The organism is Kribbella sp. NBC_01245, assembly GCF_036226525.1.
Classification (GTDB): Bacteria; Actinomycetota; Actinomycetes; order Propionibacteriales; family Kribbellaceae; genus Kribbella.
Genome location: NZ_CP108487.1, coordinates 6,527,403 through 6,583,155 on the forward strand (window position 1 = coordinate 6,527,403; position 55,753 = coordinate 6,583,155).

55 protein-coding genes, 1 pseudogene and 1 riboswitch (1 of these 57 running past the window's edge) are annotated in these 55,753 nt (G+C 67.9%); of the genes and pseudogenes, 33 read left to right on the top strand and 23 right to left on the bottom strand.

Going from position 1 to position 55,753, the window contains the following annotated elements; translation table 11 throughout:
* Window positions 1–248 precede the first annotated feature (248 nt).
* A complete protein-coding gene (locus OG394_RS29795) occupies window positions 249–908 on the top strand; it encodes a class I SAM-dependent methyltransferase (RefSeq protein WP_328990464.1) in 660 nt (219 codons plus the stop codon).
* Between the two features lie 1,234 nt (window positions 909–2,142).
* On the opposite strand, the gene OG394_RS29800 is transcribed toward OG394_RS29795, so the two are convergent.
* Complete coding sequence (locus OG394_RS29800; RefSeq protein ID WP_328990465.1) at window positions 2,143–2,652, bottom strand: GNAT family N-acetyltransferase; 510 nt, start codon at window positions 2,650–2,652, stop codon at window positions 2,143–2,145.
* A 227-nt stretch (window positions 2,653–2,879) separates the two neighbouring features.
* Between OG394_RS29800 and OG394_RS29805 the strand changes: the two genes are divergently transcribed.
* Both OG394_RS29805 and OG394_RS40155 read left to right on the top strand, forming a co-directional pair.
* Entirely contained in the window at window positions 2,880–3,635 is a 756-nt protein-coding gene (locus OG394_RS29805) for a DinB family protein (RefSeq protein ID WP_328990466.1), read from the top strand.
* A gap of 44 nt (window positions 3,636–3,679) precedes the next feature.
* Entirely contained in the window at window positions 3,680–3,973 is a 294-nt protein-coding gene (locus tag OG394_RS40155) for a CPCC family cysteine-rich protein (RefSeq protein ID WP_442914238.1), read from the top strand.
* A gap of 106 nt (window positions 3,974–4,079) precedes the next feature.
* Here the strand turns inward: OG394_RS40155 and OG394_RS29810 are convergent, their stop codons facing one another.
* From OG394_RS29810 to OG394_RS29820, 3 genes are all read right to left on the bottom strand, one after another.
* Window positions 4,080–4,439: a hypothetical protein gene (locus OG394_RS29810; protein ID WP_328990467.1), complete on the bottom strand. Its 360-nt coding sequence runs from the start codon at window positions 4,437–4,439 to the stop codon at window positions 4,080–4,082.
* Window positions 4,440–4,579: 140 nt separating this feature from the next.
* Window positions 4,580–5,035, bottom strand: a complete 456-nt coding sequence (locus OG394_RS29815) for a hypothetical protein (RefSeq protein WP_328990468.1) — start codon at window positions 5,033–5,035, stop codon at window positions 4,580–4,582.
* 9 nt (window positions 5,036–5,044) lie between these two features.
* Complete coding sequence (locus tag OG394_RS29820) at window positions 5,045–5,803, bottom strand: class I SAM-dependent methyltransferase (RefSeq protein ID WP_328990469.1); 759 nt, start codon at window positions 5,801–5,803, stop codon at window positions 5,045–5,047.
* Window positions 5,804–5,932: 129 nt separating this feature from the next.
* Here OG394_RS29820 and OG394_RS29825 point away from each other — a divergent pair, with 129 nt between their 5' ends.
* From OG394_RS29825 to OG394_RS29845, 5 genes are all read left to right on the top strand, one after another.
* Window positions 5,933–6,364 (top strand): VOC family protein, encoded by a 432-nt coding sequence (locus OG394_RS29825; protein ID WP_328990470.1) that lies wholly within the window; start codon window positions 5,933–5,935, stop codon window positions 6,362–6,364.
* 68 nt (window positions 6,365–6,432) lie between these two features.
* The gene (locus OG394_RS29830) at window positions 6,433–7,251 is read left to right on the top strand and encodes an alpha/beta fold hydrolase (protein ID WP_328990471.1); all 819 of its coding nucleotides are present in this window, start codon (window positions 6,433–6,435) and stop codon (window positions 7,249–7,251) included.
* A gap of 10 nt (window positions 7,252–7,261) precedes the next feature.
* Window positions 7,262–8,032, top strand: coding sequence for a polyprenyl diphosphate synthase (gene uppS / locus OG394_RS29835; RefSeq protein ID WP_328990472.1), 771 nt, complete (start codon window positions 7,262–7,264; stop codon window positions 8,030–8,032).
* A 64-nt stretch (window positions 8,033–8,096) separates the two neighbouring features.
* A complete protein-coding gene (locus OG394_RS29840) occupies window positions 8,097–8,501 on the top strand; it encodes a DUF3592 domain-containing protein (RefSeq protein ID WP_328990473.1) in 405 nt (134 codons plus the stop codon).
* Between the two features lie 62 nt (window positions 8,502–8,563).
* Window positions 8,564–9,625, top strand: a complete 1,062-nt coding sequence (locus OG394_RS29845) for a LacI family DNA-binding transcriptional regulator (protein ID WP_328990474.1) — start codon at window positions 8,564–8,566, stop codon at window positions 9,623–9,625.
* A gap of 3 nt (window positions 9,626–9,628) precedes the next feature.
* On the opposite strand, the gene OG394_RS29850 is transcribed toward OG394_RS29845, so the two are convergent.
* Both OG394_RS29850 and OG394_RS29855 read right to left on the bottom strand, forming a co-directional pair.
* Window positions 9,629–10,939 (bottom strand): Gfo/Idh/MocA family protein, encoded by a 1,311-nt coding sequence (locus OG394_RS29850; RefSeq protein WP_328990475.1) that lies wholly within the window; start codon window positions 10,937–10,939, stop codon window positions 9,629–9,631.
* Window positions 10,940–11,042: 103 nt separating this feature from the next.
* Window positions 11,043–11,525, bottom strand: a complete 483-nt coding sequence (locus OG394_RS29855) for an Lrp/AsnC family transcriptional regulator (RefSeq protein ID WP_328990476.1) — start codon at window positions 11,523–11,525, stop codon at window positions 11,043–11,045.
* A gap of 118 nt (window positions 11,526–11,643) precedes the next feature.
* Between OG394_RS29855 and OG394_RS29860 the strand changes: the two genes are divergently transcribed.
* Genes OG394_RS29860 through OG394_RS29870 form a run of 3 tightly spaced genes read left to right on the top strand, consistent with a single transcriptional unit; the run spans window position 11,644 to window position 15,016 of the window.
* Window positions 11,644–12,780: a thiamine pyrophosphate-dependent dehydrogenase E1 component subunit alpha gene (locus tag OG394_RS29860; protein WP_328990477.1), complete on the top strand. Its 1,137-nt coding sequence runs from the start codon at window positions 11,644–11,646 to the stop codon at window positions 12,778–12,780.
* Window positions 12,777–13,763, top strand: a complete 987-nt coding sequence (locus tag OG394_RS29865; protein ID WP_328990478.1) for an alpha-ketoacid dehydrogenase subunit beta — start codon at window positions 12,777–12,779, stop codon at window positions 13,761–13,763. The genes OG394_RS29860 and OG394_RS29865 overlap by 4 nt, the downstream gene beginning before the upstream one ends.
* Window positions 13,760–15,016 carry a dihydrolipoamide acetyltransferase family protein gene (locus OG394_RS29870; RefSeq protein WP_328990479.1) on the top strand — a complete coding sequence of 419 codons (1,257 nt, stop codon included), beginning with the start codon at window positions 13,760–13,762 and terminating at the stop codon, window positions 15,014–15,016. The genes OG394_RS29865 and OG394_RS29870 overlap by 4 nt, the downstream gene beginning before the upstream one ends.
* Here OG394_RS29870 and OG394_RS29875 read toward each other — a convergent pair.
* Window positions 14,996–15,712, bottom strand: coding sequence for a TetR/AcrR family transcriptional regulator (locus tag OG394_RS29875; RefSeq protein ID WP_328990480.1), 717 nt, complete (start codon window positions 15,710–15,712; stop codon window positions 14,996–14,998). The two genes, OG394_RS29870 and OG394_RS29875, sit on opposite strands and share 21 nt — an antisense overlap.
* A 103-nt stretch (window positions 15,713–15,815) precedes the next feature.
* The gene (locus tag OG394_RS29880; protein ID WP_328990481.1) at window positions 15,816–16,619 is read right to left on the bottom strand and encodes a S1 family peptidase; all 804 of its coding nucleotides are present in this window, start codon (window positions 16,617–16,619) and stop codon (window positions 15,816–15,818) included.
* A 199-nt stretch (window positions 16,620–16,818) separates the two neighbouring features.
* On the opposite strand from OG394_RS29880, the gene OG394_RS29885 reads away from it, so the two are divergent.
* Entirely contained in the window at window positions 16,819–17,838 is a 1,020-nt protein-coding gene (locus tag OG394_RS29885; protein WP_328990482.1) for a hypothetical protein, read from the top strand.
* Here OG394_RS29885 and OG394_RS29890 read toward each other — a convergent pair.
* Both OG394_RS29890 and OG394_RS29895 read right to left on the bottom strand, forming a co-directional pair.
* Window positions 17,825–18,049 (bottom strand): annotated as a pseudogene (locus tag OG394_RS29890) (aldo/keto reductase); the annotation flags it as partial. The gene OG394_RS29885 and the pseudogene OG394_RS29890 sit on opposite strands and share 14 nt — an antisense overlap.
* A 16-nt stretch (window positions 18,050–18,065) precedes the next feature.
* Complete coding sequence (locus OG394_RS29895; RefSeq protein WP_328990483.1) at window positions 18,066–19,244, bottom strand: MFS transporter; 1,179 nt, start codon at window positions 19,242–19,244, stop codon at window positions 18,066–18,068.
* Between the two features lie 155 nt (window positions 19,245–19,399).
* On the opposite strand from OG394_RS29895, the gene OG394_RS29900 reads away from it, so the two are divergent.
* The 7 genes from OG394_RS29900 (at window position 19,400) to OG394_RS29930 (ending at window position 26,580) form a co-directional block, all read left to right on the top strand.
* Window positions 19,400–19,849 carry a MarR family winged helix-turn-helix transcriptional regulator gene (locus tag OG394_RS29900; protein WP_328990484.1) on the top strand — a complete coding sequence of 150 codons (450 nt, stop codon included), beginning with the start codon at window positions 19,400–19,402 and terminating at the stop codon, window positions 19,847–19,849.
* Window positions 19,846–20,793, top strand: coding sequence for an NAD-dependent epimerase/dehydratase family protein (locus tag OG394_RS29905; protein WP_328990485.1), 948 nt, complete (start codon window positions 19,846–19,848; stop codon window positions 20,791–20,793). Before OG394_RS29900 ends, OG394_RS29905 begins: the two co-directional genes overlap by 4 nt.
* 152 nt (window positions 20,794–20,945) lie before the next feature.
* On the top strand, window positions 20,946–21,527 hold the full coding sequence (locus tag OG394_RS29910; protein ID WP_328990486.1) for a helix-turn-helix domain-containing protein: 582 nt from the start codon (window positions 20,946–20,948) through the stop codon (window positions 21,525–21,527).
* 71 nt (window positions 21,528–21,598) lie between these two features.
* Window positions 21,599–22,741: an NAD(P)/FAD-dependent oxidoreductase gene (locus tag OG394_RS29915; protein WP_328990487.1), complete on the top strand. Its 1,143-nt coding sequence runs from the start codon at window positions 21,599–21,601 to the stop codon at window positions 22,739–22,741.
* Entirely contained in the window at window positions 22,738–24,672 is a 1,935-nt protein-coding gene (locus OG394_RS29920) for an FAD-dependent oxidoreductase (protein ID WP_328990488.1), read from the top strand. The genes OG394_RS29915 and OG394_RS29920 overlap by 4 nt, the downstream gene beginning before the upstream one ends.
* Window positions 24,669–25,577: a dihydrodipicolinate synthase family protein gene (locus OG394_RS29925; protein WP_328990489.1), complete on the top strand. Its 909-nt coding sequence runs from the start codon at window positions 24,669–24,671 to the stop codon at window positions 25,575–25,577. The genes OG394_RS29920 and OG394_RS29925 overlap by 4 nt, the downstream gene beginning before the upstream one ends.
* 1 nt (window position 25,578) lies before the next feature.
* Window positions 25,579–26,580, top strand: coding sequence for a proline racemase family protein (locus OG394_RS29930; protein ID WP_328990490.1), 1,002 nt, complete (start codon window positions 25,579–25,581; stop codon window positions 26,578–26,580).
* A 113-nt stretch (window positions 26,581–26,693) separates the two neighbouring features.
* Here OG394_RS29930 and OG394_RS29935 read toward each other — a convergent pair whose 3' ends face one another.
* From OG394_RS29935 to OG394_RS29955, 5 genes are read right to left on the bottom strand one after another with little or no spacing between them, the layout of a single operon-like run.
* On the bottom strand, window positions 26,694–27,527 hold the full coding sequence (locus OG394_RS29935) for a biotin-dependent carboxyltransferase family protein (protein WP_328990491.1): 834 nt from the start codon (window positions 27,525–27,527) through the stop codon (window positions 26,694–26,696).
* Window positions 27,524–28,135 (bottom strand): 5-oxoprolinase subunit B family protein, encoded by a 612-nt coding sequence (locus OG394_RS29940; RefSeq protein WP_328990492.1) that lies wholly within the window; start codon window positions 28,133–28,135, stop codon window positions 27,524–27,526. The genes OG394_RS29935 and OG394_RS29940 overlap by 4 nt, the downstream gene beginning before the upstream one ends.
* Window positions 28,135–28,887, bottom strand: coding sequence for a LamB/YcsF family protein (locus tag OG394_RS29945; protein ID WP_328990493.1), 753 nt, complete (start codon window positions 28,885–28,887; stop codon window positions 28,135–28,137). Before OG394_RS29945 ends, OG394_RS29940 begins: the two co-directional genes overlap by 1 nt.
* 40 nt (window positions 28,888–28,927) lie before the next feature.
* Window positions 28,928–30,229 (bottom strand): NRAMP family divalent metal transporter, encoded by a 1,302-nt coding sequence (locus OG394_RS29950; protein WP_328990494.1) that lies wholly within the window; start codon window positions 30,227–30,229, stop codon window positions 28,928–28,930.
* 40 nt (window positions 30,230–30,269) lie between these two features.
* Window positions 30,270–31,604: a hypothetical protein gene (locus OG394_RS29955; protein WP_328990495.1), complete on the bottom strand. Its 1,335-nt coding sequence runs from the start codon at window positions 31,602–31,604 to the stop codon at window positions 30,270–30,272.
* A 142-nt stretch (window positions 31,605–31,746) separates the two neighbouring features.
* Between OG394_RS29955 and OG394_RS29960 the strand changes: the two genes are divergently transcribed.
* Genes OG394_RS29960 through OG394_RS29975 form a run of 4 tightly spaced genes read left to right on the top strand, consistent with a single transcriptional unit; the run spans window position 31,747 to window position 35,838 of the window.
* Window positions 31,747–32,487: a GntR family transcriptional regulator gene (locus OG394_RS29960; RefSeq protein ID WP_328990496.1), complete on the top strand. Its 741-nt coding sequence runs from the start codon at window positions 31,747–31,749 to the stop codon at window positions 32,485–32,487.
* A gap of 12 nt (window positions 32,488–32,499) precedes the next feature.
* On the top strand, window positions 32,500–33,261 hold the full coding sequence (locus tag OG394_RS29965; RefSeq protein WP_328990497.1) for a putative hydro-lyase: 762 nt from the start codon (window positions 32,500–32,502) through the stop codon (window positions 33,259–33,261).
* A 22-nt stretch (window positions 33,262–33,283) separates the two neighbouring features.
* Window positions 33,284–34,339, top strand: coding sequence for an ATP-binding protein (locus OG394_RS29970; RefSeq protein ID WP_328990498.1), 1,056 nt, complete (start codon window positions 33,284–33,286; stop codon window positions 34,337–34,339).
* Window positions 34,273–35,838, top strand: a complete 1,566-nt coding sequence (locus tag OG394_RS29975; RefSeq protein WP_328990499.1) for a helix-turn-helix transcriptional regulator — start codon at window positions 34,273–34,275, stop codon at window positions 35,836–35,838. Before OG394_RS29970 ends, OG394_RS29975 begins: the two co-directional genes overlap by 67 nt.
* Here OG394_RS29975 and OG394_RS29980 read toward each other — a convergent pair.
* Window positions 35,788–36,234, bottom strand: a complete 447-nt coding sequence (locus OG394_RS29980; protein ID WP_328990500.1) for a VOC family protein — start codon at window positions 36,232–36,234, stop codon at window positions 35,788–35,790. The two genes, OG394_RS29975 and OG394_RS29980, sit on opposite strands and share 51 nt — an antisense overlap.
* A 337-nt stretch (window positions 36,235–36,571) precedes the next feature.
* On the opposite strand from OG394_RS29980, the gene OG394_RS29985 reads away from it, so the two are divergent.
* The 3 genes from OG394_RS29985 to OG394_RS29995 all read left to right on the top strand — a co-directional run bounded on the left by OG394_RS29985 (window position 36,572) and on the right by OG394_RS29995 (window position 38,749).
* Window positions 36,572–38,005, top strand: a complete 1,434-nt coding sequence (locus OG394_RS29985; RefSeq protein WP_328990501.1) for an aminopeptidase P family protein — start codon at window positions 36,572–36,574, stop codon at window positions 38,003–38,005.
* Between the two features lie 64 nt (window positions 38,006–38,069).
* Complete coding sequence (locus tag OG394_RS29990) at window positions 38,070–38,339, top strand: hypothetical protein (RefSeq protein ID WP_328990502.1); 270 nt, start codon at window positions 38,070–38,072, stop codon at window positions 38,337–38,339.
* 179 nt (window positions 38,340–38,518) lie between these two features.
* Window positions 38,519–38,749, top strand: coding sequence for a hypothetical protein (locus tag OG394_RS29995; RefSeq protein ID WP_328990503.1), 231 nt, complete (start codon window positions 38,519–38,521; stop codon window positions 38,747–38,749).
* A 75-nt stretch (window positions 38,750–38,824) separates the two neighbouring features.
* On the opposite strand, the gene OG394_RS30000 is transcribed toward OG394_RS29995, so the two are convergent.
* Both OG394_RS30000 and OG394_RS30005 read right to left on the bottom strand, forming a co-directional pair.
* Window positions 38,825–40,000, bottom strand: a complete 1,176-nt coding sequence (locus OG394_RS30000) for a S1 family peptidase (RefSeq protein ID WP_328990504.1) — start codon at window positions 39,998–40,000, stop codon at window positions 38,825–38,827.
* A 63-nt stretch (window positions 40,001–40,063) separates the two neighbouring features.
* Entirely contained in the window at window positions 40,064–41,671 is a 1,608-nt protein-coding gene (locus tag OG394_RS30005) for an alpha/beta hydrolase (protein ID WP_328990505.1), read from the bottom strand.
* Window positions 41,672–41,792: 121 nt separating this feature from the next.
* Between OG394_RS30005 and OG394_RS30010 the strand changes: the two genes are divergently transcribed.
* Window positions 41,793–42,122: a DUF3817 domain-containing protein gene (locus OG394_RS30010; RefSeq protein WP_328990506.1), complete on the top strand. Its 330-nt coding sequence runs from the start codon at window positions 41,793–41,795 to the stop codon at window positions 42,120–42,122.
* Between the two features lie 124 nt (window positions 42,123–42,246).
* Window positions 42,247–42,339, top strand: a riboswitch (glycine riboswitch).
* A 75-nt stretch (window positions 42,340–42,414) separates the two neighbouring features.
* Window positions 42,415–43,785, top strand: a complete 1,371-nt coding sequence (locus tag OG394_RS30015; protein WP_328990507.1) for an L-serine ammonia-lyase — start codon at window positions 42,415–42,417, stop codon at window positions 43,783–43,785.
* Between the two features lie 124 nt (window positions 43,786–43,909).
* Here OG394_RS30015 and OG394_RS30020 read toward each other — a convergent pair whose 3' ends face one another.
* Complete coding sequence (locus OG394_RS30020; protein WP_328990508.1) at window positions 43,910–44,866, bottom strand: hypothetical protein; 957 nt, start codon at window positions 44,864–44,866, stop codon at window positions 43,910–43,912.
* Window positions 44,867–45,069: 203 nt separating this feature from the next.
* Between OG394_RS30020 and OG394_RS30025 the strand changes: the two genes are divergently transcribed.
* The gene (locus tag OG394_RS30025; protein WP_328990509.1) at window positions 45,070–45,258 is read left to right on the top strand and encodes a hypothetical protein; all 189 of its coding nucleotides are present in this window, start codon (window positions 45,070–45,072) and stop codon (window positions 45,256–45,258) included.
* 9 nt (window positions 45,259–45,267) lie between these two features.
* Here the strand turns inward: OG394_RS30025 and OG394_RS30030 are convergent, their stop codons facing one another.
* On the bottom strand, window positions 45,268–46,098 hold the full coding sequence (locus tag OG394_RS30030) for an alpha/beta fold hydrolase (RefSeq protein ID WP_328990510.1): 831 nt from the start codon (window positions 46,096–46,098) through the stop codon (window positions 45,268–45,270).
* A gap of 318 nt (window positions 46,099–46,416) precedes the next feature.
* Here OG394_RS30030 and OG394_RS30035 point away from each other — a divergent pair, with 318 nt between their 5' ends.
* Window positions 46,417–47,103: a tyrosine-protein phosphatase gene (locus OG394_RS30035; protein WP_328990512.1), complete on the top strand. Its 687-nt coding sequence runs from the start codon at window positions 46,417–46,419 to the stop codon at window positions 47,101–47,103.
* Between the two features lie 20 nt (window positions 47,104–47,123).
* Here the strand turns inward: OG394_RS30035 and lysX are convergent, their stop codons facing one another.
* Window positions 47,124–50,462: a bifunctional lysylphosphatidylglycerol synthetase/lysine--tRNA ligase LysX gene (gene lysX / locus OG394_RS30040; RefSeq protein WP_328990513.1), complete on the bottom strand. Its 3,339-nt coding sequence runs from the start codon at window positions 50,460–50,462 to the stop codon at window positions 47,124–47,126.
* An 83-nt stretch (window positions 50,463–50,545) separates the two neighbouring features.
* Between lysX and OG394_RS30045 the strand changes: the two genes are divergently transcribed.
* The 3 genes from OG394_RS30045 (at window position 50,546) to OG394_RS30055 (ending at window position 53,678) form a co-directional block, all read left to right on the top strand.
* Entirely contained in the window at window positions 50,546–51,295 is a 750-nt protein-coding gene (locus OG394_RS30045; protein WP_328990514.1) for an alpha/beta fold hydrolase, read from the top strand.
* Window positions 51,296–51,438: 143 nt separating this feature from the next.
* Window positions 51,439–53,301 carry a BTAD domain-containing putative transcriptional regulator gene (locus OG394_RS30050; protein WP_328990515.1) on the top strand — a complete coding sequence of 621 codons (1,863 nt, stop codon included), beginning with the start codon at window positions 51,439–51,441 and terminating at the stop codon, window positions 53,299–53,301.
* A gap of 44 nt (window positions 53,302–53,345) precedes the next feature.
* Window positions 53,346–53,678: a hypothetical protein gene (locus OG394_RS30055; RefSeq protein WP_328990516.1), complete on the top strand. Its 333-nt coding sequence runs from the start codon at window positions 53,346–53,348 to the stop codon at window positions 53,676–53,678.
* Window positions 53,679–53,819: 141 nt separating this feature from the next.
* Here the strand turns inward: OG394_RS30055 and OG394_RS30060 are convergent, their stop codons facing one another.
* Window positions 53,820–55,049 carry an ROK family transcriptional regulator gene (locus OG394_RS30060; protein ID WP_328990517.1) on the bottom strand — a complete coding sequence of 410 codons (1,230 nt, stop codon included), beginning with the start codon at window positions 55,047–55,049 and terminating at the stop codon, window positions 53,820–53,822.
* An 87-nt stretch (window positions 55,050–55,136) separates the two neighbouring features.
* Window positions 55,137–55,753: the end of a helix-turn-helix transcriptional regulator gene (locus OG394_RS30065; protein ID WP_328990518.1), read on the bottom strand. It continues 2,293 nt past the right edge of the window; 617 of the gene's 2,910 nt are visible here — the last part of the coding sequence; its start codon lies beyond the right edge, outside the window; its stop codon occupies window positions 55,137–55,139.

Genomic DNA, 55,753 nt, shown 5'->3' on the forward strand with positions numbered 1-55,753 from the left:
GACGACCTTGTGCTGATCGACGGATCGACGTCGAATTCGTGCCTGTGAAGCAGCCGGCATAGACGGCCCTGCACTCTGTTCGGACGATTCGTGGTGAGAAGGTCATCGGCTCGATTCCGATAGGCGGCTCCACCGCCTGACCAGCGGAAACGCTGGTCAGGCCCCCATCAGGGTTCTCAATCCGGCCCCGCAGGGCCGGCTGGCCCATGTCTGTCGCCCTGCTACCAGGCGCTGGATAGGGTGGTTGAATGACAGCCCGGTACAACGGCTTGGCCGACTGGTACGACGAGCGTTTCCGCGAAGGCGCCGAGGACAACCGGCCGTATCTGCTCGAGCTGCTCGGCCAGGGAACGGGCCGGTGTCTCGACCTCGGCTGCGGCACCGGCTGGAACCTGGCGACGATCGAGCAGACCGGTCGTTCGGTGGTCGGGGCGGACCGCTCCAGCGACCAGCTCCGGTTGGCGCGGACCAGGTCGGACGCGCCGCTGGTCGAGCTGGACGGCGCCCACCTTCCCTTCCGGGACGGGGCCTTCAGCACTGTCACGACCTTGTGGATCTCCACCGACGTGGACGACTTCGCGGGCACCATCCGGGAGGCCGTCCGGGTGCTCGAGCCGGGTGGCGTGCTGGTCTCCTACGGGGTTCATCCCTGCTTCAACGGTCCTCATGTGGAGTACCACGAGGACGGGGCCCGGACTGTCCACACGACCTATCGCGAGTCCGGCCGGCACCAGCCCGCGCCGTACTGGAGCGGCGAGGGAATCCGGGCGAACGTCGGCATGCGGCACCTCCCACTGGCGGAGTTCCTGACCACGTTCCTCCAAGCGGGCTTGGCGATCGAGCGCGTCATGGAGCCCAGGGAGGACCCTGTCCCGCACGCGCTGGCGGTCAGGACGCGTCGGCTCTGAGGTGTTCCCAGGTCAGCAAGGAGAGTAGTCGCGGCCCTTGTCCGAGACAGGCGACAGCGGTACGTCGATTGATCCAAAGCGCCGCGGCGAGGAACAGGTCGGTCCATCAGCCGGGCTCAAGTTCGAGCTGTGTCCCCGTGGTGCCCCCGACGCTCTGAGCCGCGTTCGCGCAAGAGCCGCCTGATGTCTCGCACGATGTGCCCGGGCGGTGCAATCCGCGCCGTGGCCGCCACTGGCCACGACGAGATCGGTGGCGTCTCCCGCTCCGGCCTGGCTCAGTGCGGCAGACCTCGCGACACTGGACTCGAAACATTGCGATCGAGCCGGTTAACCCCAGATGCCGCCGCTGTCTCCGAGCGTGATGGTGTCCTTCTGCTTCCGGCACCGTTCGCATTCCAGGTAATGCGCGCCGCCCTCAGGGTTGCGCTTGTTGACCCACCGGTGAACGCCGATCCTGCAAAGAAGTCTCCCCATGATCAGATCGTCGTCTGCCAACGGACCCAGCACAACGGCGAGCGATGAGTGAGCGATTACGAGTGGCCAGCCGGGCAAATGGGTCACCGGGCGGGCACCGGGCCACGCCTGGGAAAGGCCCCCGAGCGAGCCGCCGACCGATCTTCCAAACGGGCTACGCCCGGGGGAGTGGCGCCCCAGGTGCCCCGGAACAGCCGTCAATGACCCGCGACCAGTGAGCATGTTCGCTGCTCAGGGATTCGCGCCGCTCGCCGGAAGCGCGACGGCGGGTCGCAGGCTGTTGTTGCTGCGCTGGACATGCAGTTTCGGCGGCTCAGTGTCGCTGAGCGCGAGAAGATTGCCGATCGCCGAGCTGAGCTTCAGGCGATCTTGGACAAGGGTGGCCGCAGCTGAGGGGCCGGCAAGACGAACTGGTTGAGGTGCACGACCTCAAAACTCGAGCACCGTAGGTACACGAACATCACCGATGAGGAGCTGACCGTATGCCGAGCGGCCGGAACCTTCGCAACACCCGCTTCTGGATGCTCCTGGACCAGCTACTCACGCAGCCGACCGTAGTCGCGGCCCACGTCGCTAGCGAGGCCCTACGCGCGTAAGGGTGCTGCCCGGTTCGCGGGAGCCGCTCAGGCGAACCCGCAACCCGTCCATGGCAACTCCCGGCCTATCGACTCCCGTCCCTGCCAGTTCACGGGAGTTGCATTAGATGCAGGCACTCGCGGCTCGGTGGTTTGAGACCGTTTGCGCAGGTCACGACCGCTTTCTACAGGTCCAGCAAGTAGAGGCTGAACCTCGTCGGCGTTCCGTCCGGGTGAGTGTCTCGATTGGATGGAAAGTCCCGGACGTATCTGAACCCGGCCTTCTGCGCCACGCGGACCGACGCCGAGTTCTCCGGCTCTACACGGATGGCGGCGCGCGTCCCGATTTTGCCGGTTCGAAGGACGTCGCAGATGAGCCGGACGGCCTCGACCGCGACGCCTTGGCCGCGAGCCCACGGGTGGACCGCGTAGGCCAGGGCCACATCGTCGGGGTCGAGTCCGTCATCGAGATCAGGGGTGTAGTCGATGTATCCGCCAAGTTGCCCGGACTTCCAGATCCCGAACCCGCGCTTGCCAACTCCCGCGTCGGCATTTCCTGCGAGCCACTCGAAGTATTCGATGGTCCCTTCGACGTCGCCGTAGCCCCCGGTCAGCCAGCGAACGGTCAGTTCGTCTTCCCCTGCACAGTGCGCTTCGGCGTCCGCCGCAGTTAGGGGCCTGAGTTCGATCGTCACGCGGCAGACCGTATGTCGCGCAAATCGGCACGTCCACCGGCTTGTACGCGAGCTTGTACGCCAGCAAGACGCACTCTCATGCCGCGATCAGGGCGCCGCGCACCCGACTACTCCCGGCTCGTCAACTCCCGTCCCTGCCGGTTAACCCACGGGTTGTACTGATGCAGGGCCCGAAACTTTAGTGTTAAACGTTGGTGCGGGAGGGGCGGGTGGAGGAGACTGCTTCGATGGCTGCTGAGTACGTCCAGAGTGACCAGTTCCGTGATGCCCGCATTCACCTGTGTGAGCTTGCCGGCCTCGAGATCCGCGATTGCGAGGTCAGCGGTCTGAAGATCGTCGACTGTTATGGGGGCGACGTTTACATCGGCGGCGCCTTCGAGCGACTCGTCGTCAACGACGTCGACGTGACGGCCTATGTCGAGTCCGAGCTCGACCGGCAGCACCCCGCGCGGGTGCTGGCGCGTGAGGCCGCGTCCCCCGACGACTACCGGGCTGCTTGGGATGCCATCGAGACGCTGTGGGAGGTGACGCTCGACCGGGCCAGGCTGTTGCCCGAGGCCAAGCTGTACGAGCAGGTCAACGGCGAGTGGTCGTTGGTCGAGACCCAGCGGCACCTGTTGTTCGCCAGCGATGCTTGGCTCGGCTCTGCCGTGCTGGAGGAGGAAGCGCCGTATCACCCGTTGGGCTTCCCTGCCGGCGGGATGCCGCCCGAGGCGGCGGCGAAGCTCGGGCTCACCCTCGATGCCACCCCGACGCTTGACGAGGTGCTCGCGCTGCGGCTCGCCCGCATGGCCACGATGCGGCGTGTCGTCGACGGGCTCACCGAGGCCGAGCTCGATCGGGTATGCGGTCGCAAGCCGGCGGACCCGTATCCCGATCAGGAGTACGTCGTACGCCGCTGTCTCAAGGTGGTGCTGAAGGAAGAGGCCGAGCACCACCGTTATGCGGTGCGCGACCTCGCCGTACTCGAGGCCGGCGCCTGAAGCGAATCGTCTGCCAACCGCGGCCGGGTGGGACCATGGCGTCCATGGAAAGAGCGCCGGTTTTCAATGCGGTCCGGCCATTAGGCGACGGCCCGTACAGCTGTCCTTGTTGTGGTTATCTGACCCTGGCTGAACGGGGTGGATACGAGATCTGTTCGGTGTGCTTTTGGGAGGACGACGGCCAGGACACGCACGACGCCGACGTTGTCCGTGGTGGGCCGAACGGGAAGCTGAGCCTGGCGCATGCGCGCAACAACTTCGCGAGGTTCGGAGCTTCCTCGGAGAGGCGGGTTGCCAACGTTCGCCCGGCTCGAGATGAGGAACATCCCCTGAAATGAGCGAAGCCCGGATGGTCGTCGCCATCCGTGCGACATGCTGGTCGGCCCGGCTAGAAGGCGTCCAGGTCGTCCGGAAGCCGGTCGTTGTAGACCGATGGTTCCGGCCTCAGGTGCTGACGCGTGCGGCAACGGCCAGGAGACCGATCAGCGCCACCAGTGCGGCCGCAATCTTCTCGCCAGTGGGGATTGGCCCGTCGTCCGGCCAGTAGGTCTTGCCCTCGTCCCAGTTGAAGTTGACGCCGTCCGAGGTGGCCAGCCAACAGGATAGCGAGGCGATGACTCCGACCATCAGGCCGACGGCGAGTGCCATCTCGGGCGGCTGACCGGTCGTGGCGATCACCAGCGCGCCAAGCCAACCGGCCGCGGATGTGACGACGAATCGGCGGCGGATCCGCGCCCTCGCACGTACGAGGCCGACGACCAACGGCCAGGCGACGTACGAACTGATCAGGAGTAGACGGGACACGCGCCTGATTCAAGCACCAGCTTTGGCCCGGAGGTGCTGACCCGTAGTCGTCGGTGTCGAACATCGCCTGGTGGCGGGCGCGCCCGATGTGCTGGCGGGGGCTGACGCGAACCCCTAGCACTACTTGCCCCGATGGCCGGCTACTCGAGTTGTTCGGTGAGGGTGCGGATGGCTTTGAGGTATTGGGTGCGGGCGAAGGTGAAGGGGCCGAGGTGGCCGTAGTCGCGCTTCGGGCGGTTTGGTTGGGCGAAGTCGCGCCAGGTCACCAGGTCGTTGTCGAGGACAACTTGTGCCAGGAATGGCCAGCAGCCGACTTCGCCGCAGTCGCAGCCGAGGAGGGCGATCGTGCCCGGCTTGTCGCCGAATGCGTATCCGGGTTCTCCGGTCAGGTATTCGGTCAGGTCGCCGTAGTTGAAGTGGTCGAGTACCAGGCCGGCGTATTGCCCGGCCACGTCGAAGCGCGCGGCTCGCTCGTACGTCGAGACGAGGTCCAGCAGGCGTACACCGTCGACGTATGGGACCAGTTCGTGTCCGCCGTGCTCGTCCCACGGCTCAACCTGGAAGCTCACTCGGCGTACTGCTGGTCGATCGGCCACGCGAACACACTATGCAAGAGCGGTGGTGGTCCAGGCGGTGGCGTGGATGGTGAAGGGGGCGGTGGGGAGGCGTTCGGCGCAGCGGGTGCGGACGGCTTCGCGGTGGGCGGGGGTGAGTTTGGCGGTGTAGGCGCCGGCCGGGCCTACGCCGAGGGTGTAGGGCTCCCACCACTCGTCGAAGGACTCGTACCGGACTCCGACCGAGAGCGTGGTGGAGTTGACGTTCTGCAGGCCTGCGGAGGTGAAGAGTTCGGCGAGGTGGCCGGATCGTGCGCCGGCCAGGTCGGACTCGTCTTGGACGATTGAGGAGACGTCGTGGGCGGCTAGCCAGAACGGGCTCAGGGGGCCGCGGTCGCCGGCGTGGTCCCAGACGCAGGCCGCGACGGTGCCGCCGGAGCGGGTTACGCGGGCCATTTCCCGCAGGCCGGCGACGGGATCGGACATGAAGTGGACGACGAGTTGGGCCAGCGTGACGTCGAACGAGTCCTCGGCGAACGGGAGGTCCTCGGCCGTGCCGGAGTGGACGTCGACCTCGGGGAAGCGGTCGCGAAGTGCGGCGATGAACGGCGCCGACGGGTCGATGGCGGAGACGGCCTCCGGGCCGAGGCGGTCGACCAGTTGCGCGGTCAAGGCGCCCGGGCCGCAGCCGACGTCGAGCGCGCGCTGACCCGCCTGGAGGTTGGCGAGCTCCGCGAACTGGACCGCGAGGGGCTCGGAATAGCGGCCCATGAACCGTGCGTAGGCATCCGCGCTGACATTGAAACTCACCTTCGGAAGGTAGCCCGCGAGCGGTGCTTCGTCTATGCGGACAGGCCGGGGCCGAGGTCTCGCAGACTGTCGGTGGCCAGGTCTAGTGTGCGAATCACCGACCATTTTCAGTGCGCAAAGGAGCGTCCGATGGCCTCGCGACTCAATCCCTACATCAGCTTCACCGACAACGCCCGGCAGGCGATGGAGTTCTACCAGAGTGTTCTGGGCGGGAATCTCACGCTCAACACGTTCGGCGAGTACGGCATGGCCGGGACGCCCCAAGAGAACAACATCATGCACGGCCTGCTCGAGACGGACAGTGGCTTCGCCCTGATGGCCGCCGATACGCCGCCGGGGATGGAGCACAACCCGGGCTCGAACATCGCGATCAGCCTGAGTGGTGACGACGGTGACGAGCTGCGTGGTTATTGGGAGAAGCTGTCGTCCGAGGGAACCGTGAGCGTGCCGCTGGAGAAGCAGATGTGGGGCGACGAGTTCGGCATGTGCGTGGACCAGTTCGGCATCGGCTGGATGATCAACATCGCGGGCGAGCAGGGAGGCCAGGGAGGGGAGGGCTGACTCAGCTCACCCTGCCGGACGGGCGAAAAGTCCAGTATTGGCAGGGCGGGGATCCACGCGGGCGCGCGGTGTTCTTCCTGCACGGCTGTCCGGATACTCGCCGAGCCGCCTTCGCGGGTGAGGCCGCCGCGCGGCGACTGGGCGTGCGCCTGATCGCGGTCAATCGGCCGGGCTATGGGAGCTCCGACGCGTACGACGTCCCAGCGCTAGACGAGCTGGGCCATCGGTTCGCGGCGGACGACCTGGTCGCCGTAGCGGACGCGTTCGGCGTGGGGGAGTTCGGTCTGCTCGGGATGTCCGTCGGCGGGCCGTACGCCTTGGCCTGCGCGGCGCGCCATCCCGAACGGGTCCGGGCGGTCGCGGTCGTCGCAGCACCGGGGATGGCGCCTGTGATGGATCCGCCATGCCATCGCGACGACCTTTCCCCGGAGCAGCGGGACTTCTTCGCCACGCTCGCGGGCGGGTCCGTCGCGGCGAACATGGCCCTGATGCGGCCGGACTTCGAGCAGTACGTCGCCCGCTTGCGTCCGACCGACGACGATGACGAGGCCCTCGCCAAGCGGTTCCTCGAAGGCCTGCCCCCGAGGGATGCGCGCCTGCTGGCCGAGCTGCCGCCAAAAGCCATTGCCGAGTCGGCTCGCGAGGCGCTTGCGAACACGGACGGCTATCTCTGGGACGCGGCGATCACCTTTCGCCACTGGGACTTCCGGCCGGAGGACGTCGCCCGCCCGGTTGCCCTTTGGTACGGCGAGTACGACGCGAATGCGCCGCCGCGTAATGGCCGGTGGTTCGCGGACCACCTCGCCGACGCGACCCTCGTCGTACGGCCGACGGCGCACCTGGGCACTTTGCTCGAACACTGGGAGGAGGTCCTTGCCGCGACGTAGGTTGTTCGGCATGACGTTGCTCGCGCCGTTCTACTCGCTGTACGTCCGTCGCCTTCGGGCCCGGCTCGACGGCCGGCCGATACCGGCGCATGTCGGCATCGTGATGGACGGCAATCGGCGCTGGGCCCGCGGTCAGGGGCACGCGAACCCGAGTGTCGGACATCGGTACGGCGCGGAGCACGTCGAGAAGATGCTGGGCTGGTGCGAGTCGGTCGGGGTGCGCCACGTGACGACCTTCGTCTGCTCCACCGAGAACCTGGTCAAACGCGGCGATGCCGAGGTCGCGTACCTGATGCGCGTGACCGAGGAGGTGGTCGCGAGTCGCCTCAGCCAACCCGGCGGGCGGTGGCAGCTGCACATCGCGGGCATGCTCGATCTGCTGCCGGACAGTACGGCGCGGGCGCTGAAGGAGGCGGTCGAGGCGACCAAGGACTGTACGACCGGCAACCACCTCAACCTGGCGATCGGATACGGCGGGCGGCAGGAAGTGGTGGAGGCCGTTCGGTCGTTGCTGGAGACCGAGGCGGCCGCGGGCAAGGGCCTCGCCGACCTCGCCGGAAGCGTGACGATGGACGACATCAAGCGTCATCTCTACACGGCCGGGCAGCCCGATCCCGAGCTGATCATCCGCACGAGTGGTGAGCTGCGGATGTCCAACTTCCTGCTCTGGCAAAGCACCCGGTCTGAGCTGTATTTCTGCGACGCCTACTGGCCGGCGTTCCGCGAGGTCGACTTCCTCCGCGCGCTCCGCTCGTACGCCGATCGCACCCAACGCGCCTGATCGTAGGGACCGATGACCTGCTGGACGTTTACGGTCTGTCGGTGCGAATTGTGGGGGCAGAGGCGTGGTGATCTGGGGATACCTGTTCGTGGTCGCGGGGGCGGCCGGGGTACTGGCGGCCGGGGTGCTGGCGCGACGCGAGCGACGGCTCACGCGGGGTTTTGCCGCGACGGGTCAGCTGGTCGCGATCGAGGTCGACCAGAAGACGACCAAGAGTGGGATCAGCACGTACCGCTATCCCGTCATCCGCTTCCACACGGCCGACGGGCGCGAGGTGCAGGCCCGGTCGCCGTACGCCGACGCCGGCGGGAAGGCCGTTGGCGAGTCGATCGACGTGGTCTACTCCCCGCAGGATCCGGCCGAGTTCCGGGTGGCCGGCAGTTCGCTCGGTCTGGTCGGTGTCGCGGCGTTCGGCACGGCCGGCGCGGTGCTGCTGCTGATCGGCCTCCTTTTCGTCACGTACGCCTGACCGGGTCCCGCCGCCTGAGCACCTGCGACTGATCGGGCCTCGGCGCGCGTACGATGCGGCCCATGGCGAAGGGCTCACGCGAGGTTGTCACCAGGAACGACGTGGCCCAGTACGCCGGAGTCAGTACGGCCGTCGTGAGCTACGTCGTCAACGACGGTCCGCGAGCGGTCTCGCCACGGACGCGCGATCGGGTGCTCGAGGCGATCCGCGTGCTCGGTTATCGCCCGAACGCGGCCGCCCGTGCGTTGAAGGTCGGCAGCACGCGCACGTTCGGCCTGGTCATGCCCGACGGCGGCAACCCCCTGTACGCCGAGCTCGCGAAGGCCGTCGAGAAGGAGGCCGCCACGCGCGGCTACGTCGTACTGCAGACGAATACCGACAGCGACCCGGCGGTGGAGAAGCGCAAGATCTCCGACCTGCTCGCCCGCCAGGTCGACGGCCTCATCCTCGCCACGCCGACCGGCGAACCGGGCGCGACCGAGTTGGCCGAGCTGAACGATTCGGGCATCCCGGTCGTCGCGCTGAACCGCCCGGTGCGGGGAACGACCTCGATCTGCCCCGAGTACCGGGCCGGCGCTCGCCTCGGCGTTGAGCACCTGATCGGTCACGGCCATGAGCGGATCGGCCTGGTGATGGGCATCGAGCGGAGCGCCTGGAGCCCGGAGCGCGAACTCGGCTGGCGCGACGCCCTCGTCGCCGCGGGTTTGCCGGAGGGCCCGATCGCCCGGGCCGAGTTCAGCCGCCAGGGTGGGTACGACGCCGGGCGGCAGTTGCTGACGACGACGAACCCGCCGATGCCCGTCAAGCAGGCGAAGGTCGCCAAGTTGCTTAAGGCAACCGAAAGGCCGACGGCGATCTTCGTCAGCTCGGACCTGCAGGCCGTCGGCGTGCTCCGGGCTCTCCATGAGGCCGGCCTCGACGTACCGGGGGAGATGGCGGTTGTCGCCTTCGATGGCACGGCCGAGTCGGAGTTCAGCTGGCCGCCGCTCAGCGTCGTACGGCAGCCGCTGGAGGCCGTCGCGCAGAAGGCGGTCAGCCGTCTGCTCGACGAGGTCGACGAACCGGTCGAGGCCTTCACCTACCCGACCGAGTTGGTCCTTCGCGCCTCTTGCGGCTGCAACTAAAACCTAAAACCCGCCGAGCTCCAGATCCGCGATCGTGACCGGTTGGCCGGTCGCGAGGGATTCGTTCCCGGCGATACCGACCGAAATCGCCCGCACGCCGTCGTGGAGATCCGCGGCCCGGCCGAGCGGGTCGTCCGAAACCCCGCGGAAGAGGTCCGCGAACAACACCGCGTCACCGCCACCGTGACCACCAACACCCGACGGGATCGGCACCTCCACCGCGGACTCCCAATGCCGTTGCAGCACAAGGCGTTCGCCCTCCACCCGTACGTCGCCCGTCGCCACCGGGGTGAACGAGTAGCTCGGGTCCACCTCGGGGCCGAGGACGGCGGCCCGTTCGACCACGTCGAGCTCGACCCGGCCGGCCGTGCCGTTGACCGCGATGCGATAGCCCTCCCACGGGCTGTGCGCGTTGAGGGAGTACGACAATCGCGCGCCGCTGTCGTACTCCGCGGTCAGCGCGAGGTTGTCCTCGATGGTGATGCCCTCGCCGAAGACGTCCTGGTCACGCAGATAGCCGTCGTGGTGCTCGGCGTCCAGGTACAGCCGGCGCAAGTCCTCGTCCGTCCGCAGATCCAGGAGGAACGGGTCAGCGGATGAGCCGTCGACCGTGCCGCGCGGAGGTCGGGGGGTGAGCCCGCGTTGCTCGGCATTCGCAGCCCCATAGAACGCAAGCGAGCCGGACGCGAAGACCCGCGCGGGCGCAGCGTCGAGCCACCAGTTGACCAGGTCGAAGTGGTGGGAGGCCTTGTGCACAAGGAGTCCGCCGGAGTTCGCCTTCTCCCGATGCCAGCGCCGGAAGTAGTCGGCGCCATGCCGGGTGTCCAACATCCAGTGGAAGTCGATACCCGTCACGCGCCCGATCGCGCCGTCCGCGATGAGCTGCCGCAGCGCGCTGTTCCGAGGCGAGTAGCGGTAGTTGAAGGTGACCACCACCGAACGCCCGGACGCCTTCTGGGCCTCGACGATCTCCCGCGTGCCGGCGGCGTCGATCGTGAGCGGCTTCTCCACGATGACGTCCGCGCCCGCCCGAAGGCAGCGCGCGACCAACGCGGCGTGGGTGTTGTCGGGGCTGGTGACGACCACCCGGTCCACCCGCTCGTCGGCGATCATCCCTTCCAGACCGCTGGGGAAGTACGTCGGCAGGTTGTCGCCGCCGAAGCCCTTGACGAGGTCCAGGTGGTACGCCAGCCGGCCCGGGTTGGTGTCGAGCAAGGCGACAAGCTCGGCCGTATCGGCGTGATCGCGGAGGATCGCCCGCACGTACTCCCGGGCTCGACTCCCGGTACCCACTACGGCATAACGGGTCGTCATCGTCCGCCTTCCAGCAGCAACCGGAACAGAAATCTACTCGTGTAGATAGGCGACGCTAGCAAGCCCTTTCCAAACCAGTCAAGGGGCCCGTCAAGGGCAGCCGTCAGGGCGTACCGAGGTCCTCGAAGACCAGCGCGGTCCGCGTACTCAGAACCTCCGGAATGGCCTGGAGCTCGTCAAAGACCACCCGTCGCAGACCAGCGTTATCAGCCGCCCGCACCAGCAAAATCGCGTCGAAGTCGCCACCCACCAGCGCCACATGCCGCACCTCCGGAATGGCCGCCAGCCGCTCCCGCAAAACCCGCCACGAGCTCTGCCGCAGATTGAGCATCACGTACGCCGAGGTGGCCAGCCCGACCTTGAGCGGATCGACCGTCGCGGTGAAGCCGGTGATCACGCCCGCGCTGGTCAGCCGCTCGACCCGCGCATACGCGTTCGCCCGGGAAATGTGCACCTTCTCGGCCAGCGCGCGGATCGAGAGCCGGCCGTCCGCGACCAGTTCGTCGACGATCAAACGATCGATCGCGTCGAGGGGCGCGGCCAACTGTCCAGTACCACCCCGGTCAGAGGTATCCCCGACAGACATATTGCTCCAATCAAGGCGCACGAGTGATACATATTCTCGCATCCGGCGGATCTATGGCTCACGAATGGCCAGAAGAGCGACCATGAGGGATCCGTCCGTCTGTGCCGCAGGAGGGTCCATGCCGCCCGAGAAGCCCCGCAAAAGGCCCGTCAAAGCCAAAAGGCCCGCCATCGAGGAGCAGTTGCTCCCGTCCACCGAGCCGATCCGGCTGATCGACGAGCACGGCACCGCCCACGACCACCCGTCGTACGCGATGCCGGCGACCGACCTGCTGCTCAAGGGGTACGACGAACTCGTCGCCGGCCGCAGGCTCAACGACCAGGCGGGCGCACTCGTACGCCAGGGCCGGCTCGCCGTCTACCCGTCCTCCCACGGCCAAGAGGCCTGCCAGGTCGCGGCCTCACTCGTACTCCAGGATCAGGACTGGCTGTTCCCGACCTACCGGGACACGGTCGCCGCGGTCGTGCGCGGGGTCGACCCGATCGAGGTGCTGACGCTGCTCCGCGGCGACTGGCACTCCGGCTACGACCCGTACGAGCACAACGTCGCACCCCAGGCCACCCCGCTCGCCACGCAGCTCCTGCACGCGGTCGGCGTCGCGCAAGCCGCCAAGCTCAAGGGCGAGGACACCGTCGTGATGGCGTTGTGCGGCGATGGCGCGACGAGTGAGGGCGACTTCCACGAGGCGCTGAACTTCGCCGCCGTCTTCCAGGCCCCGGTCGTCTTCTTCATCCAGAACAACGAGTACGCGATCTCCGTGCCGCTCGACCGCCAGACCATCGCGCCATCCCTTGCCCACAAGGGCATCGGGTACGGCGTGCCGGGAGAACGGGCCGACGGCAACGACCTCGCGGGCCTCCTCGCCGTACTCGGGCAGGCCGTCGCGAAAGCCAGAAGGGGCGAAGGACCGCAGTTGGTCGAGGCCCACACGTATCGGGTGCAGGCGCACACCAACGCCGACGACGCGACCCGCTATCGCGATGACGCCGAGGTCACGCCGTGGCTCGAGCGCGATCCCCTCAAGCGCGCCGAGGCCTATCTCACCGCGCAAGGTCTGCTCGACGACGACGCCAAGATCAAGGCCCAGGGCAACGCCGAGCGGATCGCGACCCACCTGCGCGAAGGCTTGATGCAGGAGGTGCAGCCCGACCCGGCCGACCTCTTCGCCCACGTGTACGCCGAGCCGACGCCGCAACTGCGCGAGCAATGGGCATTCCTGCAGGACGAACTGGCCCGTGAGGAGACCGCGCGATGACGTACACCAAGATCTCCATGGGGCAGGCGCTGAACCAGGCGCTGCGCGACGCGATGGCCGCCGACGAGACCGTACTGGTCTTCGGCGAGGACGTCGGCCCGCTCGGTGGCGTCTTCCGGATCACCGACGGTCTGACCGCGGAGTTCGGCGAGAGCCGCTGCTTCGATACGCCGTTGGCCGAGGCCGGCATCGTCGGTACGGCGATCGGCCTCGCGATGAACGGGATGCGCCCGGTCGTCGAGATGCAGTTCGACGCGTTCGCCTATCCGGCGTTCGAGCAGATCGTCAGCCACGCCGCCAAGATGCGGAACCGCACTCGCGGCCGGGTCACCCTGCCGATGGTCATCCGTGTCCCGTACGCCGGGGGCATCGGCGGCGTCGAGCATCACTGCGACTCGTCCGAGAGCTACTACGTCAACACGCCGGGCCTTACCGTCGTTGCGCCTGCCACGGTTGCCGATGCGTACACCTTGTTGCGTAGGGCAATCGAATCGCCTGACCCGGTTGTCTTCCTGGAGCCGAAGAAGCTCTACTGGGCAAAGGAAGAGGTCGACCTCACGCAGGCCGAGCCCGGCATCGGCAAGGCCGTCGTACGGCGTGAGGGTGGCGACGCGACGTTGATCGCGTACGGACCGGCTGTTCCGATCGCGCTGGAAGCGGCCGAGGTGGCTGCGACCGAGGGGCGCCAGTTGCAGGTCGTGGATGTGCGCTCGCTGGTGCCGTTCGACGACGAGACGGTTTGCGCCGCCGTACGGAGCACTGGCAGGGCCGTAGTCGTTGCCGAGGCCACCGGATTCGCGAGCGTGTCGTCGGAGATCGTTGCCCGAGTCACCGAACGGTGCTTCCATTCGCTGGCGGCGCCCATCCGCCGGGTGACCGGGTTCGACATCCCGTTCCCGCCACCGAAGTTGGAACGGCATCAGTTGCCAAGCGTTGACCGCATTCTCGACGCCGTGGACGATCTGCAGTGGGAGGACTCGTGACCGTGCAGACGTTCCTGCTGCCCGATCTCGGCGAAGGACTGACCGAGGCCGAGATTGTCCGCTGGCTGGTCGCCGTCGGTGACGTCGTGGCTGTGGACGCACCGGTCGCCGAGGTCGAGACGGCCAAGTCGATCGTCGAGGTGCCTTCGCCGTACGCCGGAGTGGTCGCCGAGCTGCACGGCGCCGAGGGTTCGACCGTTGACGTCGGCAAGCCGTTGATCTCGATCGGCAGCCTGCCCGATCCGGCCGCCGAGCAGTACCGCGAGGAGGAAAAGGCCGGCTCGGGCAATGTCCTGATCGGTTACGGCACGTCAGGCCTGCACTCGACCGGCCGCAACCGTCGTCGCCGCACTACTCCGCCGGCTAAGAAGCACGCGGAGTCCAAGGTCCCCTTGGTGATGTCGCCGCTGGTGCGGAAGCTGGCGAAGGACACGAAGGTCGATCTGACCACCCTGAGCGGCACCGGCGCAGGCGGCGTCATCACCCGCCGCGACGTCGAAAACGCAACGCAGCCAGGTCCTGTGGTCGCCGACGAGCAGCAGGCAGGGACGGACAGCCGCACCGGCCTGCCGATCAAGCTCGTCACCCCGATGACCGGATTCCGCAAGGCCGTCGCGACCACGTTGAGCCGCAGCCGCCGCGAGATCCCCGAGGCCACCACCTGGGTCGATGTCGACGCCACCCCGCTGCTCGACCTGCGCGAGTCGTTGCGTACGGCAACCGATCCCGGCCCGGGCCTGCTCGCGCTGATGGCCCGTTTTGTCGTCGCCGGCTTGCTCAAGTACCCGGAGCTCAACGGCACGGTCGATACCGAGCGCGATGAGCTGATCCAGTACGACGGCATCAACCTCGGCCTGGCCGCGCAAACCGATCGCGGCCTCGTCGTACCGGCCGTGCTGAACGCGCATCGCCTCACCACCCGCGGGCTCGACGCCGAGATCCGGAAGGTCACGGCCGAGGCGCGCGAGGGCCGCAACATCGGGACGGCAGGCACCTTCACGCTGAACAACTACGGCAGTTTCGGCGTGGACGGCAGCGCGGCGATCATCAACCACCCGCAGGTCGCGATCCTCGGCGTCGGCCGGATCATCGACCGGCCCTGGGTGGTCGACGGTCAGCTGGCGGTTCGCAAGGTCACCCAGCTGTCGTTCGTCTTCGACCACCGGGTCTGCGACGGCGGTACGGCCGCGGGCTTCCTGCGCTTCGTCGCGGACGCCTTTGAAAACCCGGTCTCAGTCCTCGCCGACCTCTGACGGGTCCTCGACACCACCCAAGATGGCCCGGAGGCCGGCGACGAACCGCGCCTCCGGTCCGGCCAGGTCGTCCCGGCTCAGGTACGACGCGAGCACGCTGGTGCCGACGCCGAGTTGATCGCCCGCGGCGGCGGCCCAGTCGCGATTGCTGAGGCCGCTTCGGCGAATGGTGGCCGTCCACGCCGCGTCCGCGACGGCTGCACCGACGACGTAGTGGAAGACGGCCGAGACCGCGGCGTCGAGCCCTTCGCCGGTGAAGCCCGCGTCGGCCAGGATCTCCAGCACCCGTTCGGCGTACGCCTGGTAGTTCGGTCCGAGGCCCGCGTGGCTGCCGAGTAGCTGGGAGGCCCACGGATGGCGGCGCAGTACGTCGTACACCCGGCGGGCGAGGGTCTCGAGCTGCGCGCGCCAGTCGCCGGGCAGGTCATCGAGGGCCGCTTCGCCGATGACCGCGTCGACGGTCAACTCGAGTAGATCGTTCTTGGTGGCCACTCGCCAGTAGAGCGCGGAGGTCGCCGCCGTACCGAGCTCGACGGCCATCCGGCGCATCGTCAGGTTGTCCAGGCCCTCGGAATCGAGGATCGCGATCGCCACCTTGACGATGTGCGCGCGGCCGAGCGGTGAACGGGTCTCGCCCGGTTCGGGCCGCAGCCAGACCGAGCCCAGAGTGGTCTTCTCATCCGCCGCGCGTGCCATGGCAGCACACCCTAGCGGTCTGGATAAAACACTGTTTCAGCGGGGACTGATACAACGTTTCAGCCCCCGGCAAGCCAGGCTCACCGGGGGCTGAAACAACGGACTAGCTGTTGATCTGGGTCTGCAGCGCGGAGGCGTAAGTGGCCACCTCGGCGTACACGCCCGGGTTGCCGGCGTCGGCGCAACCGATACCCCACGACACGACCCCGAAGAGCTGGCCGTTCAGGACCAGCGGGCCACCGGAGTCACCCTGGCAAGAGTCCTTGCCACCCTGGGTGTAGCCGGCGCAGATCTCGCCGTTGGCCACGTAGTCGTAGTCCGCGTAGACGTCCGACCGGCCGCAGTACGAGTCCCCGAGGACCGGGACGGTCACCTTCTGGAAGCGGTTCGCGGGGCCGGTGCCTTCGGTGTTGCCCCAGCCGTAGACGACCGACTGGGCACCGACGGCGTCGGCCGCGCGGCTGGTCTCCAGCGGCAGGGTGGCGACACCGGTGAACGGCGTGGTCAGCGTCAGTACGGCGACGTCGTGGCCGGGCTGGCTGCCGTACAGCGGGTCCTTCCAGATCTTCGAGATCTTGGAGGTCTTGCCGACCGTGGTCTGCGACAGGCTGTCGCGACCCTGGACGGCCGTGTAGGTGCTCATCGCGCGGGTGACGCAGTGCGCCGCCGTGACGATCTTGTTCGCCTTGACGAGCGTGGCGCCGCACCACTGGCCGGTCGACGAGGGGGAGCCGCTGTTGTTCAGGGCGATTGCCCAGGGCGTCTGGGCGGTGCTGGCCAAGGTGCCGCCGACGATGCTCTCCGTCGGGACGCCGGGCTTCTGTGCGGCCTGCGCGGGTCCGGCTGCACCGAGGGCGGCGGTGGCAACTGCGGCGATAGCCAGCGCAAGCTTGAGCTTTCCTGTCATGCCTCACACTCCAGGTTGGTCGGGCCGCTATGGCGGGAGCGGCCGTCTGACCGAGAAGAATCGTCAGGACACGGACAGTAAGCAAGCGTTTGCCCGGCACATCAGTGCCTACTCAGAGTTGTGTCAGTGCTACTTAAGTCGCACGAGTCCAGCCGCAGGACCGATGTGCGAGGGCTGGCAAAGCCGAAAAATCGGCGTCATGCCGATGGATTTGCAAGGAGTCGCGTACGACACGGGCACGGTCTTCATGGATGAGGAAAGCCGCCCGACCTGGAATCGCCGCCAGCTCCGCCAGGAGCTCGAGGCCATCGACGAGCGCCTGCACGCCAATTGGGTCAGCGTCTTCGGGAGCGAGGTGGAGCGGCTGACCGAGGCCGCCGACGAGGCGCTGAGTCGTGGCCTGACCGTATCGATCCAGCCGCGCGCGTTCGACCGTCCGCAGGAGTACGCGCTGGAGCACCTCCGGCAGACGGCCTGCGCCGCCGAGCGATTGCGCAAGCAGCACGATCCCGAGGTCATCCTGGTGGTGGGCTGCGAGTTCATGCTGTTCACGCCGGGCATCGTGCCGGGCGCCGACTTCTACGAACGCGTCGAGAACCTGAGCAAACCCGATGCCGACTGGCCGGGCATCCATCGTCGATTTGCCACGTACGTCGACAAGGTGGTGAAGGTCGCGCGGAAGAACTTCGGCGGCCGGATCACGTACGGCGCGGCCGCGGACCTGGAGCCGGTGAACTGGGCGCTGTTCGACATCGTGGGGCTCGACTATTACTCGTACAACGAGGACCCGGCTGCCCATACGGCCGAGCTAGCGCCGTTTCGTCAATGGAACCAGCCGATTCTGATCCTCGAGTTCGGGTGTTGCACCTTCACCGGCGCGGCCGAGAAGGGCGGGATGGGCTGGAACGTCGTCGACTACACGAAGGACCCGCCGGCGATTCCGCCGGGCGTCGAGCGGAACGAGGCGGAGCAGGCCGAGCACTTGGTCAACATGCTCGGCGTGTTCGAGCGCGAGGCGTGCCTGGGTGCGGCGATGTACTCGTTCATCTCGCCTGATGCGGCCCACTCGCCGACCACCAAGGCGCACGACTACGACATCGCGTCGTACGCCTTGGTGAAGACGATCCGGAAGGACCACTTCGACCCCCTGTCGCCGTACCGGTGGGAGCCGAAGCAGTCCTTCCACGCCGTAGCGCGCGAATACGTCAGGCGACGTTGAACGTGTCCGGGTCCGGCCCGGTGCGCTCGCCGCGATCGGGGGTGGCGAGGTCGGTCAGGTCGGCATCGTCGAGCTCGAAACCGAAGACGTCCAGGTTCTCCGCGATCCGCGAAGGGGTTACGGACTTGGGGATGACGACGTTGCCGAGCTGAAGGTGCCAGCGCAGCACCACCTGGGCCGGCGTACAACTTCTCGAACGCGCGCCTCGTTCTGGTAGGCGGCGGGTTTCAGGCGTGGACGAGGATGGGGGCGGCCGTCTTCTTGGCGTTGCGGTCGAGTACGCCGGACAGCACGGCCACGGCTAGGCCCGAGGCGGCGAGCGCGGCGCCGACCCAGTTGGGGGCCGTGTACCCAAGGCCATGCTCGATGGTCAGACCGCCGAGGTAGGCGCCGATCGCGTTGCCGAGGTTGAACGCGGCGATGTTGGCGGCGGACGCCAGCGCGGGTGCGCCCTTGGCCTTGTCCATCACGCGCATCTGCAACGGCGCCACGGTGGCGAACCCGGCCGCGCCGAACAACGCGATGGTGATTGCCGCCGGCAACTTCGCGTGCGCGGTGAAGACGAAGACGGCCAGCACGGTCGCGAGCAGCGCGAGAATGACGTACAGGCTGGGCATCAGCGAGCGGTCGGCCGCCTTGCCGCCGAGGATGTTGCCGACGACGAGACCACCGCCGAACAGCACCAGCAGCCAGGTCACCGCGCCGGACGAGAAGCCCGCGACGTCGGTCATCATCGGCGCGATGTAGGTGAAGGACGCGAACACCCCGGCGAACCCGAGCGCGGTCATCGCCAGTGCCAGCCAGACCTGCACGTTCTTGAACATGGCCAGCTCGCTGCGCAGCCCGCCGCCCTCGGTGACGGTCTGCTTCGGGACCAGCGCGACGATGCCGAGCAGGCCGATCACGCCGAGCGCGGTGACCGCCCAGAAGGTCGAACGCCAGCCGAACTCCTGGCCAAGCGCGGTACCACCCGGGACGCCGAGCACGTTGGCGATGGTCAGACCGGTGAACATCAACGCGATCGCGCTGGCCTGCTTCGCCTTCGGCACCAGCGATGCCGCGACGACCGAGCCGACGCCGAAGAACGCGCCGTGCGACAGCGCCGCCACGATCCGGCCCGTCATCAGCACGCCGTACGTCGGAGCGAGCGCGGAGATCAGGTTGCCGACGATGAACAGGCCCATCAGCGCGATCAGCACGGTCTTGCGGGAGACCTTCGAGCCGATCGCGGTGAGCAGCGGCGCGCCGACGACCACGCCGAGGGCATAACCGGAGATGAGCAGACCGGCGGACGGAATGCTGACGCCGAAGTCGGTGGCGACCTCGGGTAACAGGCCCATGATGACGAACTCGGTGGTGCCGATACCGAAGGCACCGATGGCCAGCGCAAGAAGTGCGGCGGGCATGACTGGATTTCTCCTCGACTGTAGTCTAGTGACTGTTACCGGCGTCCGCGATAGTTGCACACGCGGACTATTGCACGAGCGCTATGCTGCCTCATGCAACGGTATGAATCAAGTCGTGCCCGTTTTCCTGGTGGCTACGGGCTGGAGGAGGAGCTGTGGGAGTCGCGGACGACGCCGTAGAGGCGCGGGCGCAGGGGTGGCGCACACTGGCCGCCCTGCATGCCCGGATCGAGGATGAGCTCGAGCGGGCGCTACAGCGCCAGCACGGGATCTCTGTGAGTGAGTACAGCGTTCTGGATGTTCTGGCGCGTCAGGACGACTACCACCTGCGGATGAACCAGCTGTCCAACGCGGTGGTCCTGAGCCAGTCGGCCACTACCAGGCTTGTGAACCGCTTGGAGGATCGTGGGCTGCTGTCGCGCTACCTGTGCGCCACGGACCGCCGCGGTATCTACACCGAGGTGACGCCGGCTGGGCGCGAGCTACTGGCCGAGGCGCGGCCCACGCACGACGGCGTCCTGTCCGAAGCACTGGAGAAGGCCTCGGAGTTGCCAGAGCTCGCGCCGCTGGTTGACGCCCTCGCCCGTCTAGCCTTACCTGCATGAAGCTTCTCCTCCTCGGTGGTACGTCATTTGTCGGTCGGGCCATCGCGGAGGAGGCACTGCGCTCGTCTGTCGACCTGACGATCTTCAGTCGTGGCGTGACGGGTAACGAGTTGTTCCCGTCAGTGCCGCGGCTGGTCGGGGATCGGGCGACTGGGGACTACTCGGCGCTCCGCGACGGCGGCTCTTGGGATGCCGTAGTCGACGTAAGCGGGTATGTGCCGCGGCAGGTTGGTCAGACTCTCGACGCCCTTGGTGATCGTTTCGGGCGGTATGTCTTCATTTCCAGTCATGCGGTCTACGAGCGTTCCGGGGCCGTGGCGGGTGACGACGAGGATGCTGCGTTGCGTCCGGCCGTTCGGGATACCGAGGAGCTTGTCGAAGAGACGTACGGCCCGCTGAAGGTCGCCTGTGAGCAGGATCTGCGGACCGCATTGGGTGATCGCGTCACGATCGTCCGGCCGTGCAAGGTCGCTGGGCCACATGACACCTCGGACTCCTTCACCTATTGGGCGCGACGTGCCGCTCGGGGTGGTCGGGTAGTGCTGCCGGGTCATCCCGAACAGCCTGTCGCGCTGGTCGACTCGCGGGATTTGGCTGGTTTGACCGTGCGGCTGGTGCTCGACGATCGCGCGGGTGCCTTCAACGCGGTTGGTGAGTCGACCACCCTGGGCGAGCTGATCCACCTCTGCGCGGACGTTGCCGGCTCTTCGGTTGAGGTCGTCCCGGTGCCGGAGGGGTCCGGTGGCCCGTTCTTCCCACTGGTCCGCGCCCGCGAAATCTGGCCGGGCCTCCAACGCAGCACCGCCCGCGCCGTCGCCGCCGGCCTACCCCGCACGCCTTTGGCCCAGACCGCCGCAGACGTCCTCGCCTGGGACCGCGCCCGCGGCCTCCCACCACTGACCACCGGCTTCACGCTTGCCGAAGAAGCCGCTCTACTCGCCTAACCGCGTTTGCATTCATTCGTCGGAATCCGCCCTCTCATGCCCGCGTACCTGTACTGCTCGGCGGACCGTAGAGGGCGGATTCCGACGAATGAATGCATAGGTATGTGGGAGGCTCGCGGCAGGACCGGGATCGTGGAATGAGGAGGCGGTTGGTGGCTGGGCAGGGTGCGGGGCGGGTGTTGGCGGCGAATCTTCGGGCTCGGCGGGAGGAGCAGGGGATCTCGTTGTCCGAGTTGGCGCGACGGTCCGGGATCGCCAAAGGGACCTTGTCGCAGCTCGAGTCCGGTACGGGCAATCCGACCATCGAGACCGTGTTCAGTTTGTCGAACGCACTCGGAGTAGCGGTGTCATCGCTGCTGAGTGAGGTTGCCGCCGCCGATGTGGTGGTGGTGCGGTCGGACGAGGTCGACGTGCTGAGCGGGGACGCGGTGGATCTGCGGATGCTGCGGCGGATCGAGGCGGCGGGCAGTTTGTGTGAGATGTACGACCAACGGGTGCGGCCCGGCAAGGTCCAGCACTCGGCCGGCCATCCCGGGATCGAGCACACCGTGGTCGTTTCCGGCCGGCTACGGATCACCTCGGGCGGTGCCGGTCACGAGGTGGGGCCGGGGGATTACGTCTCGCTGGTGGCGAGTGAGCCGCATTCCTATGAAGCGCTCGACGGCCCGGTGCTGTCGGTGCTGCTGCTGGAGTATCCGCCGGACGTGCGCGGTCCCGTCGTCCTGCCCCATTGACCTGATCGGTTCTGCCGCCTAGTCTCGATATCGTTCAGTTTAATGAACGATGTCTTCTTGAGGAGGTGCGCGTGCCGGACGTCGTCGTGGTCGGTGCGGGCATCATCGGCGCCGCCTGTGCGGAGGCGCTCACGGCTGCCGGTTTGAGCGTCCTGGTCCTGGATCGAGGGGCTCCGACCTCTGGAACCACTGCAGCCGGTGAGGGCAACGTCCTGGTCTCTGACAAAGAGCCAGGGCCTGAGCTGGATCTAGCTGTCGCTTCCCGTCAGGAGTGGCCGATCGTCCTTGAGCGCTTGCAGGCGGACGTGGAGTGGGAGCCCAAGGGTGGTCTCGTAGTCGCTACTACTTCCCTCGAGCCCTTGCAGGAGTTCGCGGGGGCCCAGCGCGCTGCAGGCGTTGAGGCCGTCCCTGTCACCTCTGCCGAGGCGCTCGAGTTGGAGCCGCTCCTAACGCCTCGCGTAACAGGAGGCGTCTACTACCCGCAGGACGCACAACTCCAACCAGTGCTCGCCGCAACCGCCTTGCTAGCCGCCGTACGTGCTCGTGGCGGAGAGGTCCGAGGCGGAGTCACCGCAACCGGCGTACGCCGAGCAGGGATGCGCGTAGTCGGCGTAGAGACTTCAGCCGGGTACATCCCTTGCGAGACCGTGGTGAACGCCTGCGGCCCGTGGTCCGGGTCGTTCGCCTCAGCAGCCGGTACGCCGGTCGAGGTGCTGCCGCGCCGGGGGATGATCCTCGTAACGGCCCCATTGCCGGAGTGCGTTCGGCACAAGGTGTACGACGCGGACTACGTCGGCGCCGTCGGTAGTGGCGACGCGGACCTACAGACGTCCACCGTGGTCGAGTCGACGCGAGGCGGCACGATCCTGATCGGGTCCAGTCGCGAGCGCATCGGGTTCGACGCGACGATCCGCGTGCGCGTGCTGCGTGACCTGGCGGCGAAGGCGGTCGGCCTGTTCCCGTTCCTGGCGGAGGTGCCGGTGATGCGCGCGTACGGCGGCTTCCGCCCGTACGCGCCCGACCACCTCCCGGTCATCGGGCCCGACCCGCGCCTGGACGGCCTTTGGCACGCGACCGGCCACGAAGGCGCGGGCATCGGCCTCGCCGCCTCGACCGGTCGGCTCCTCACCGAACTCCTCACTGGCGAGGCGCCGCACATCGACGAGAAGCCTTTCCGCGTGGATCGCGCGGCCGTGATCGGAGCAGCGTCATGAGCCCGTTCCGCGTACCTGCTGAGGATGACCCGACGCGCCCGCGCGCGGCCGGCGACCTGCGCGTCACGGTCGATGGCGAGCCGCTGACCGCCGTACCCGGTCAGACCATCGCGGCGGCGTTGATGGCGTCGGGCCGGGACTCCTGGCGGCGTACGCGCTTCGGCGATCGCCCGCGCGGCGTCTTCTGTGGCATTGGCGCCTGCTTCGACTGCCTGGTCACCGTCAACGACGTCCCCGACACTCGCGCCTGCCAACGCACTATCGCCGCGGGCGACACCATCACCACCGACACCCACGCCTTGCATTCATCGGTCCGAATCCGCCCCTCCGACCCTGCCCCGGGTATCCGTCAACCGACGGGGAGGGGCGGATTCGGACCGATGAATGCCATTTCAGGACACGTGGTCGTGGTGGGAGCGGGGCCTGCGGGTATCGCGGCCGCGCTCGCAGCGGCGGACGCCGGCGTGCCGGTGCTCCTGGTCGACGCGGGACCGGCGGTGGGCGGGCAGTACCACCGTCAGCTCCCCGACGACTTCCGAGCCGAACGCCCCGAGGCGATTCAGCATGGTTGGTCGTCCTTCACCCGCCAGCGCGAGCGGATCCAGCAGCACGACCTCATCACCCACCTCGCCGACACCTCGGTCTGGGCCATCGAGCCGGTCGAAACGGGCCAGCGGCTTCACCTCCAGACCGGTCCGGCCGACGCGTCCGGGCGTGAGTTGACGGTGGTGGAGACGTCTGCGTTGGTGCTCGCCACCGGTGCCTATGATCGCGCTTTGCCCTTCCCTGGTTGGGATCTGCCCGGCGTCTATACCGCTGGTGCCGCCCAGGCGTTGGCGAAGGGGCAACGTGTTGCCGTGGGCAAGCGAGTGCTTCTCGCCGGGACTGGGCCGTTCCTGCTGCCGGTCGCCGAGTCGCTGCTGGGTGTTGGTGCGCGTCCGGTCGCGTTGCTGGAGGCGAACTCGCTCGCGACTGTCACGCGGGGGTGGTTACGGAACCCATTAGTTGCCCGAGGCAAGTTGGGCGAGGGCGCGCGGTATGCGGCCATGCTCGCGCGGCACCGGATTCCAGTTCACCATGGGCAGACCGTCGTCGCCGCGCACGGGACCGATCGCGTCGAGGCCGTCACCGTGGCCCGGCTCGACTCGGAGTGGCAGGTCGTCCCCGGAAGTGAGCGGCGGGTCGAGGTGGATGCGGTGTGCGTCGGTTTCGGGTTCACGCCGAATCTGGAACTCGCCGTCACCGCGGGCTGTGCGCTCGACCCGTTCGTGGTGGTCGACGATGACCAGTGCACCTCGATCCCTGGCGTATTCGCGGCCGGGGAGATCACGGGCATCGCCGGAGCTGTCCCTTCAGCTGCGGAAGGCCGCGTTGCCGGCGCTGGTGCGGCAAGCTCGGTGCTGGCGGCGCGTGGTCACAAGGGCCCGATGAACGCCGACACGCCGCGTCACAAGGGCCCGATGATCGGAGACACACCGGGTCAGAAGGGACCGATGAACGGCGACGCGCCGCGTCACGAGGGGCCGATGAGCGCCGAGACGTCGAGGGCGCGGGCGGGCGACCGGAAGGCTGTTGCTCGGGGCAAGCGGTTTGGCGAGGCGTTGGCGAAGGCTTATCCCGTTAGGGATGGCTGGAAGAGTTGGTTGCGGGATGACACGCTGGTTTGCCGGTGTGAGGAGGTGACTTGCGCGACGGTGCGGGCTGCCGATGCGGAAGGGCTTCGTGCGATCAAGCTCACCACTCGCGCGGGGCTCGGGCTTTGCCAGGGGCGCGTTTGTGCCCGCACGATCAACGCGCTCGCCACCAGTCTCGACTCCGACGACCTCGGCGCGAGTCGCCCCATCGTCGTACCCGTGCGGCTTGGCGATCTCGCCATCGCACCCCTAGAACCCCAAGAACCCGTACTAAAGAACAACCTGGAGGATCAGTGAGCGAGAAGCTCGACGGCGTCATCGTGGCGACCGCCCTGCCGTATGCCGAGGACGCGAGTGCGCCTGCCGGGTTGCGGCCCGACTATGACCGGTACGCGGAGCACTGCCGCTGGTTGATCGAGAGCGGCTGCCGTGGTGTCGGCCCGAACGGTTCGCTGGGGGAGTACTCGTCGCTGACCGATGACGAGCGCCGTACCGTGGCCAAGACCGCGATCGAGGCCGTTGGCAACGATGGTGTGGTCGTCGTCGGCGTACACGGCGCGGGCGCGCACCAGGCTCGCAAGTGGGCCGAGCTCGCCGCGGAGGATGGCGCGGACGGGGTGTTGTGCCTGCCGCCGACGATGTATCGCGCGAACCGGTCCGAGGTGATCCACCATTTCACCGAGGTCGCGAAGGCCGGGTTGCCGGTGATGGTCTACAACAACCCGCACGACACCAAGGTCGACCTCACGCCCGACATCCTCGCCGAGCTGGCGCAGATCGAGAACGTGGTCGCGGTCAAGGAGTTCACCGGCGACGTCCGGCGCATCCTGGAGATCCGCGAGGTCGCGCCCGACCTGGCCGTGATCGCCGGCGCGGACGACCTGACCCTCGAGGCGTTGCTGATGGGCGCGACGGGCTGGTTCGCCGGCTTCCCGAACGTCTTCCCGGCCGAGTCGGTCAAGCTGTACAACCTTGCCCTGCAGGGGAATCTCGCCGAGGCGCGTGCGCTTTACGAACCGCTCGTGGCCGCTTTCCGGTGGGACTCGCGGGTGGAGTTCGTTCAGGCGATCAAGTACGGCATGGACTATGTCGGGCGATTCGGCGGCCCGTGCCGTCCGCCGCGTGGGCCGCTCGTGCCGGAGCACCTGGCTCAGCTCGAACTCGACATGAAGAAGGCCGTCGAGTACCTGCGGGCGGTCTGACATGCGCGCGGCCCGTTCGATCAGCGCAGTCGACTCGCACACCGAGGGCATGCCGACCCGCGTCGTCACCGGCGGCGTCGGCGTGATCCCCGGCGCCACCATGGCGGAGCGACGTATCCACTTCATGGCCCACCAGGACGACCTGCGGCTGTTTCTGATGAACGAGCCGCGCGGCCATTCGGCGATGAGTGGCGCCATCCTGCAACCGCCGACGCGACCAGATGCCGACTGGGGTGTGCTGTACGTCGAGGTGTCCGGCTATCTGCCGATGTGCGGCCACGGCACCATCGGCGTTGCCACCGTGCTGGTCGAGACCGGTATGGTCCCGGTCGTCGAGCCCATCACCACGATCCGTCTCGACACCCCGGCCGGCCTGGTCATCGCAGAAGTTGCTGTGAGCAACGGAAAGGCCGAGCACGTCACGATCCAGAACGTGCCGGCCTATTCGCACGCGCTCGACGCGGTCATCGACGTACCGGGGCTTGGGTCGATCACGTACGACATGGCGTACGGCGGCAACTACTACGCGATCTTGCCGCTGGAGCAGCTCGGGATTCCGTTCGACCGGGCGGAGAAGGACCGGATTCTTGCCGCGGGCCTGGCGATCATGGACGCCATCAATGAGAAGGACCGGCCCGTGCATCCGCTCGACGCGAGCATCTCGGGTTGCAAGCACGTCCAGTTCACCGCGCCCGGCCAGGACGGCAGCCATTCCCGCAACGCGATGGCAATTCACCCCGGCTGGTTCGATCGGTCGCCGTGCGGCACGGGTACTTGCGCGCGAATGGCGCAATTGCACGCACGCGGCGAGCTTGCCCTAGGCAACGATTTCGTCAACGAGTCCTTCATCGGCACCCGTTTCACGGGTCGTCTCATCGAGGAAACCACTGTCGGTCCTCACGTCGGCCTGATCCCCACGGTCACCGGCCGAGCCTGGATCACCGGCCTCGCGACGTACCTCTTGGACCCGGACGACCCCTTCCCCACGGGCTTCCAGCTCTAGCCGTACTTCTTTTGCGACGATCGGACCCGATTTGCCGCTGCGAGGCAGCCTGCACCTGACAGGTAGTAGACGAGCGGCAAATCGGGTCCGATCGTCGCAAAAGAAGGGGCAGCTCAGCCGGTGAACGTCAAAGGTTGGCCGGGGCGGAGTTGGGCGCAGGTGGGGAGCGAGGCGTCGGTTACGTAGGCGATGACTGGGTAGCCGCCGGTGACCGGGTGGTCGGCGAGGAAGAGTACGGGCAGGCCTGAGGGTGGGATTTGTAGCGCGCCGACGGCCATGCCCTCGCTGGGGAGTTCGCCTTCGCGGGTTCGGGTCAGCGGCTCGCCGTCGAGGCGTACGCCGACGCGGTTGCTGTTGCTGTTGACGGTATAGGTCTGCCCAGTGAGCAACGCCCAAGCCTTCTCGTCGAACCAGTCGCACCGCGGCCCCGGCACGATCCCCACTCGCACAAGGCCTTCCGGCGGAGCCGCCACCGGGGCAAAGTCGACGCCCGGCATCGGCAGCTCCGCCGTGCCAACCGGGAGTACGTCGCCCGTGGCAAGCGGCGCCGGGCCGAGACCAGCGAGTACGTCGCTCGATCGCGAACCGAGCACCGGCTCGACGTCGAACCCGCCACGCACAGCGACGTAGGTCCGCAGCCCGCTGGTCGGCGGCCCGAACCGAAGGACCGTGCCGCGCCCGACCTGATGCGGGGCGTTAAGCGGTACGCCGGTGCAAGGCGCGCCAGTGATGGCGATGACCAGGTCCGTCTCGGCCAGCAGCACCAGCCCGCCGAACGTCAACTCGAGCACAGCCGCGCCTTGGGTATTGCCAACCAGGCGATTGGCCAACGCGTACGCGGCGAGGTCGCAGGCGCCGGACCGACCAATACCGAGTGCGGCCTGTCCCGGGCGACCCGCGTCCTGGATCGTTGTCAAAGGCCCCGATTCGAGCACGGTGAAGCTCATTCGGACACCTCGGCAAAGCGGACGCGTACACCCGGGCGCAGCAGCGCGGCCGGCTCGCGCTTGAGGTCGAAAACCGCGATCGAGGTCCGGCCGATCAACTGCCAGCCGCCCGGCGATTCGCGCGGATAAACCCCACTGAACTCGGCGGCCAACGCGATCGATCCCGGCGGCACCTTGGTACGCGGCGACGACCGGCGCGGGATATCCCAATCGCCGCCGCTGGTGAGATACCCAAAGCCCGGTGCGAATCCGCAGAACGCGACGGTCCACTCCTCGCCGGTATGACGCTCGACGACTTCGCGCTCGGAGCACCCGAGCAATTCCGCGACATCGCCCAGATCCGCGCCGTCGTACACGACCGGGATCTCGACGAGCTCTCCCGTGGCTCGCCGATCGGCCCGTACGGTCGTTGCCTTGAGCACCTTTTCCAACGAGGCCAATGAACTCGCCGCGAGGTCGATCGAGACCATCACCGTACGCGCGGCCGGGACGAGGTCCACGACCCCGGCGGGCGGATCGGCCGCCAGGGTCGCGTAGTACCCGAGAACCTCGTCGAGGGAGTCGAGCTCGACCAGCAACGCCGACTCCCCGCAGGGCAATACCCGCATCAGGTCGCGAACGGGCTCAACGAAACGCCCGCCCCGGTCAGGCCGGCCCGGACCGTACGCGCGATCTCCACGGCACCAGGCGTATCCCCGTGCACACAGATCGACCCGGGCGACAGCCGCAGCGAACCACCCGCGCTGTCCTCGATCGGCTCACCCGTTGCCATCGCGATACAACGAGCCGCGATCGTCGTACCGTCGTGAAGTACGGCACCCTCCAACCGGCGCGAGACCAACGTGCCGTCCGGGTTGTACGCCCGGTCCGCGAACGCCTCGTGCACCACAGTCAGGCCGCGAGCGGCTGCGAGGCGGAGCCAGGCCGCGCCGGGCAGGCCGAGAACCGGCAGGGTGGCGTCGTACTCGGCGACAGCTTCGACGACAGCGGCGGCCTGCTGCTCGTGGTGCACGATCGTGTTGTACAGGGCGCCATGCGGTTTGACGTAGCGGACCCGCGAACCACCGATCCGGGCGAACGCGTCGAGCGCGGCGATCTGGTAGACGACCTCGTCGCGCAGCGCGGCCGGCTCGATATCGATGAACCGGCGACCGAACCCCGGCTTGTCGTTGTAACCGACGTGCGCGCCGATCGCGACACCTCGCTCGGCCGCGGCCCCGGTGACCCGCCGCATGATCGACGGATCACCCGCGTGGAAACCGCAGGCAACGTTCGCACTGGTGACGACGTCCAGCAACGCCAGGTCGTCACCCATCGACCAAGAGCCGAAGCCCTCGCCCAGATCGGCGTTCAGATCCATTTCAGGTCCTCTCACGTTCCCCTTCTAAAACCAACAGAACTTAGCCGAAGAGCTCGATGACCGGCCGCACCGATCGCACCGCCAGGTAGATGGTGAGCAGCCAGGCCAGCCAGCCGATCCCCAGCAACCATCGTGGGTACGAGTACCCACGGAGCAGATCCTTGCGCCGCGTCGCCACCCACAGCAGCACGCCGATACCGACGGGCAGCAGCAGACCGTTGAAGGCTCCCGCGAAAACGAGCAACGTGGTCGGCGCCGTGCCGACGGACAGATAGATGATCGTCGTGACCGCGATGAACGCCACCACGGTCCAGGTGCGGGCCCGATCGCTGGTCTTCGTCCGGCTGGTGATGAACGAGACGGTCGTGTACGACGCCCCGATGACCGACGTGATCGCGGCGGCCCAGAGCACGATGCCGAAAACGCGCAGGCCGACCTCGCCGGCCGCGATCTGAAACGCCGACGCGGCAGGGCTGGCCTTGTCGAGGGTGGCACCGCCGGCGACCACACCGAGGATGGCCAGGAACAGGACGATCCGCATCACGCCGGTGATCAGGATGCCGGTCACCGAACCGCGGGTGATGTCCCGCACGTGCTGCGGCCCGGAAACGCCCGAGTCGAGCAGGCGGTGCGCCCCGGCGTACACGATGTAGCCACCGATCGTGCCGCCGATCAGCGTGGTGATGGCGAGGAAGTCGACCTGCTCGGGCAGCACGACGTTCTTCAGTGCGGTGCCGACCGGCGGACCCGAGGTGATCGCGATGTAGGCGGTGAGCAGGATCATCAGCGTGCCGAGGCCGAAGACGATCCGGTCCACCGCGAGACCCGCCCGCTTGGACAAGAAGATGCCGATCGCGATCAGTGCGGAGAGCGCGCCACCGATCTTGGGATCGAGGCCGAGCATGGCGTCCGTGCCGAGCCCGGCGCCGGAGACGTTGCCGATGTTGAAGACCAGGCCGCCGGCGAACAGCAGCCCCGCCATCACCCAGCCGAGGCCGGGCTGGACCAGGTTGCCGAGCTCTTGCGCGCGCCGGCCGGAGACGCCGATGACGCGCCAGACGTTCAACTGCAGGGCGATATCGACCAGGATCGAGACCGCGATCGCGAACGCGAAGGCCGCTCCCAGCTGAACCGTGAACGTCGTGGTCTGGGTGATGAACCCGGGCCCGATCGCGGACGTGGCCATCAGGAACATCGCGCCGATCAGGGTCGACCGGGTGCTCGTCTTCATCGCGCCATCGGGCGTCTTCTTGCCCGCCGCGGTCTCGTGCGGCGTCTTACCGGTACGGCGCACCGGGCGGGCGGTGGATCGGGCTGGGGGTTTCGAGCCGGGCTTGTTCATGGTGCGCTCCTGGGTCTCAGGTGGGCGGATCCGTCACGGATCAGCGGCGGATGGCCCGGCCGGCGGCCTCGACGAGGGCGACGGTCTGGTCCACGACGGCCTTGCGGTCAGCCTCGAATTCGGGGCTGGTGAGCGCACCCGGGTCGGTCGGATACACCAGCGCGGAGATGTGCAGGTGACCGCCGGGCAGGCTCTTGTGTCCGGTACCGAGCCGCAGGCGGTTCGTCCGGTACATGCTTTCGTTCGACAGATAGTTGCCGCCCGGCGCACTTGCCGCCCGCGAACCCGGCGACGGGTCGGGTGCGGTCCGCAACGCGGCCGGGTCGGGGAAGGTGCCCGCGGGCCATTCGGTGATGCCCGGGTTGAGCTTGACCGGCCACGGACCCGTGCCCGCGTCGATCATCGCCTGGTACGGCAGCGTGGTGTGGATGAACTGCGGCGACGGCTGCGGCTGCGGCCACAACGCGGCGGCGGAGATCGGCCCGTAGTTGATCGAGCGGTTGTTGTCGGGCGAGCCGCCACGGAAACCGCCGGCCCACTTCTCGATGTTCATCTGGCCGCGTCCGGTCTGGCTGATCGTCATCAAGGCGTCGATCGAGCCCTGGTACGCCGGGTGGGTGCGGGCGACGAGCCAAGGGCCGAAGGCGTCCTCGACGATGCCCTGGTCGAAGTCGGTCCAGTTCACCGGGAAGACCACGGCCTGGATCGTCACCTTGCCCTGGCTGGTCTGGACGGTGCGGCCGTCGAGCTGGAGGGCCGAGGCGCCGGAGGGGTTCGAGTTCCGCAGGCTCGCGTCGAGGCTGTAGGTGTCGAACCCGCTGACCAGCATTCGCTTGCCTTGGTTGGGGAAACTAACGGCGTCGATGCCGCGCGAGGCGTAGCTCAGCTGCCGGATCATCGCCTGGCGCTGCAGGCTCGTGAGGGTGAACCCGGGCTTCCACTCGCGGACGGCGCGGCTCATCGTCGTACGGGCCCAGTAGAGCGGACGGTCGTCGTACCGGTCGATGGTGCCGGTCGTGATGCGGCCCTGGGCACGGTCGACCGCCGTACGCCAGAGGGTCGAGCCGGCGGCCTCGATGGCGGCACTGGCCTCGCTGACGTTCGTGTAGGCGCAGAGCTTTGCGGCGAAGTCGTCGACGATCGTTTGGAAGCCGGCGGCCTCGATGAACTCGCGGGCCGCGGGAGCGGTCTTGCCGGGGAGGGTGAGGCCGAGGCGCTGCTCCTCGACGGTCAGGACGGGCGCTGGGTCCAGGACGCAGGCAGAGGACGGATCTGCCGCCTGCGTTGCGGCTTGAGTCACGGGCGTGCTTCCGGTGGTGAGCGCTAGGGCTGTCACCAGGTTCGTAGCGACGAGCAGGGCGGGGAGGGCGCGCATCGGGTCTCCTCAGGTAAGGCCTTGACCACTGCGGGTAATTCGTCGAGAGTAAGGATTGTTGAACAATCCTGCAAGAGGTTCTTTCAACTCGCGACCATCTTTCGGCTCGCGGCGATTACCAGGCGTAGGTGATGATGCGAAGGTGACGACGATCAACGAGGCGACCCCGTCATCGACTGGTGGGGCAGCTGGCCGTGAGGCCGATTGGCTTGGCGCGGTCGCGGCTGAGGCTGCGCTGTTCGGCCCGAGCAGTTCCGCCGAGCGGGCGGCCGACATCCTGCGCAAGCAGATCACCGAGGGCCGGCTCCGGCCCGGTTCGCGCGTGCCGGAGAAGGAACTCGCCGCCGCCGCGAAGGTCAGCCGCAACACCCTGCGCGAGGCTTTCCGGCTGCTCAGTCACGAGGGTCTGCTGGTTTACGAGATGCACCGCGGGGTCTTCGTGCCGCAGCCGACCGAGGCGGACGTGGTCGACCTCTACCGCCTTCGCCGGGTGCTCGAATGCGACGTGTTACGGGGTCTCGAAGGGCTCGATTCGGACCGGCTGGTGCCGCTCCGGGCCGCGCTCGAGCACAGCGAGGCGGCCGCGGTGGCAGGGGATTGGGCCGAGGTCGGTACCGGCAACATGCGCTTCCACGAGCACCTGGTCGGGCTTGCGGACAGTCCGCGCATCAACGCGGTCACCGCGCGCCTCGTCGCCGAACTGCGGCTGATCTTCCACATCATCGCCCAGCCGCAAGAGCTCCACGAGCCGTACATCGCCCGTAATCGGGCAATCCTCGAACTGCTCGAAAACGGCCGGTACGGGGACGCGGCCGACGAACTCCACCAGTACTTGCTCGACTCAGAAGAACGCATCCTCGCGGCTTTCCGATCCGTCAGTTAGGTAGGGATTCACGTGACGTCCGTCAGATTGGCTTATCGCGAAGGGCTGGTGGAGCCGACCAGCGGTCGTGCGCCCGGTTACGCCCAGGCCAACCTGGTCGTACTGCCCAAGGACTGGGCGTACGACATGCTGCTCTTCGCCCAGCGCAACCCCAAGCCGGTGCCGCTGTTCGATGTGACCGACGCCGGCTCGTTCAGTACGACGCTCGCTGCCGACGCCGACCTGCGGACGGACCTGCCGCTCTACCGGGTGTGGGAGAACGGGGAGTTGGTGTCCGAGGTCCCGGATGTGCGGGAGCTGTGGCGGGACGATCTGGTCAGCTTCCTGATCGGGTGCAGCTTCAGCTTCGAATCGGCGTTGATCGAGGCCGGGGTGCCGGTGCGCAATATCGAGCAGGGGACCAACGTGTCGATGTATCGCACCAACCTCGACTGCCGTCCCGCCGGTCGGCTCTCTGGGCCGATGGTCGTGTCCATGCGTCCGATCCCGGCGGCGCTGGTTCCGCTGGCGGTCCAGATCACCGCCCGGATGCCCCAGGTCCACGGCGCCCCCATCCACGTCGGCTCTCCCGAAACCCTCGGCATCACCGACCTATCCACCCCCGACTTCGGCGACCCGGTCACCTTCGCCCCCGGCGACATCCCCGTCTTCTGGGCCTGCGGCGTAACCCCGCAGGCCGCGTTGATGGCCTCCCGCCCTCCATTCGCCCTGACCCACGCTCCCGGCCACATGTTCATCACCGATACCCCCGAATCCACCTACCGCCTCGGCTAGTACTGCGGACTACAGTTCGAGCATGCCCACGGGGATGGGGGGAGCGGCCGGTGCGGGTCTCTTCGGCCGTGACGCCGAGCTGGCCCGGCTGGCGGACCTACTGTCTCAGGCAGGCTCCGGCGGCGTAGCGGCTGCGGTCATTCGGGGCGAGGTCGGTAGCGGGAAGACAGCCCTACTTCGGGTAGTGGCGGACCGTGCGCGGGCGGATGGCTGGACCTGCCTGGCCGTGTCGGGCATCGAGTCCGAAGCCGTGTTATCCGGCGCCGGCTTGCTCGCAGCCTTGACGCCGTTGCGGCGGGACCTGGACTCGGTGCCCGCCTTCCAGGCCGACGTACTCGCCGCGGCGCTCGGGTGGGGTCCGGCGCCCGGCAGCGGGGACAGGTTCCTGGTCGGCGCGTCGACACTGAGCCTGCTGGCGGCGGCCGCGGCGCGTGCCCCGCTTCTTCTCGCCGTCGACGACGTGCAGTGGGTGGACGCGCAGTCGATGGAGGCACTCGCCTTCGCCGCTCGTCGGCTCGGGCACGACAGATTCGTGCTGCTGGTGACCCATCGAGACGGGACGCCGCTTCCGGTGCCGCTGGCCGGCTTCGACGTGGTTGCCGTCGCTGGGTTGACGCGAGAAGCCGCACGCGACCTGCTCGGCTCAGGCTTCTCAGCCAGCGTTGTGGAGCGGCTGGTGTCCGAGACCCCGGGACGGCGCAGATCCTGGTCGTCCAAGGCGGCCAGTGCACCTTCCGGCACCCGCTCCTGCGGTCGGCCGCGTGGTCCCGGGCGACCATGGCCGAGCGGCAGTCCGCGCACAACTCACTCGCGGCCGTCACGATCGACCAGGCGGCCCGGGCATGGCATCGCGCCGAGGCGACTCCTGGCCACGACAACGCCCTGGCCGAGGAACTCGCACGCGTCGCCGACGTGGACCGGTCGCGGCGCGGGTTCGCGGCCGCGTCCGGCGCCATCGAACGGGCGGCCCGGCTCACCACGGACCCAGGCAGACGGGCCGACTGGTTGGCAGTGGCGGCCGAGGACGCGCACCTCGCCGGCGATGCCGATCGGGTACGGCGCCTGGCGGCTGAGGTGATGCGTTCCGATGCCGCTGCCGAGCCGAGGGCGCGGGTTCTGCTCACCCTGGGAATGCTCGAGCAGTGGTACGGCACCTTCGCCCGCGCCCGGGATCTGCTCGAGCAGGCGGCCGAGCTCGCCACCGGTCGGCACCTGGTCCGGACGCTCGCGGAAGTCGTCCACATCTGCTATTTGCTCGACGACGTACCAGGCATGGTGGCGGCCGCCGACCGGGCCGCAGTTGCCGCCGACGGCGACGAACCCGAGCAGGCGATGCTCGCGGCGTACCTGGCAGGAGCCGCGCGGGTCGTCGAGGGCCGCTCGGATCTCGGAGGGCCGTTGCTCGGCAGGGCCCTTGAATTGCTGGAGTCCGACCCGGTTCTGCGCGATGACCCGCGCCACCTGACCGTCTTGCTTCTGTGCGCTCGATGGCTGATGGACCCGCAGGCTGTCGCCGTCTTCGCCGAGCGGCGGATTGCTCGTGCTCGTGAGGCCGGCGCGCTGGGGGTGCTGGCGATGGGGCTGTCCTTGTACTCCGGCGGGCTGGCCTGGCTGGGCGATCACGTCAGGGCCCACGCGTTCGCCGGTGAAGCCGTCGAGCTCCTGGAGATCCTGGGCTACGCGACGGACCCAGGGGTTGCGTACGAGATCGCCGCCATCGAGAGCGCCGCCCGCGGTATGCACGACGAGGCACAGCGGCTGCTCGACGAGGCCCGGCGGATGGTCGCGATCAACGCCTTCGATTCGATGCCGCCGCACCTGGCCCGGACCGTCGCGTTCTGCGCGACCTGCCGTGGCGACCTGGTCGAGGTGGTCGACGTACTGGAAGACCAAGTCGTCCGGTTCGACGGTGTCGGCCTGTACCTCGAACCGCTGGGCGTGGCACCGCTCCTGGTCGAGGCCTACCTGGGTCTCGGACGCGACTCGGACGCCCGGGCGCTCGCAGCCCGCTTCGCAGCCGCCCAGGCCGCGGAGCCGATACCGGCCGTGGCCGCGATGGTTGCCCGCTGCGAGGCCCTGGTGGCGGACGACGCCGCGCCGGCCTTTGAACGAGCCCTCGCGCTACTGGACGGCCAGCCCGACCAGTTCGAGCTGGCACGGACCCGGCTGCTATACGGCATGCGGTTGCGCCGCGACGGGCGTCGAGTCGACGCGCGCGTCCAGCTGGAGGCCGCGCGGCGAGCGTTCGTCGAGATGGAGCTGACGCTGTGGGCGGAGCGAGCCGCGCACGAGATCGCCGGCACTGGCGAGCGCGTGCACTCTCGGGACGCGACGAGCGAGCCGCTGACGTCCCAGGAGACTCGGGTCGCACTGCTGGTGGCGCAAGGCCTGAAGAACCGTGAGGTGGCGGCGGCGCTCTTCCTCAGTCCCAAGACCGTCGAGCACCATGTGGGCGCCGTACTCCGAAAGCGCGGGCTGCGGTCGCGCACCGAGCTGGCGCGGGCCCTAGCGGTCGAGTCGCCTGACTCAGCTGTGGGTGGCCGCGACCGGGATCGCGTCGTCCGTCAGACCGAGTAGGGCGGCGAACTCCGGCTTCATCACGTACAGCTCGATCGCCACATTGTCCGGTGCGCGCAGGTTGAGGTGATGACCCGCGTCCGTCTCGACGATCGGTGAGTGCGGTACGTCGAGAGCAGCCAGCCGTTGCTGCCAGCTGAGCAGCGTCTCGACGCTCGATACCGCGAACGCCAGATGGTCCAGACCGACGTTGTGCTCGTCGAAAGTTCCGGACACCGTCTGATCGTGGTTGCTCATGATCACCGCCAGCCCGGCGGCCCGGTCGAAGAGGAAGCAGTACGTCGGCTCCTCGTTGAAAACCTCGAAGCCCAGCACCTCAACCCAGAAGCGTTTGGCCGCCTCGCGATCCCGGACGCTCAAGGAGATGTGTGACAGGCCGACAACGCCCGGTGTCATCGCACTGTCCCTCGGCGCCCGAAGGTTGACTGATTCCTGGCGAGTGTGCGCCAGATGTAGAAGCTGGTCGCCGGAGGACCCAACCACATGGTGCCGGAGCTCAGACCACGGTAGAGAGCGCACAGCAAACGCGTCCAGCGCCCCTCGTCGGCGGTCGACCTGATGGAATTCGAGTTCGTCATGCCACGACGATGCGCTCAGCTGCCCGGTCATCGCGTCGGGAGAATCCCCTAACCCTTCTTTGCAGTCCTTGGGACCGATGAATGCAAAGAAGTCGCGTCTGCGGCGTTGGCGGCATAGGTTCGGGGGTAGACCCGGGGCTAGTGGAGGAGTGTGGATGAGCGAGATCAAGGCTAAGCGGACGGTTGCGCAGCGGGATGCGAATCGGCCCATCAACGCGGCCGGTTTCCGGTCCTCGATCAGCCAAGGGTGGGGAGCGGTCGATCGGTCCGTCAGCCTCCCAAAGGGCCTCGCCGAATCCGCGGCCGCGCACCGCGCCCAGCTGCGAGCAGCCCTGCCCAACCGCCGTATCGCGGTCGCCGCCGGCCGTGCACCTGTCAGGTCGAACGACACCGACTACCTGTTCCGCCCCGACAGCGACTTCGTCTGGCTTACCGGTTGCCAGGCCGAAGGCGCCGTCCTCGTCCTCGGCGCGAACGGTGAAGAGACGCTTTACCTGCGCGAGACCGCCGGCCCGGACGAGGTCGACTTCTTCGCGAACGCCCGTGACGGCGAGCTCTGGATCGGCCCGGTCCCAGGCCTGAAGGACTGGTCCGACGCTCTCGGTCTGCCCTGCCGCCCAGTGGAGGAATTGCCCGCCGGCGTCCGCGGCACGGCACCCGCCTTCATGTCGACGTACGGCGTGGAGCCGCTGCTCGACGCGATCGTCTCCACCGGGCCGGCGGAGTTGTACGAGCTGCGCCGGGTCCTCTCGGAGCTGCGCCGGATCAAGGACGACTGGGAGCTCGAGCAGATCCGCGACGCGGTGAACGCCAGCGTCCAGGCTTTCGCGGATGTCGCGTCCGAACTGCCCGAGGCGATCCGCGGTGGTGGTGAGCGTTGGCTGGAGGGCACCTTCGATCGGCGTGCGCGGACGCTCGGCAACGGGCCGGGCTACTCGTCAATCGTTGCCGCGGGCAACCACGCGCCGGTGCTGCACTGGGTCCGGAATGACGGGGCCGTGCGCGAGGGTGACGTACTGCTGCTCGACGCGGGTGTCGAGGTGCGCACGCTTTATACGGCGGACGTCACCCGTACCTTCCCGGTCACCGGCGAGTTCACCGCGGCCCAGCGCCAGGTCCACGACCTCGTACACAAGGCACAGCTCGCCGCCCTCGACGCGGTCCGCCCGGGAGCGCCGTACCAGGCCTTCCACAACGCGGGTATGGAGGTGCTGGCCGAAGGTCTGAAGGACTGGGGTCTGCTCGACGTATCGGTCGAGGAGGCGCTCGGTCCGGACGGCCAGCAGCACCGCCGGTTCATCGTCTGCGGTACCGGTCACTTCATCGGGCTCGACGTGCACGACTGTGCGTCGTCCAGCGCCGAGGCGTACAACGCCGGCACCATCGAGCCGCGGATGACGCTCGCGGTCGAGCCGGGGCTGTACTTCCACCCGAACGACGAGACCGTACCGCCCGAGCTGCGCGGCATCGGCGTACGGATCGAGGACAACGTCGCCGTCACCGAAACCGGCATCGACATCCTCACCGAGGCCCTCCCCATCACCACCGACGGCCTCGAAGCCTGGGTCCGCTCCCACCTCCCCTCCTAACGCCCGCCTCGCCCTCGCCCTTGCCACCACCGGCAAGGGCGAGGTGCTGACGTGTACCGCGCTGATGCGAGTAGCGAAGCGCGCGGGTGACGACGCGACGGCGACGATGGCCGGCCAGGTCCGATCGGCGAACCTGCTGACGGCCCTGGTGGGGGTCGTTGTCGCCATCCTGGCGGGCAGTGAGCCGTCCGAGGTGACGGGTGGAGTGGGCCTGTTGGTTCTGCTACTCATCGTCGCTGGCTTGGCCGCAGCCCTGTGGTTCATCGTTCTTTTGGTCAGTCACGCGGACCGCCCATATCTCCAAAATCCGTCGCCGACTGGAGCTGTTGGATGACGCAAAGTAGTTGCGAACTATTCGTCAAAAAAGGTCGTCACAACTAGTAACGCGAACGTGCTTCGGCACGATGTAGCGAGCGGGGGAGGGTCAAACTCGGCCCGGCGCGTGGCAGTGGGGGGCCGCGGTCCACGCGCCGGCCGGGCTGGCCCCGGTTTTTCAACATGGGGGAAATTCAGATGAACCTGCGTGCGCGGGTCGTCCACTGTGCCTACCTGGGTGATCACCACTGGTATGCCGACATTGACGACGCCGACGATCTACAGCCAGATGACCCGTACTGGTACTCCGAAGGCTGTGCCAGTCAGGCCGAGGCGTTGGCGAAGGCCTGCGCCGAGCTCGCCATCCTGACCGAGCGCTTGGACGACGGTGCCCGAGTCGAGCGAATCCTCGAAGCCCACCTCGTCTGACAACACATCGCGCCCGGAGGATTCTGAGTGGCGGCTCGGAATCCTCGCGGGCGCGAGTGGTTCAGGTGCTACTGATCAGCCAAGGGTGAGGCTGACGCCGTAGTAGTTCGCCGCGTCGACGACCGGCTGGTAGAACGAGTACGACCCGGTCGCGTTGTGGCCCTGGTTGAAGCCGCAGTCGTGGCCGTCGTTCGGACCGCCGGAGGTCATGCCCTGCGCGGTGGTGCCGGAGATGTACGCACCACCCGAGTCGCCGCCCTCTGTGCAGACGGTCGAGCGGGCCAGACCGCTGGTGCGGGTGATGGCGCCGCTCGGGCTGCCGTAGTTGACGGTCAGGTTGTACTGCGTGATCCGGCCGCAGGTCCAGCCAGTTGTGTTACCGGCCTTGCAAATGGTCGTGTTAACTGGCGCCTTCGACGAACCGGTGACCCGGGTCGTGGTGCCGTTGCGGTTGTCGATGTAACCGCGGCCGACATCCTCGGCGTCGATGTCCATCAGACCCATGTCGACACTCGGCTGGCCGGTACGGAAGCGGCTGCCGATGCCCTTGCCGATGTGCACGCCCTGGGCGTTCAGCACGTCGTTGTTGTTCTCCACGCAGTGTCCGGCCGTCAGCAGCACGTTGTTGCCGTTACGCATGCCGGGGAAGCCGAGCGAGCACCACGAACCTGGGACCAGGTCCATGATCTGGCCGCCGATCACGTCCGCGTGCGACTGCAAGGTGACGGAGTTGGTGCTGACGTCCACGCCGGGGATCGCCTTGAGCTGCTTGACCAGCTTGGCGGTTGCGGGCGTCTGCTTGCCGGGCATCAGTACGACCTGCAGGCGGTCGGTCGGCAGGTCGGCGCCGATCGATTGGACCTGGCTGGAGTTGGCGGTGAGCTTCTCGACTCGCGCCTGCAGCTTGGTGAGTGCCTTCTCGCCGCGGGCGACGGTGCGAGGGGTCAGGCCGTTCGCCCGGGCGACCTTGGCGGCGGTCTCCGAGTGCACGTTCACGACCAGCTGGCGGGCCTCGTTGAAGAAGGCGCCGTCGGTCACGGCCTGGGCTTTGGTCAGTGCGCCGGCGAGTTTGTGCTCGGCGTCAAGGCGGGCCTTCGCCTGGCTGGGGGAGATGCCCCAGTCGCTGGCGAGGATCTGGTAGACACCGTCGGCCTTGTCGGTCAACGGAGCGGCAGTTGCTGCCTGTGCGGGGACGAGGGCGGTCAAGCCCAGTCCCAGGGACAGGGCGGCGGCTGCGATGGATCTGCGCATGGGTCACATCCGATTTCCTCTGGTGGCCTGCCTCAAAGGCCACAGTGAGGAAGATGGTTGGGGCTACGGACGATCACCACAAGCGGACAGAACGTAATGGTTGCCTCGGTCGACCCGGTCAAGGGAAAGCCTTCGCCGATCCCTTGCCGAGCCGACCCAAGCGTGAGGGTCACCCTGTGCATACAGAACATGAACCGAGGGCGACCCTTCGCTAAACCGGTTCAACGCCGGGCAGTGAGTGCCGCGAGCGGGCACGGCCTGGCTGATCAAATAGCTGTCGATCAACGCTTTCGAACAAGGCGAACTGCTGTACGTCCCGTGCCCCCAACCGTCGTACGTGAGCAGTACGCCGTGACGCCCGAGCTGCCGCGTCACACTCGTCGCCCAGTTGTAGCCGGAGACGGGATCGTGCACGGCGGTTGTCACCAGCAACGGGATGTTCGTGTGTACGTCGAGACGGTGCTGCGGGTTGTCGACCTGTGCCGGCCTACCGAGACAGGTGGACGTCGCGATCAGTGCACCCGGGTACTTCATCTCAGGCGCGATACGGGCCAACCGGCGAAGGTGTGCGGCGTACTCGGAGTAACTGCGCACCGGCAGATCCCAGTCCTGGCAGAACACGAGCATCGGGTTCTGCCCTAAGCCGGTGGGGACGCCGGGCTGACCAACGGGCGGCTTGCTCACCTCAAGTGCCTTCAGGGTCAGCGCGAGTTGCGACCACTCAGGCTCCTTGAAGAACTTGGTGGCAAGGAAGCTCAGCGTGAACGGCGTCAGCGCCTGCTTCGGGTCTCGCGGCTGCGCTAGCTCGCCACGACCCGCACGGACGAGTAGGTCGGCCCAGAGCTCGCGTACGTCGCGCTCGTGCAGGGCACAGGTCGTCGTACGGTCGCACCACTTCACGAACTCGTCGAACGAGTCCTGTGCGCTTTCTGCCTGTGTATCAAGGAATTTCCGGGTACTGAGGCTGTGGTCGACCGTAGATTCCAGTACGACTGCCCGGACCTTCTGCGGGTACTGCTCGGCGTACTGCGCGCCAAGCATCGTCCCGTAGGAACTGCCATGGAAGGTCAGCTTCTCCTCGCCCAAGGCCTCACGGATGGCCTCGAGGTCTTTGACGGACTGCAGCGAGTCCAGGTGTTCGAAGAGCGGGCCGGTGTTCTTGCGACAGTCTGCCGCCAGCTCCCGGTTGTACTTGATAGTGGCGTCGTACTGGGCCTGACTGGTGATGATCGGCGACGGCGCCTTTGCCAGTAGTGCGGCCGAGCAGACCACCGGATTGCTGCCGGCGACTCCGCGCGGATCGAAGCTCACGATGTCGAACCGGCTGCGCAGCTCGTCGCTAAAGCGGTCGATGCCCTCGCGAATTCGGTAGACGCCGGAGTCGCCGGGTCCACCCGCGCCGAACACCATCGCGCCGACTCGCGCCGACTGGTTGGTCGCCGTACGACGGGCCAGCTTCAGGCCGTACGTCGGTCCGCTCGGGTTGTTCCAGTCCACGGGGAGCTGGAGCATCGCGCATTGCGGTGCGGGGATGTCGTTGGCGTCGACCGGACAGTCTTGCCAGACCAATGCGGGCGGATCGGTCGCCGTACCGGTCGTGGCATGGGCCGTTGGCGCTAGCGTGCCCGCGGCGATGAGGCCGGCGGTCGTGGCGAGCAGCAATGCTTTCACAGCGGAATGTCCTTCGGATGCGAGGGAAATCTTGTCCTTCGATCCTCGGCGCCGGTGGTCTTCGCCACATCCGGGCTGACCCCGGCCGGTCCCGGTTGCCACCCCGGTAGGCTGCTGGGTGATGACCGAGACCGTGCAAGCCCCGCAAACGACCGGCACGTCCCGGCATGCCACCTGGTTCCGTGCGATCGCGATCGCCGAGGCGATCTCGTGGACCGGCCTGCTGATCGGCATGCTCTTCAAGTACGTGCTGTCCGACAACGAGATCGGCGTGAAGATCTTCGGCCCGATCCACGGTGGCATCTTCATCGCCTACGTGATCACGGTGATGGTCGTCCGCGGCCCGCTGCGCTGGAGCTGGCCGATCACCCTGGCCGCGCTCGCCGCCAGCATCCCGCCGCTCTTCACCTGGTTCTTCGAGCTCTGGGCCCGCCGCACCCATCGCCTCTGATTACCTGACCACTCGTCACACTGGTCTCAAGTCGACTCCGGCCGTGCCCGCGGATTGACGCGCCGGTCGCCCGCGCCGTACCGTCGCGTCAGAATTCAGTTACTACAACTGCAAATCAGCCGCATGAACCCGCGCGGGAGAGACCCGGACCAGATCCGGGCGCCGTAGGAGCAACTCTCCCCGAGAATCTCTCAGGCACCTTCACCGCCCGGGCTAGGCACCTCTGGAGAGCGCATGCTCGACAGAGCGGGGAGGCATACCGACCGGTCAAAGGCGACCAGAAGGAACCTCCGTGGCGATCAGCGTATTCGACCTTTTCAGCATCGGGATCGGCCCGTCGAGCTCACACACCGTGGGCCCGATGCGAGCCGCCCGTACCTTCGTGACCGGCCTGACGGCCGACGGCCTGCTCGCCCGTACGGCGGCAGTGGAGTCTCAGCTCTTCGGTTCACTCGGTGCGACCGGACATGGGCATGGCAGCAACAAGGCGGTGTTGCTCGGCCTGGAGGGGGAGGACCCCGAGACGGTCGACACCACCACCGTCGACGACCGGGTGGCGGCGATCCGCTCCACCGGCCGGCTGCGGCTCGGTGGCGAGCACGAGATCGCGTTCGACGAGAACCACCTGGTGATGCACCGCCGCAAGGCCTTGCCGTACCACCCGAACGGGATGACCTTCCTGGCTCGGGACGCCGCGGGCGAGGTGTTGCGCGAGCGGACGTATTACTCGGTCGGTGGCGGGTTTGTCGTGGATGAGACGGCGGCCGCGGGGGACCGGATCGTGCCGGACCGTACGCCGCTGAAGTATCCGTTCCTGAGTGGTGCGGAACTGCTCGCGCGGTGCCGTGAATCGCAACTGCCTATTAGTGAAGTGATGCGCTCGAACGAGTTGGCCTGGCGGACCGACGACGAGATCGAGGCCGGGCTGCTGCGGATCTGGCAGGTGATGCAGGACTGCGTGCGCGAGGGGTGTGAGACCGAGGGCGTGTTGCCGGGTGGTCTGAAGGTTCCTCGGCGGGCCTACGGTTTGCATAAGAAGCTGAGCGATGATCGGTATTCGGTTGATCCGCTCAAGGTGATGGACTGGGTGAACCTCTTCGCCTTGGCGGTCAACGAGCAGAACGCGTCGGGTGGTCGGATCGTGACCGCGCCGACCAATGGCGCGGCGGGGATCATCCCGGCTGTGCTGCATTACTACCGCCGGTTCGTTCCCGGCGCTACTGATGCCGGAGTCGTGCGTTTCCTTCTCGCGGCTGGCGCCATCGGTGTTCTTTATAAGGAGAACGCTTCGATCTCCGGCGCTGAGGTCGGCTGCCAAGGCGAGGTCGGCTCCGCTTGCTCCATGGCCGCCGCCGGCCTTTGCGAAGTCCTCGGTGGCACGCCGGAGCAGGTAGAAAACGCCGCAGAAATCGCGATGGAACACAACCTCGGCCTCACCTGCGACCCGGTCGGCGGCTTGGTCCAAATCCCTTGTATCGAACGAAATGCAATGGCCTCGGTCAAAGCGATCAACGCCGCGCGCATGGCCATGCACGGCGACGGCAAACACGTCGTAACCCTCGACAAGGTCATCAAAACCATGCGCGAAACCGGCGCCGACATGAAGGTAAAATACAAAGAAACCTCCCGCGGCGGCCTAGCCGTAAACGTAATCGAATGCTAACCACCCCCTAACGCACCCCGCTTGGTTGGCGCCCGCCTACTGCCTTCAGGCGGGCGCCCACGCGTGACTTCTGCGACGCGGCCCTCCTGCGGTCGGCGCCCGCAGGAGGGGCGTGTGGTTGTTGTTAGAAGGGGTCGACTTTTGTGGTGGAGGCGTTGCCGCCTACGCGGGCTACTAGGCTGATGGTCCAGTGGTAGCCGGCGGTGAAGGGGTCGTCGAACTTCTCGAAGGTGCAGTCCTTGGTGAATTGGTGGCGTTGGTCGTCCCAGTCGTGGCCTGACTTGAAATAGACGTTGTATGTCCCGCGCGTCCCCTGATACGTCGCCCTGCTGCCGGCGCGGACGTACATCATCGCCTGCGGCTTAGTCGGTGCTCCAGTGACAACCGACACCGCGACATCCTGGTTATTCAACGTGTTGTCGACCTCCAGGCGCGTGTAACCACGCGAGCCCCGTCGCTCGACCACCTCACCGTTCTCACCGCGACGTTTGCCAGTCGTAGGCGCCGCGGGCAAGAACGTACCAACCTGAATCCCCTTTGAACGAAGGGCTGCGGCAGACGCGGCAACGGAGTTCTTCGCCAGCAGATCGCGCTCGATGACATCGCTCAACGCCGGAGCACCACCACAAGCGGAGATGCCCCGATATCCCTCGATGCGATCGGCCGCACTACGCAGCGACCTCGTCAACGCCGAGTGTTGCGCGGCCACCTGCGCCGGCGGCCGCGCCGCCTCCAACCCATCCGCCTGCTTGCGCATCGCCCGCACCAACGCCTGCTGCCCCGCGGACAACGCCGGCATCGTCCCCGCCACATGCACCTGCCGCGCAGCAGGCCGAATCGCCGCGTCGACCCGCCCCAGCAGCGCCCGATACGCCGGAACACTCAACGGTTTAGGCGCCTCAACCGTCGTACTGACCGACGGCGTCGCGGCCGGCGCCGTACTCGGGGCACTGGCGGTCGGCGTGGCACCAGGTGCGGATGGCTCGGGCTGACTCCGTGGCTCATCGGAACCACTGCAGGCGGACAAGGAGAAGACGACCAGAACGGCGATCCAGGGCAGTGGGCGGATGAGCAGGGGCATGTGCCACCTCAATCCATCAGGCTCGGTCAAACCTCTTATAAACAAGCCTAATCGCCAGCACCGACACTTTCCGGATCTGTCGTGTTGCTGCCATCAAACGCTCGCTTCCCCCGAGTCGCTGTTCGAGCTGTCGCCGACGTCGGCGTGCCCGGGCGACCGCCTGATACAGTCCCGCTCACCCCTCGAACGCAAGGAATCGACTGATGATCGCCCAGCTGGCTCGCTACACCCGGCACATGGTCCTGTTGATCATCGTCGGCGTCCTTCTGATCCTCGTCTCCCAGATGGGTTCGTCCCCGTCGGCAGGCTTCCTTGGCATGGGAATCGCGGTCACCCTGCTCGGAGTCGTACTCCTGGTCGTCACCAAGCTGGGCGGTCAGAAGCGCCAATAGTCGCGTCGGTCAGCCGGGCGAACTGCCTTCGAGCAGCACGCGCGCGACCAAGTCCGGGCTGTCGTTCATCGGCACGTGTCCGCACGCTGGCAGGCTCACCATCCGCGCGGCCGGGATCTGCTGACGGGCGCGAGCGGTTTGGCGTGGTTGAAGGATCCGGTCGTGCGTACCCCACGCGATGGTCACCGGCACCTCCGGTACGTCGCCCTCGAACACCACGCCGCTCCGGCCGAGCGCGAGTACCCGGTCGAAGGCGGGCGCGTTCGCCAGCGCGGCAGTCTCGGCGATGACCGCGGCCGGTTCGCGCAGAGCCGGACGGTGATAGATCATGCCGGTCATCGCCCGGCGGCCCGCCCTGCTCCGGGCCAGACGCGCCACGGCGATCGGCGGCGTACGGCGGGCCGCTTGCCGCATCGTGTTGAGGATCGTGAGGGCACGAGCGCGTTGGCCGGAGGTCCACAGGCCGGCCGGGGACAAGGCGGTCACCGACTGGACGACTCCGGCCTGACCGAGCAGCAGGCTGATCAGTCCGCCCATCGAGTTGCCCGCGACATGCGGCCGATCGAGGTCGACGGCCTCGAAGAACGCCGTCATCGCGCGGACGTACACCGAAACCTCGTCGGCGATGCCCGTCGGCACATCAGGCGACTCCCCGAAGCCGGGGAAGTCGATCGCGATCACGTCGCGTTCCACCGCCAGTCGGTCGATCACCGGATCCCAGGCCTGCCGGTGATGCCCGATGCCGTGCATCAGCACCAGCGGCTCGCCGGAGCCCGTCCGCTCGTACGCGATCTCGACCCCGTTAACCCCGTCGACCGTCACGGTCGCCTTAGCGCTCATACCCCCATCGTGATCCGGCCCGAACGCCACTGTCATCACGCCATGCCGAATGTCACACTCCCGATGTCACAAACAACCTGGTCACAAGAGCCCGATGAACCACGACACGCCTGGTCACAAGGGCCCGACGATCTGGTTCTTCCCCGCGAGTGGTCGGGTATGACGCGACCACTCGCGGGGAGGTTCGCAGGCGGCCGGCTCGTTTCTTTGCGTTCATTCGTCGGAATCCGCCCTCTGAGCACAGCGGACATGCACAGGTCCATGGCGGGAGGGCGGATTCCGACGAATGAACGCAAAGAAAGGCGGGAGGATGGGGGTGTGGCGAATCATCTGGAGTGGGCGGGTTGTGTGAATGTGCGGGAGCTAGGGGGGATGGGTGGGGTGGTGCGGGGGATGGCGTTGATTCGGGCGGATAGTTTGCAGTTCCTCGGGGAGGACGGGGTGCGGACGGTTCGGGCGGCTGGGGTTTCGCGGGTGGTGGATCTGCGGAATCCGGGTGAGTGTGAGGCGGGCCCAACCCCGTTCGCCGATCAGCCCGAGTGGGTCAACCAACCGGTGCACGGCCCGGATGACCCGGTCGGGCCGACTATGGCTGCGACGTACGTCGTGATGCTGGATAACAACCCGGCAGGCTTTGCCAAGGCGGTTGCGGCCATTGCCGACGCGCCGCCCGGAGGCGTGGTCGTGCACTGCCACGGCGGCAAGGACCGGACCGGCCTCGTCGTCGCGCTCGTACTCCGCCTGCTCGGTGTCGACGATGACGAGATCCTCGACGACTACGCGCTCACCCAGGAACGTCTCGCGGGCCGCCTCGCCGAACAGCTCGAAGGTGTTACCGACCCGGCAATCCGGGCCGAGAAACTCGAGATGCTCGACACCCGCCGCGAGACCCTCGCGCACGCTCTCGCGCACCTCGACGAGAAGTACGGCGGCGCCGAGGCCTACCTGACGCAAGCAGGTCTGACCTCAACCCAAGTCACTGCCCTCAAGGCGCGCCTGACCTAAACGCCAAGCAACCTAAGCGTCTAGTGCCGCGCGGCGGGCCGGACGAAGGGGAAGGCCAGGGTGGCGCGGATGTTCTGCCCGGTCAGCAGCATGATCAAGCGGTCGACGCCGATGCCGAGACCACCCGTCGGAGGCATCGCGTACTCCAGTGCCGTCAGGAAATCCTCGTCCAGCGACATCGCCTCGGGATCGCCCGCGGCCGCCTTGAGTGACTGTTCCGTGAGTCGGCGCCTTTGCTCGACCGGATCGACCAGCTCCGAGTACGCCGTACCGATCTCGGCGCCGAAGGCCACCAAATCCCAGCGCTCGGCCAGCCGCGGGTCGCTCCGATGCGTGCGGGTCAACGGCGACGTCTCGAGCGGGAAGTCGGTATAGAAGGTCGGGAAGCCCGTCTCGCCTTCGACCAGTTCGTCGTACAGCTCGAGCACGAGCTCGCCGGCGGACTGCCCGAAACCCGCGTGTACGCCGTGGTCGGCGCAGACCTCGCGCAGGCGCTGGACGCTCGTGCCCGGGTCGATCGCGCAGCCCGCGGCCTGGGCGACGGCGTCGTGCACCGAGATGACCGGCCAGTCGCCGGAGATGTCGATCTCGCCGTCGGGCCGGAGCACGATGGGTTTTCCGAAGACGGCTGTCGCGGCCTCGATCACCAGTTGGCGCGTCAGCTCGCGCATGTCGGTGTAGTCCGCATACGGCTGGTAGGCCTCGACCGAGGTGAACTCCGGGTTGTGCGTCGCGTCCGCGCCCTCGTTGCGGAAGTTCCGGTTGAGCTCGAAGACCCGGCCGAGACCGCCGACGCTGAGGCGTTTGAGGAACAGCTCGGGCGCGATCCGCAGGAACAGCTCGGTGTCGTACGCGTTGATGTGGGTGGCGAACGGCCGGGCGTTCGCGCCACCGTGTACGGCCTGCAGCATCGGCGTCTCGACCTCGATGAAACCGCGCGACTCGAACCCGTCCCGCAGCGCGCGCACCGCCGTACTGCGCCAGTGCATCATCCGCAGGGCGTCCTGGTTCATCACCAGATCGAGGTGACGCTGGCGGACCCGCGCCTCGGGATCGGTGAAGCCGTGCCGCTTGTCCGGCAAGGGATGCAGGCACTTCGCGGCCATCACCCAGTCCGTCACGGCGATGGTCAACTCGCCATGCCGGGTCGTGATCACCTCGCCACTGACGCCGACATGGTCACCGATGTCGACCAGATGCCGCCAGTTGCCCAGGGCAACTGAGCCACAAGCTTCTACGGACAAGAGGATCTGGAGATCGTTGCATCCGTCCCGCAAATCCGCGAAGGCCAGACCGCCATGGTTGCGCAGCCGCATCACCCGGCCGGTCGTGGAGATCTTCTTGCCGGTCCGATGGTCGGGCGGCAGCCCTTCATGCTCGGCGCGGATCCGCCCGAGCGAATCGGTGAACGGTACGCCGACCGGGTAGGGCGCCATCCCGATCGCGGCGAGCTGCTCAAGTTTGCCGCGACGGACCAGCTCCTGTTCGGTCAGCTTGCGCTCGGGCAGAGCCGGTCGCAGGAGTTCTTCCTCCTGTGAACGAACGAAGGTCGCGAAGCTGGTGCGGTCCGGCGCCGCGATCGAGTGATAGAGAGCGGCTTCCACCCGGTCGATCCGGGTCCACGGACGCGGTGCGGGCACGAAGCCTTCCGCCGTACCGGCCGCTATCAAGACCTGCGGCAGCGAGCCACCACGCGAGTAGCAGATCAGCCGAGGCGACCAACGTGGCAAGTACTTCTCGTTGGACAGGTACAGGCTCTCCAACTGCCAGAAGCGCGAGGCCGCGGTCAGCGTGGCGTTGGTGAGCCGCAGCACCGGACCGGCGCCGACGCGTTCGGCATCGCTGAAGATCTCGCGGAACATCGCGAAGTTGAGCGAGATCCGGTGTACGCCGAGATCGGTGCAGGCGTCGATCAGCGAGGTGACCATGAACTCCATCAGGCCGTTCGCCGACTCCGGGTCGCGGCGCATCAGGTCGAGCGAGACACCACGCACACCCCATGGCACGAACGACAGCAGCCCGCGCACCTCACCGGCGGCATCCCGCGCGATCACCATCACGCAACGCGCGTCGGCGCCATCACCGAGCCGCCCGAGCGCCATCGAGAATCCACGCTCGGTCCTGGTTCCGCGCCACTTGTCCGCGAGATCGACGTACTGCTGGAGCTCTGACGGGGAAAGGTCGCCATGCCGTACGACGGTCGCGTGGTACCCGGCGCGCTGGACCCGGGTGACGGCCTGCCGGACCGGGCGCATCGTCCGGCCCTCGAGGGTGAAGTCGGCGACGTCGATGATCGCCTCGTCGCCCATCGAGAGCGCGCGCAACCCGGCACCGACGTACGCGTGCGCGGCCTCCTCGCTCACCGACAGCGCGGCCGGCGACCAGCCATACGTACGGGCTTCCGCGAGCCACACCTGGATCGCGCCGCGCCAGGCGGCCGGATCGCCGATAGGGTCACCGCTGGCCAGGCTGACGCCGTTGATCACCCGGTACGCGATGGCGGCGTCACCGGTGGGGGAGAAGACGACGGCCTTGTCGCGACGGGTGGCGAAGTAGCCGAGGGAGTCGCGTTCGCCGTGCTCGAGCAGGAGTTTGCGGAGCCGGAGCTCTTCGGTCTGGCTCAGGTACCGGATTTTGCGCACGGAGCGCAGGAAGATCGCGAAGGCCAGCGACAGCGTGGTGGCCGACATCGCGCCCACCACCAGCGCGACCCAGGCGTGCCCTTGCTCGCCGACTTCCAGCGGGCCGGAGCGACCAATGGCGGCGTTCACGGCCCAGATGATCTTGTGCTTCTGGCCGGTCAGGGTGTTGTCGAAGAGCTCGGTGAGCGCGACCGACACGCTGGCCGACAGCAGCAGGCCGGCGACCAGCGTGATCACGGCCAGTCGGCGCGAACCCGGTGTGACCCGGGCCGGGAACTGGGCCCGCACCTTCCACAGCAGCACGATCAGCGCGCAGGTCACGGCGACCTGGGCGATCGCGCCGGCCAGCTCGACCGGGGAGCTGCGGCCGAACTCGTCGATCAGTGCGGCGTCACCCGGCATCACCAGGGTGCTGGTGTCGACGACCAGGATGCCAAGCCCGCCGAACAGCCAGAGGATCTCCCAGACGCCGATGACCCAGAGCAGGGCTGCCCGCTTGCCGCGGACCAAGGCGCTGCCGACCACCGCGAGGTAGACCGCGGAGAAGAACGTGTGCCCGGCCGGAATTCCGAGGAACTGGAAGACCTGGTCGACCTTGGTCACCCAGGTGGGGAAGGCAAGGTGCAGCGGGATCGCGACGAACGACCAAACGGTCGCCAGGACCACGGTTCGGGTGAACAACCCCGCGAACCGCGCCTGCCAAGAATGGGCCTGCACGAATCGATCATTCCACTATTGGGCGGCGCCGTCGGCCAGGGTGTGGGAATCTTGAGCGGTGGCGGCGCGGAGTTGAGATCACAATGACACAGGCACGGCGCTGGGTGGTGCTGCCCGGACTCGCTGAGACCGCCGAGGAATTCGAAGGCGTGATCGACCTGCTGCCCGAGTCGTACGACGTCCAGGTGGTCGACCCCTGGCTCGTCCCGGTCACCGCCTCGGTCGACTCGTTGCGGCAGGCAACCGGGGTCGACGGCGACGGCCCGATCGGGCTGGTCGGCCACTCGATCGGCGGCCTCGCCGCTATGCGCTGGGCGTTGTCCCGGCCGGCCGAGGTGGATCGCCTGGTGCTGGTCGATACCAGCCTGGCGAACGAGACCGGGCATCGTCTGCTCTACCCCGGCCGGATCGGCGATCGCCTGGTGCGCAAGGGATTACGCGGCCTCGGCCATCTCGGCGTACCGGCGTTGATCGGCCCGATCGTGCGTGGTTGGCTGCTCCGGATGAGTACCGAGACGGACCGCGATCCGTTGCACCGTGCAACGGTCCGCGAGCGGTACGGATCACCCGGCTCGTGGGTCCAGTTCTGGGACGAATTGGCCGCCAGCTGGCCGATGGCGGTCGAGGTCGGCCAACTGCTCGAGTCCCCGGTCGAGGCGCCCGCGACGGTCCAACTGGTAGGCGTCGGCCCCAGCTCCGCCCGCTGCCGCCTAGGCCCCCAGCGCGCCCTCGCGGCCCGCCTCAAGGCCAACCTGCAAACCCTCCAGGACTCCGCCCACCTGGTCCACCTGGACCGCCCCGACGCCATAGCCAAAGCCATCCTCGCCCCCTGACCCTGATCGAAGAGGGAATGCAGCGATGGCCCCGATTCCGCGGGCTCCCGTAGGGGAACTGCGGGATGGCGCGGGGGCCAGCCCGCCTGAAATGCCGCGAGAGAGCTATACCCACCCCTATGGCCGGGTATAGGTTCGGATCGATGGCGCTGGCGATCCACCTGCTCGGGAAACCGACCGTTCATCGGGACGGCGAGCCTGTCGCGGGCCCGAAGGGTCGCAAGGCGTGGGCGCTGCTCGCCTATCTCGTCTGTTCCGAGCTCCCCACGAGCCGTGAGCACCTCGCCGAGCTGTTGTTCTACGAGGCGGACGATCCCCTCGGCGCGCTGCGCTGGAACCTCTCACAGGTACGCCGGCTCCTCGGCCAGCCCCATGCCCTGCGGGGTGAACCGCTCGACCTGTGCCTGCCGCGCGACACGTTCGTCGACGTCGAGGTGGTCACCCGGGGGACATGGCTGGAGGGCATCAGGGTTCCGGGATTGGGACGCGAATTGCTTGAAGGGATGCACTTCGGTACGAGCCCGGCCTTCGAGGCGTGGCTGATGTCGGAGCGGCGCCATGTCCGGGCCGCCACGGAGGCGATGCTCCGCGAAGCCGGGCTCGCCCATCTGGGCGCGGGGGATCCCCGAGGCAGCGCCCGGCTCGCCACAAGGCTGGTCCAGCTCAACCCCTTGGACGAGGGCTTCCAGGCGCTGCTGATCCGGTCCCTGGCCCTGGCCGGGGAGCGCACCGCGGCCAAGCAGCACTACGACGCGTGCGTCGAGCTGCTCAGGACCGAGCTCGGAGTCGACCCCGGCCCCGAGGTCGTCGCCGCCTATGCCGCTGTCGAAGCGGTCTCTGAGCCGGCCACCTCGTCAACCGTTTCTACGCCGAGCGCGGCGCGCTCGGAGCTCGATGCCGGGCAGGCGGCCCTCGCGCACGGTGATGTCGAACCGGGGCTCCGGCACCTCCGCCGTGCGGTGGCCGAGGCACACCGGTGCGGTGGCGTCGAGACGCAGGTGGAGGCGCTCATCGCACTGGGGTCGAGCCTCATCAGCGTGGTGCGGAGCAGGGACGACGAAGGAGCGGCGGCGCTTCACGAGGCGATCTCGCTCGCTGTCGAGTCCGGGCAGCAGTCGCTGACCGCGGCCGCCTATCGCGAATTGGGCTTCATCGAGTTCCTGCGGGGCCGATACCAGCGGGCCGAGTTGCTCCTCCAGGAAGCCCTGGCAGTCGGTGGTGACCAGCGGTCGGGAGACGCCACTGCGCTGGTTCTGCTCGGCGCCTGCGCCACGGACACAGCCCACTACCGCACGGCGCTGGAGCGTCTCGCCAAGGCGGTCGAGCTGGCCGAAGGGGTCCAGGACCCCCGACCACTGGCGCGTGCCCTGGCTTTCAGTGCCCGGGCGCACCTGCTGAGGAGGGACCTCGCCGCGGCCCGCGATGCGGCGTCACGCTCGCTCGACATCGCCCGTGCGTCCTGGCCGACGTACCTGCCGTGGCCGGCGAGCCTGCTCGCCGAGGTGGACCTCGAGGAGGGCGACCTCGACCGGGCCGGCCGAGGGTTCCAGCAAGCGTTCGACCAGGGCTGCCGGTTGGGCGACCCGTGCTGGGAGGCCATGGGGGCCCGCGGATTGGGACTGGTCGAAGCCGTGCATGGAGACGCTGGCGCTGCGTTGGAGTGGCTCCTCGATGCCAACGTCCGGGCCGCGCGGCTGACGGACTCCTACCTATGGGCGCAGGCCTACGCGCTGGATGCCCTGTGTGCCGTGGCCGTCAACCACGGAGCCGGGAACGTCGCGAAGTGGATCACCGACATGGAGGCGCTCACCGCCCGGACGGGCATGCGGGAGCTCCTGGCACGTGCCTACCTGCACCGCTACCGGCTCGGGGACCACGCTGCGCGGAGCGCGGCCGTACTGCTCATCGACAAGATCGACAACCCGGTTCTTCGGGACCTCCTCCCCGCCGGCCCGCAGACGCCGCGTGGCTCACACGTCCGCTCACACGCCCCGGCCCCAGACTGACGGCTGGGGCTCCGGCAGTGGGCCCTCGCTCAGAAGGAGGAGCGATGTCCTCAGTGCTGTTCGTCCGCATCAAGAGCGATCTCGAGACGGCGGAGTTCGATCGGCGGCTGCTCGCCCGACGGCCGCTGTTCCACGACGTGCCTGGACTCGTCCAGAAGGTCTACGGCAGGGAGCCGATGACGGGCGACGTGTGCGGAATCTACTTCTTCCAGGATGCCGAAGCGCTCGCCACCTTCCGCGAGTCCGAGCTGGCTATGGGAATTCCCGGCGCGTACGAGGCCCGGGACGTCCGTCGCGAAGCCTTCGAGGTGCTCTACAGCCTGCGGCCCGAGCGGGGGCCGTTCCTGCAGGAGGATCGGCTGGCCGAGACGCCCTAGCCGCGTGCCGAGCCACGGTCCCGCCACGAACCCATCACCGGACTTGCACTTTTGACGACGCCCCGCCAGCCGAGCTGATTCGTCAAAGTAGCCCGCGTGGAGTCCGCCGATCTTCCCTGCATCTCGACAAGGCGCCTCGGACTACGGGGTGGCGAGGGCGGGTTGGGGGAGTTTGCGGGCCCAGACGTCGTCTAGGGCCATGCGCATGGCGCCGGTGACGACGGCGTCTTCGGCCAGGGCGGAGAGCTCCAGCTTGGGGTGGTTGAGGGTGAGGCTGCGGAGGTGGTCGTTGATGGCGTCGAGCAGTACGGCGCCGGCGCGGGCCACGCCGCCACCGATGACGACGGCGGTCGGGTCGAGGACCAGGACGGCGGGCGCGAGGGCGCGGGCGAAGGCGCGGGCCACCTGCTGGACGACGGCCTGGGCCGCCGGGTCGCGATCGGCCGCGGCGGCGAAGACGTCGGCCGTGCCGAGTTTGTGGTCCTTGCCGAGCTGGGCCAGTTTCGACTCGGGATGGGCCTGCACCGCCTGGCGGCCGAGCTGGGCGATCGCTTCGGAGCCGACGGCCCGTTCCAGCGGACCGCGGCTGTCGTCGGGGTCGATCACGTCGTCGGGGTCGGGCGCGATGAAGCCGATCTCGCCGGCGGCGCCGGTGCCGCGGTGCAGGCGGCCGTCGATCACAATGCCGGCGCCGAGTCGCTCACCCCACTGGACGGCGAGCAGCGTGCCGGTGCCACCGCGGGCGGCGGCGATCGCGAGGGCGGCCAGGTTGGCGTCGTTGTCGAGCATCACCGGGCAGTCGAGCAGGCTGCGCACGTGCTTGATCAGGTCGATCGCGGACCAGCCGGGCACGCTGGGCACCAGCCGGACGCGGCCGGTGTGCTCGTCCACGATGCCGGGGCTGGCGGCGACGGCGGCGGCGATGTCCTCGGCGGGCACCTCGGCCTCGGCCAGGGCTTCCGCGATCACCTCGGTGATGACGCCGAGCAGTTCCTGAGCGGTCCAGCCGGGCCCGGAGCGTCGTACCAGGGCCAGCTTCCGGCCGGCCAGATCGGAGACGCCGACGGTCACGCGGTGCGGGCCGACGTCCAGCCCGAGCACGGGTGCGGCGCGGCCGCGCAGAGAGACGCGGATGGCCGGGCGGCCGAGTGAGCGGTCGGCGGAGTCGGGGCCGTGCTGTTGCAGCCAGCCCGCGTCGAGCAGTTCGTCGACGGCCTGGGCCACGGTCGGCCGGGCGAGTCCGGTGCGCTCGACGAGCTCCGCCACCCGCAACGGAGCAGGCGCCGAACGCCGGACGGCGTCGAGCACCGCTGCCACGTTGATCCGGCGCAGCATCGTCGTACCGCCGCCACCCGCGGTTGCCTTGTTCATATCCGACCCCTCGCTACCGCTCAGCATGCCTCCGCCCACCATATATTGAAGCGAACATTCGTAAGTGGAACCCGTGCCGGATCGTGACTAACCCGCCAGCACCTGGCGAACGAAGCCGCTCAACGACTCACGGTCATTCTGCTGGGTTTTCGCCATCAGACTAGCGACATGCTTCTCCACCGTGCGGTGTGAGATGAACAACCTTTCCGCGATGGTCTTGTTCCCAATCCGCTCGACCAGCAACCGGCAGACCTCATATTCGCGCGCGGTCACCCCGAGTTGCCGCAGCGCCGGCGGGATCTGGTCGGAGCCACTCCGGCGTTGCTGGACCGACGCGCCGAACTGCCGCAACAGTCCTCGGCAGGCGCTCGCCACCGGCGCGATCTCGGCCGCGTGGAAGTACGTCTCGGCCTCGCGCAACCACTCGACCGGCGTACCCCAACCGTGCTTCTGCGCCTCCTCGGCCACCAGCCGGCGACCCAGGTGCCGGGCCATCGGGAACAGCGCGGACGCGTCGCCGAGTGCTGCCGAGGCCTTGTCCACCTGGCCGTCTCTGCCGAGTAGTACGGCGTGGGCGAGTTCCACGAACTGACGGTTCCACCGCATCTTGCTGGCGGCTGACGTCGTCACAGCCTCGTAGTGCTGCCACCCCGCACGTCCAGCCAGTACGCCGAGTAGGAGGTTCAGGCCGTTCTTCCCGGCGA

What these genes read in the sequence shown, in the direction of transcription:
- OG394_RS29795 (WP_328990464.1), top strand. Translation starts at nt 249, where the DNA reads ATGACAGCCCGGTACAACGGCTTGGCCGACTGGTACGACGAGCGTTTC.
- OG394_RS29805 (WP_328990466.1), top strand. Translation starts at nt 2,880, where the DNA reads ATGGCTGCTGAGTACGTCCAGAGTGACCAGTTCCGTGATGCCCGCATT.
- OG394_RS40155 (WP_442914238.1), top strand. Translation starts at nt 3,680, where the DNA reads ATGGAAAGAGCGCCGGTTTTCAATGCGGTCCGGCCATTAGGCGACGGC.
- OG394_RS29825 (WP_328990470.1), top strand. Translation starts at nt 5,933, where the DNA reads ATGGCCTCGCGACTCAATCCCTACATCAGCTTCACCGACAACGCCCGG.
- uppS (WP_328990472.1), top strand. Translation starts at nt 7,262, where the DNA reads ATGACGTTGCTCGCGCCGTTCTACTCGCTGTACGTCCGTCGCCTTCGG.
- OG394_RS29845 (WP_328990474.1), top strand. Translation starts at nt 8,564, where the DNA reads ATGGCGAAGGGCTCACGCGAGGTTGTCACCAGGAACGACGTGGCCCAG.
- OG394_RS29850 (WP_328990475.1), bottom strand. Translation starts at nt 10,939, where the DNA reads ATGACGACCCGTTATGCCGTAGTGGGTACCGGGAGTCGAGCCCGGGAG.
- OG394_RS29855 (WP_328990476.1), bottom strand. Translation starts at nt 11,525, where the DNA reads ATGTCTGTCGGGGATACCTCTGACCGGGGTGGTACTGGACAGTTGGCC.
- OG394_RS29860 (WP_328990477.1), top strand. Translation starts at nt 11,644, where the DNA reads ATGCCGCCCGAGAAGCCCCGCAAAAGGCCCGTCAAAGCCAAAAGGCCC.
- OG394_RS29865 (WP_328990478.1), top strand. Translation starts at nt 12,777, where the DNA reads ATGACGTACACCAAGATCTCCATGGGGCAGGCGCTGAACCAGGCGCTG.
- OG394_RS29875 (WP_328990480.1), bottom strand. Translation starts at nt 15,712, where the DNA reads ATGGCACGCGCGGCGGATGAGAAGACCACTCTGGGCTCGGTCTGGCTG.
- OG394_RS29880 (WP_328990481.1), bottom strand. Translation starts at nt 16,619, where the DNA reads ATGACAGGAAAGCTCAAGCTTGCGCTGGCTATCGCCGCAGTTGCCACC.
- OG394_RS29885 (WP_328990482.1), top strand. Translation starts at nt 16,819, where the DNA reads ATGCCGATGGATTTGCAAGGAGTCGCGTACGACACGGGCACGGTCTTC.
- OG394_RS29895 (WP_328990483.1), bottom strand. Translation starts at nt 19,244, where the DNA reads ATGCCCGCCGCACTTCTTGCGCTGGCCATCGGTGCCTTCGGTATCGGC.
- OG394_RS29905 (WP_328990485.1), top strand. Translation starts at nt 19,846, where the DNA reads ATGAAGCTTCTCCTCCTCGGTGGTACGTCATTTGTCGGTCGGGCCATC.
- OG394_RS29920 (WP_328990488.1), top strand. Translation starts at nt 22,738, where the DNA reads ATGAGCCCGTTCCGCGTACCTGCTGAGGATGACCCGACGCGCCCGCGC.
- OG394_RS29930 (WP_328990490.1), top strand. Translation starts at nt 25,579, where the DNA reads ATGCGCGCGGCCCGTTCGATCAGCGCAGTCGACTCGCACACCGAGGGC.
- OG394_RS29935 (WP_328990491.1), bottom strand. Translation starts at nt 27,527, where the DNA reads ATGAGCTTCACCGTGCTCGAATCGGGGCCTTTGACAACGATCCAGGAC.
- OG394_RS29940 (WP_328990492.1), bottom strand. Translation starts at nt 28,135, where the DNA reads ATGCGGGTATTGCCCTGCGGGGAGTCGGCGTTGCTGGTCGAGCTCGAC.
- OG394_RS29945 (WP_328990493.1), bottom strand. Translation starts at nt 28,887, where the DNA reads ATGGATCTGAACGCCGATCTGGGCGAGGGCTTCGGCTCTTGGTCGATG.
- OG394_RS29950 (WP_328990494.1), bottom strand. Translation starts at nt 30,229, where the DNA reads ATGAACAAGCCCGGCTCGAAACCCCCAGCCCGATCCACCGCCCGCCCG.
- OG394_RS29955 (WP_328990495.1), bottom strand. Translation starts at nt 31,604, where the DNA reads ATGCGCGCCCTCCCCGCCCTGCTCGTCGCTACGAACCTGGTGACAGCC.
- OG394_RS29970 (WP_328990498.1), top strand. Translation starts at nt 33,284, where the DNA reads ATGCCCACGGGGATGGGGGGAGCGGCCGGTGCGGGTCTCTTCGGCCGT.
- OG394_RS29980 (WP_328990500.1), bottom strand. Translation starts at nt 36,234, where the DNA reads ATGACACCGGGCGTTGTCGGCCTGTCACACATCTCCTTGAGCGTCCGG.
- OG394_RS29985 (WP_328990501.1), top strand. Translation starts at nt 36,572, where the DNA reads ATGAGCGAGATCAAGGCTAAGCGGACGGTTGCGCAGCGGGATGCGAAT.
- OG394_RS29990 (WP_328990502.1), top strand. Translation starts at nt 38,070, where the DNA reads ATGCGAGTAGCGAAGCGCGCGGGTGACGACGCGACGGCGACGATGGCC.
- OG394_RS29995 (WP_328990503.1), top strand. Translation starts at nt 38,519, where the DNA reads ATGAACCTGCGTGCGCGGGTCGTCCACTGTGCCTACCTGGGTGATCAC.
- OG394_RS30000 (WP_328990504.1), bottom strand. Translation starts at nt 40,000, where the DNA reads ATGCGCAGATCCATCGCAGCCGCCGCCCTGTCCCTGGGACTGGGCTTG.
- OG394_RS30010 (WP_328990506.1), top strand. Translation starts at nt 41,793, where the DNA reads ATGACCGAGACCGTGCAAGCCCCGCAAACGACCGGCACGTCCCGGCAT.
- OG394_RS30020 (WP_328990508.1), bottom strand. Translation starts at nt 44,866, where the DNA reads ATGCCCCTGCTCATCCGCCCACTGCCCTGGATCGCCGTTCTGGTCGTC.
- OG394_RS30025 (WP_328990509.1), top strand. Translation starts at nt 45,070, where the DNA reads ATGATCGCCCAGCTGGCTCGCTACACCCGGCACATGGTCCTGTTGATC.
- OG394_RS30030 (WP_328990510.1), bottom strand. Translation starts at nt 46,098, where the DNA reads ATGAGCGCTAAGGCGACCGTGACGGTCGACGGGGTTAACGGGGTCGAG.
- OG394_RS30045 (WP_328990514.1), top strand. Translation starts at nt 50,546, where the DNA reads ATGACACAGGCACGGCGCTGGGTGGTGCTGCCCGGACTCGCTGAGACC.
- OG394_RS30050 (WP_328990515.1), top strand. Translation starts at nt 51,439, where the DNA reads ATGGCGCTGGCGATCCACCTGCTCGGGAAACCGACCGTTCATCGGGAC.
- OG394_RS30055 (WP_328990516.1), top strand. Translation starts at nt 53,346, where the DNA reads ATGTCCTCAGTGCTGTTCGTCCGCATCAAGAGCGATCTCGAGACGGCG.
- OG394_RS30060 (WP_328990517.1), bottom strand. Translation starts at nt 55,049, where the DNA reads ATGAACAAGGCAACCGCGGGTGGCGGCGGTACGACGATGCTGCGCCGG.